Here is a 55,530-nt window from a genome sequence, read left to right on the forward strand (position 1 = left end):
ACCGGTCAGGTGGTGGGGTACGGGGGTCTGTGTCTGGATGATCGTTCGGCGTCGACGGCGAATTTCAATCCGGTGCAGGTGTACACGTGCAACGGGACGGCGGCGCAGCAGTGGACGGTGGGTTCGGACGGGACGTTGCGGGTGCTGGGCAAGTGTCTGGACGTGAACGGTGGTGGGACCGCTGACGGGACGGCGGTGGATCTGTACGACTGCAACGGGACGGGTGCGCAGGTGTGGCAGCCGCAGTCGAACGGGTCGTTGCTGAACCCGCAGTCGGGCAGGTGTCTGGACGACACGAACTGGTCGACCACGCCGGGCACGCAGTCCCAGATCTGGGCCTGCTCCGGCAATGCCAACCAGCAGTGGACCCTCCCGAGCTGAGACGGTCGCACGGGAACGCGAAACGCCGCGCCGTCACGGATGTCCGTGACGGCGCGGCGCTGCGTTCAAAGGCTCAGGCTCAGGCGCTCAGTTGCGGTAGCGGTAGAGGATCCGGCCGCGGGTGAGGTCGTACGGGCTGAGCTCCACGAGCACGCGGTCGAACGGAAGAATCTTGATGTAGTTCTTCCGGATCTTCCCGCTGATGTGCGCGAGCACGTGGTGCCCGTTCTGGAGCTCCACCTTGAAGTTGGCGTTGCGAAGGCATTCGAGGACGGTGCCCTCGATCTCGAGGCCCTTCGGTGTGCGTGCCAATGTCTCTCGATTCATAGGTCGGTGATGGGTGTGACAGGAAAGCATCGGCCGGGTGGCCGGGTCAGGGGCGCACCAGTTCCAGGTTGCCGCCGGCACGCCGGGCTCCGGCGCGTTCGACGAGGGCGAGCGCGGCCGGGTTGGCCTCGTGCACCTCGGCCCAGGCCGAGGCGGAACCGGCGCGGTGCAGCGCGCCGAGTGCGTGGGCGAGCAGGGCCCGGCCGAGGCCCTGTCCGCGCTGGTCGGCCCGGACGGCGACGAGCCCGATCCGCGGCCGGCGCGGGACCGGTGCCACGCGGACGAAGCCGAGGTACTCGCCGGCCCGGGTCGCGACGGCGTACCTGGTCGGGTCGAGCACCGTCACGCCGTCGGGGAGGGGAACGACCTCGGCCGGCATCACGTGCCAGCCGACGGTGGCCGAGATCTCGTCGCGCACGACGCGGTCCAGCGCCCGCAGCGGCCCTTCCTGGGCCTGACCCGCGGGGAGGATCTCGATGCCCGGCGGCAGCAGGTCCGGGTCGAGCCCGGTGACGGCGGGGTCGGTCGGCAGGACGTACTCACCCTCGCGTCGGCCGACGGTGAACCCGGCGCGCTGCCAGGCGGCGACGAGCTCGTCGTCCGTCTCGTCGACCACCGTGTGGACGGGCCCGCCCAGGTCAGCGGCTGCGGTGGCCGCGAGGCGGTCGAAGACCGCGGCGTGCCAGGCGTCGACGCTGAGGAAGAGCCTGCCGTCCGGCCGACGGCTCACGTCGGCGCCGCCGACGACGGTGTCGCCCTGCGTGGCCTGCCAGTGGTTCTCCTCGATCCTGGTGACCGCCATGGCGGGCTCGTCCAGCGTCGGGGAAGCAGCAGAGGGAGGGGTGAAGCGGGAAGCGTTCATAGGAATCGCCCTTTCAGGAGTGCCTGAGGTCGAGGCGCTCCTGGCGACACCTGCTTCAATCGCCCGCCGTGAGGAAAAGGGGGAGCACCCACGTGCGTACTGCCTTCATGGGACTCACCTCCTGGTGCTCGATCACGGTCTCCACCACGGTACCAAGTCCGGCGGGGGTGTCCAAACGATTTACGCGCGGGCGGCCGACGCCTCCATCTCCTGCATCCGCCGTTCCAGACCGGCGAGCTCCCAGCGCAGTTGCTGCGTGTAGGCCGGACGCAGGTAGAAGATCTCGCCCCGCAGATGGGCGGCGCGGGCCTTCAGTCGGGCCATTTCGGGGGTGACGGGGAACTGGGAACGTCGGCGGAGGATGGTTGACAAGCGCATCCGATCAGACTAAACACCCCGTTTGTCCCGATCTTCACCGGGGTGGGGCTGTCGACCGACGGCGCCCGATGATCGCCATCCGGACCGACGTTGACGATCCGCCAGCTCCCTCGGTAGCGTCCACGGCCATGCAGCGGCACCGGATCACCCTGACGAAGCGCGGTCACATCGACCTGCTGCGCGTCTGTTCCGCTGCCTGTCGTCCGTGCTGAGGACGATCTCTCCGAAGTTCCCCTGAGTCCCCCGCCGGTGTGCTGACGCCTCCGGCCTCGGGGCTCCTCCTCGCGCGCGCTCCTCCCCCGCCCCGGCTCCTGCACGCTCCCGCGTGCGGCGCCCGGGCGGTCCTCGACGTGCGCTTCGTCACCCTGCCCTGCCCGCGCAGGTCCCTCGAAGGAGCACCATGCCCAAGATCGTCACGCCTCTCGCACTCGCCACGGCCACCGCCGTCGCGTTCCTGGCCGCGCTGCCGACCGGCGCCGCCGCGTCCGGGACCGCGGCCCCCGCACCGCTTCCGGGGCTGACCGTCCTGACCGACGAGCCCGGCGCGAACCGCGGCGACCTGTTCGTCTCGCCGAACTCCACCACCGCCCGCTACGGCAGCGGCGTCGAGATCCTCAGCCCGGACGGCCGCAGGGTCGTCTGGTCCCACGCCGTGCCCACCGGCCAGGAGGCCGCCGACTTCCGCAAGCAGACCTACCGGGGGCGGCCGGTGCTGACCTGGTGGCAGGGGACGGGCCTCGGCGGGCTCGCCGACGGCGTCGACTACATCTACGACGCCCACTACCGCCGCATCGCCACCGTCCGCGCCGGGCACGGCCTCGCCGCCGACGGCCACGAGTTCGTGATCACCCCGTGGAACACCGCGCTCGTCCTGGCCTACACCGAGCGCACCGCGGACCTGTCCGCCATCGGCGGTCCGCGGAACCAGAAGGTGCTCGACGGAGTCGTGCAGGAGATCGACATCCGTACCGGCAAGGTCCTGTTCGAGTGGAACAGCGCCGACCACGTGCCCTACGCGCAGAGCGAGCAGCCGCTGCCGGCCTCCGCCGCCACACCCTGGGACTGGTTCCACATCAACGCCGTCAAGCTCGACGGCGAGGGACGCCTGCTGGTCGACGCCCGCAACACCTGGACGGCGTACGAGATCTCCCGTAGCAGCGGACGGATCCTGTGGCAGCTCGGCGGCAAGGCGAGCACCTTCAAGCCCGTCGCCGCAGCCGGACAGAAGCTCGACAGCGCCGAGCGGCTCTTCGCCTGGCAGCACGATCCCGAGCCGCTGGGTGACGGGCGCTACACGTTCTTCGACAACGAGGCGGCCGGCCAGGCGAACACCGGCTCCGGCGCCGTCGCCGAGCTGCCCTACAGTCGCGCCGTCACCGTCCGGCTCGACGTCCGCAGGCACACCGCGACCCTGGAGGCGGCCCGCAACCAGCCCGAGGGCCTGAGCGCCACCTCGCAGGGCGACGCGCAGCCGCTGCACGACGGGAACCTCCTGGTCGGCTGGGGCTCGCTCCCCTACCTGTCGGAGTTCGGCCGCAACGGGTCGCTGCTCTTCAACGCCGCGTTCCCGGCCGGGGTGAACAGCTACCGCGTCTACCGCTTCGACTGGAACTGACCGTCCCGCCGGGCACGGGGCGCCCGGGGAAGCGGTCGGCGTGGGACCCGGTCCCACGCCGACCGAGCACCCTCACCGCACTCGGGCACGGAGCCCTGCCGGACGACGCGGGCGCTGGTGCGCGCTGGTCGGCAACATCACGACCGCGTCGTCACCGCCGATCTCGGCCTGGATGATGCCGGTGTCGTCGCGGTAGACGGGACGGCCGTTCGGTCCGATGGCGCTGGTCGCGTGCACGGCCACCGTGTCGTCCTGCCCGTCCTCGCGGGAGAAGACCAGGTCGTAGCTGCGGTCGGCGTCGAAGGTCATCCCAGGCTCCTCGGGTCGTGTCGGGTCGTCGGGTCGGTGGTCGGGTCGGTGGTCGAGGCGGTGGTCGGGTCGGCCGTCGGGTCGGTGGTCGGGTCGGTGGTCGGGGCGGTGGTGGCGGCGAGGACGGTGATGTCGTCGCGGTCCCAGTCGACACCGTGTCGGCGTACGGCCTCCAACAGGGCTTCGACGGCCGCCGCCGGGTTCAGGTCGCGGCCCGACAGGCCGTGCAGCGCGTCGAGGACGCGCTCGTCGCCGAGCTCGCTGCCGTCGGTGGTGCGTCCTTCGGTGAGGCCGTCCGTGGCGAGCACGAGCAGGTCCCCGGGGGTGAAGGCGGTGGACGCCGTGCGCCAGGTGTCGTCGGTGGGGCGAAGGAAGGGGTGGATCAGCGGCCCGGTCGGGGCGAGGCGCTCGACGGTGCCGTCCGCGCGCAGCAGGTATGGCTCCTCGTGACCGGCGTTGAGCCAGGTCAGAGTGGCCGTCGCCGGGTCCAGTACGGCCAGGACGAGTGTGGTGAAGCGCTCGTCCTCGTGGGCGAGGGCGCCCCACGTGGTGTGGGCGGCCCGGACGGGATCGAGGCCGGCGCGGAACGCGGCCTGGGCGGCGCACTTGAGCTGGGCCGCGAGCAGACCGGCCTCGACCCCGTGGCCGGAGACGTCGCCGACGAGCAATGCGGTGCGGCCGCCGGGGAGCGGGAGGGTGCCGAGGTAGTCCCCGGCTATCAGGCCCTCGGCCGCCATCAGCCGGCCACCGACGACGACGCCGGGGCCGGGGTCCTCGCGGCTGGTGAGGATCCGGTGGATCCCGGTCGCGGCGGGTCCGTGCTGGGCCAGGGCGGCCTGGTCGCGGCCGGACTGCCACTGCATCTGCGCGAGGCGCATCCGGGTCCGGTCGGCCTCGCGGGCCAGCCGGGTGAACAGACCGCCGCGGTCGGTCGGGGCGGTGGCAGGGCCGGGCGGCACGCCGGCGGCCGCGTCGCGCAGCTGGGCCTCGATCCGGGCCATGGGAGCCAGCACGCGGGAGGAGATCAGCGCCGTACCGGCGACCACGGCGAGCACGGCCGCCAGGCACATGCCGAACACGTAGAGCAGCAGCGTGGTGGCACCGTTCTCGGCCTCGCTCTGGGCCGAGCGGACGGTGCCGTTCAGCAGGTTCTGGACCTGGTCCGCCCGGGACTGGACGGCGAGGAATCCCGTGCCGTCGCCCGGATCGCCGACGCCGGGCCCGGTGGCACCGGCTGCGACCCCCGCCATGGCGGGGTCGCCCGCGGTGACGGCCGCACTGCAGCGGGAGGCCGAGCCCGGGAGCAGGGCGGCCGCGACGGAACGCTCCACCGTCTGCGAGAGCTCCAGCACGGCGAGCTCGAGCCCCTGCGAGTCCGACACCAGGGTGTGCAGGCGCGGCAGCGCGGCGTCGAGGCGCCGGCGCGCCTCCTGCTGCACGGCCTGGTCGCCCGGCGGGTGGATGAGGCAGTCCGCCTGGACCTCGTCGACGGCGTCGCGCACCTGCGCAAGGGTGGCCTGGGCGGGTTCCCAGCGCTCGGTCAGCTGCACCACCGTGCGCTCGTGGTCGCGGTGGACGAACCAGCCGCCGAGGGCGATGCCGGCGGTCAGTGCGGAGGCGAGGGCCCCGACGACCGCGACCAGGAGCCGCGTCGAGGGTCGGGAGCCGGAGAGCCGGGGAGTCGAGGCTCGGGGAGTCGAAGGTTGGGAGGATCTCTGCGGGTTCACCGGCTTCTCGCCTTTCTCCCCGCCCTGCGCCGAGGCGCGACCGAGCGGTCCGCGCATGCCTCGTTGCATCGTCTGCTCACCCCGGCCCCAGCACTGCTCAAAAGTGGAACAGGCTCTCTCAATAGAGTAACTCTATTTTTGGCCGAACGGCCAACAACGCGGCCGGGCGCGCACGAAACGGAGCAGGTCAGGCCGGTGCGAGCAGGCCCTCGCCGCCGTACGCGGCGCGCAGCCGGACGAAGCCGTCCCGCAGGATCGCGTCGATCCCGATGAGCACCCGCTCGACGGGCGTCCCGTCCGCGAGCCGCTCGTGCCGCTCCCGAAAGGCCGCCGAGACGACGGCCGAGACCAGTGACGCGAAGACCTCGACCTGCACCGGCCGGTCCGCGACCCGCGGCCCCAGCGCGGCGACGAGCGACTGCCGCCGCTCACGGTCCATCACCAGGTGGGCGTCGCACAGCGCCGGGCTCGCCAGCAGGATCCGCGCATAGGTCCGGGCATGGTCCAGCATCGCCTCGTCCAGCCCGTCGCGGGTCGCCCGCCGGAAGAAGGGCTCCAGGGCGTCCAGCAGCGACACAGTGGTGGTGCCGACGGCCACGACGTCCGCCAGGCCGTCGTTCATGGCCTGCCCACGCTCGAAGAAGATCTCCTCCTTGGTGCGGAAGTGGGTGAACAGCGTGGCGGGCGCCACCTCGGCGCGGGCCGCGATGTCGGTGGTCCGCACCTCGTCGAAGCCCCGCTCGGCGAAGAGGAAGAACGCCGCGTCGGCGATCGCTCGCCGCGTCCGCGCCCGCTTGCCTTCCCTCAGCCCGGCGTTCATACGCCAAGCCTAGGTCGACAGGGTGCGACGATCGGGGGTTCCTCCTGCCGATCACCGCCGTTGCCGCGCACGATAGGCGTAACGAGGAGTGCGCGCATGGGTCACCGCGCGGGTCACAGTGAACGGAGAGACGTGAGCGCGATGGGGACGGCGGAGCAGCAGTCACGGGAGCCCCGGAAGATCGACCCGGAGCGGCTGGACCGCGTGCTGCGGGCCGCCGTCGCGGCCGGTCTGGTGGGCGGCGAGCAGGTGGCGGCCGGTTTCGTCGACGTCGACGGCCTGCTGCGGTCCGTCGCCGACCTGCGCGGCGCCTTCGCGACGGACGGCGTGGGCGGACGCGCCGAGGTGCTGCACACCTTCGCGGCGAAGGCCTGCGCGCTGGTGCCGGTGCTGAGGCTGCTGGCCGCGACGGGCCTGGGATGCGAGGTGGCGAGCGCGGGAGAGCTCGCGCTCGCGCTGGCCGCCGGATTCCCGACCGGGCGGATCGTGCTGGACTCCCCCGCCAAGACCGAGGCCGAGCTGGCGCAGGCGCTGGCCCTCGGCGTCGCGGTGAACGCGGACAACCTGGACGAGGTGGCGCGCATCGCCGCGCTGCGCGGCGACACGGGCGGCTCCGTGCTCGGACTGCGGATCAACCCGCAGGTCGGCGCCGGCTCGATCGCTGCGATGAGTACCGCCTCGCAGCACGCCAAGTTCGGCGAGCCGCTGCGCGACCCGGGCGCGCGCGAACGGATCACCGCCGCCTTCGCCCGCCACCCCTGGCTGACCCGGCTCCACGTCCACGTCGGCTCGCAGGGCTGTCCGTTGGAGCTCATCGCGGCCGGGGTCCGGGCGGTGCACGAGCTGGCGGAGGAGATCAACGAGCGGGCCGGACGGCGCCAGGTCACCAGCATCGACCTCGGCGGCGGACTGACCGTCAACTTCGAGGGCGACGAGATCCGACCCTCGCACCGCGCCTACGCGGACCACCTGCGCGCCGCCGTCCCGGGCCTGTTCGACGGCGGCTACGCGCTGGTGACCGAGTTCGGCCGCTCACTCGTCGCCAAGAACGGCTTCACGGCCGCGGTGGCGGAGTACACCAAACAGGTCGGCGGGCGCCGGGTGGCCCTCACCCACGCGGGCGCACACCTGGCGACGCGCACCGTCCTCATGCCCGACGCCTGGCCGCTGCGGATCTCCGTGCACCGGCCCGACGGCAGCCGCCGCGTCCCCGGACCGGACGACCCACCCGTCGTCCAGGACGTCGCCGGACCGCTCTGCTTCGCCGGGGACGTGGTCGCCCACGAGCGGCCCCTGCCCGCGATCGGGCCGGGCGACCTGGTCGTGCTGCACGACACCGGCGGCTACTACACGTCCGCGCCCTGGGGGTACAACAGCGTGGCCCGTCCCGCGATCCACGGCTTCACCACCGCACCGGACGGAGAGGTGCGGTTCGCGCTCGTACGGGCCCGGCAGAGCGTCGAGCAGGTCGTGGCCGAGAGCGGCGGGGCGCACGCGGACTCCCTCCTGGGCCTCGGCGACGCCCGGGGAGGGGCTTGACCGGGCCTGGGCTCTCGCGGCCGGGCAGGGCGGACGATAGCCTTCCCTACCGACCGGTAACCCTCTCTGATCCCGCGAGGCACCACGATGACCGACCGCAGGCCCGCCCCGTCCGCCACCTCGCTCGCCGTACTGCTCGCCGTGGCCGGCGCCACGCACTTCGTCGCACCCGCACCGTTCGACGCGATCGTGCCGCGGGCGCTCCCGGGCCGGGCGCGCACCTGGACCTACCTGAGCGGCGCCGCGGAGCTCGCCGTCGCCGCGACGCTCGCCAACCCCCGCACCCGCCGGACCGGTGGCCGCCTCGCGGCCGGCCTCTTCCTGGCCGTCCTGCCCGCGAACGTGCAGATGGCCCTCGACTGGCAGGACAAGGCCCCGGCCCTGCGCGCCGCCGCCTGGGCCCGCGTGCCGCTCCAGGCCCCGCTGATCGCCCGCTCCCTGCGGATCGCCCGGGGCTGAGACCGGGCCTGAGCGGGGCCGCACTCAGGGCTGACTGCGGGCAGGGATGCTCGAAATCACCTCCCGGTACCCGGTCGCGCCGCGTAGGGTCCGCTCATGGACTGGAGCGCCTGGCACGAGCAGTACGACGTGGCCGACTCGACCCTGGCCCGCCGCCTCAGGGCCGTTCAGGAGCACGTGCGGCAGGCCCTCGACGGCGCTCCCGCCGGCGAGTTGAACGTGGTCAGCCTCTGCGCCGGCGAGGGCAGGGACCTGCTGGAGGTCCTGGCGGACCACCCCCGCCGCGACGACGTGCGGGCCCTGCTCGTGGAGCTGGACCCGCGCAACGCGGCCGTCGCGCGCCGGGCGGCGGCGAGCGCCGGCCTGCACCGGGTCGAGGTGGTGACCGGCGACGCCTCCCTGCTCGACCACTACGCGACCCTGGTGCCCGCCCATCTCGTGCTGGCCTGCGGCATCTTCGGCAACATCACCGCGGCGGACATCGAGCGCACCGTCGCCGCCTGCGACCAGCTCTGCCGCTCCGACGGCACCGTCATCTGGACCCGCCACCGCGAGGCGCCCGACCTGGTCCCGCAGATCTGCGCCTGGTTCGAGGAGCGCGGCTTCGAGCTGCGCTGGCTCTCCCCCGCGGACGCGGGCTTCGGCGTGGGCGTGCAACGTTTCACCGGCACCCAGCAGCCGCTGCAGCGCGGAGTCCGCCTCTTCGAGTTCGTCGGCTACGACGTGCTCCGTGGCGACAGGCCCGGCTGACGACGTCTACCGTCCGCGCTGCGCGAGGCCTCGCACCTGCTCGGCCGAAAGACGGCGGCACTCCCACAGCAGCGCGGCGGTGTCCGTCGTCGCCGGGGTCGGGGGCGGTGGTGGCTGTCGCATCGCCACGCCGGTGACGGCGGCCAGTTCGCCCGCGTCGAGTCCCAGGACGGCGGCGAAGTCCGTCACCAGACGGGACGTCAGGTTCTTGCGGCCCGATCCGATCACACCGTAGGTCGACGCGGACAGGTACGTGGGGGTGGTGACGGCCAGGACGCGGGCCATCCCGCTCCAGCTCAGGTTGCGGTACTGCAGCATCCGGACGGGCCAGGATCCGGGGCCGTCGAAGAGCGGCGCGACGCGCCGTGGGGCGAAGGCCGAGCGGCGGTCCTGCTGCGGCAGGGCGCGGGCCTGCTCCAACAGGTCGCGGCGCTGCGCGGCCGGCAGTCGCCAGGCATCCGAGATCAGCCCGTCGACCCAGCGCTCCGCCTCGGGGTCCAGGGGTGTGAGGTCCTCCGGCACCGGATGCCCGGCGAGGACGACGAGGTCGACCGTGTGCAGTCCGAGCGCGGGCGCGAGCCTGCGCAGCAGCGTCTGCGTCGGCGGGGTTCCGAGGAGCACGGCGTCGAGCTCGTCGGCCGGCACGGCGGCGCGGTCGGCGAGCTCGTGCGCGGCCAGGCCGCGGTGGTTCAGGAGACGTGCGAGGACCGTTCCGCATCCCGGATGCTCCTTCATGCCCGGCAGGGTAGCGCTGTCCGGGCGGGCTCGCCGGGTCTTCAGGAACCCCCGCCTGCGACCGCGCGTACGGCCGGCCGGCGCTGCGCGAGCACCCCCACCGACGCGCCTACCAGGACCAGTGCGGCGCCCAGCAGTTGGAGGGCCGTCAGGGCACTGCCGGGCAGCAGGGCCGCCGCGGCGACGATGCTCACCACCGGCTCCAGCATGCTGCCGAGCGACGCCTTGGTCGGCCCGAGCAGCGCCATGCCCGCGAAGAAGCACAGGATCGCCACCACTGTCGAGCCCAGCGCCACGCACACCACCGGCACCCAGCCCGCCTCCCGGAACCCGAAGGACAGCTGTCCGCGCACCGCGCCGTAGCCGAGGAACGACAGCGCCGCGAAGAGCGAGACCAGGCCGGTGAGCGCCACCGGCGGCAGGCCGCCGGCGCCGAGCCGGTCGCCGTAGAGGATGTAGACCGTGTAGACCACGGCCGCACCGACGGCCTCACCGATGCCCACCGCGCTCAGCCCGCCGCCCAGCCGGCCGAGGGCCAGGGCCACCCCGCAGAGCGTCACCACGACCGAGCCGACGACCGCGGCCGTCGGCCGCTCCTTGCCGATCGCCGCCGCGCCGCAGGCGACCAACGCCGGGTAGACGTAGAGGATCAACGCCGCCAGGGCCGGCGAGATGTGGCGGACGGCGGAGAAGTAGAGCGTCGACTGCGCGGCGTAGAGCACGCCGCCCAGCAGTGCCACCCGCAGCAGGTCGCCCCGGGTCACCCGGAGGCCGCCGCGGCGGCGGGCGTACCACCAGGCGCAGGGCAGGAAGAGTGCGGCCGCGATTGCGAAGCGCAGGAAGAGCAGTGTGGGCACGGTGAGCCCGTCCCCGTAGGCGTGCACGGCGAAAACGGGCATCAGCCCGAAGCCCGTCGCCGACAGGCCGACCAATCCGAACCCGCGCACGGCGCCCCCTCCCCGGACCGACGACGGCCGACATCCTACGAATCTCGTCCGTCATCGAACAACCGGTTAACGGGGCCGCTGGTCGTAGGCGTCGCGCGCCTCCTGGACGGCTTCCATCCGCCGGTGGGTCCACTCGGCCAGGTCGCGGACGCGTTCCGCCGCCTCGCGGCCCAGGTCGGTCAGGGAGTAGTCCACCCGCGGCGGGATCACCGGCTTGGCGTCGCGGTGGACGAGGCCGTCGCGCTCCAGGGTCTGCAGGGTCTGGATCAGCATCTTCTCGCTCACCCGGCCGATCGCCCGGCGCAGCTCACCGAAGCGGTAGGGGCGCTCCATGAGCTCGATCAGCACCAGGACGCCCCAGCGGCTGGTGACGTGTTCCAGGACGAGGCGGTAGGGGCAGAGCTGCTCGCTCATGCCGCTGGCGGCGCGGTACTTCGGGGCGAGCGGTGGGGTACTTACGGCCATGCCAGTACCTTACTTCAAAGACAGTACTTTCCAACAGAGAGTGCCACTCCTACGGTGGGTGTCACCGCACCCCACCAGGAGATCCAGGAGATCGCAGACCATGAGCATCGTCGTCACCGGAGCCACCGGACACCTCGGCCGCCACGTCGTGGACCAGCTGCTGAAGGAGGTTCCGGCCGAGCAGGTCACCGCCGTCGTGCGCGACGCCGCCAGGGCCGCCGACCTCGCCGCACTCGGCGTGCGGATCGCCGTCGCCGACTACGACGCGCCCGAGAGCTTCGACGGAGTCCTCGCCGCCGGGGACAGGGTGCTGCTGATCTCCGGCAGCGAGATCGGCGCGGATCGCGTCGCCCAGCACCGGGTCGTCATCGACGCCGCGAAGGCGGCGGGTGTCGCGCTGCTGGCCTACACCAGCGCGCCGGGCCGCCTGAAGGCCGCCCTCGCCGACGACCACCGCGGCACCGAGGAGGCACTGCTCGCCTCCGGCGTGCCCTACGTGCTGCTGCGCAACGGCTGGTACCACGAGAACTACACCGAGCGGCTCGACCCGGTCCTCGCGCACAGCGCGGTCGTCGGCGCCGCGGGCGAGGGCCGGATCTCCTCCGCCTCGCGCGCCGACTACGCGGCCGCCGCCGTCGCGGTGCTGACCGGTGCGGGCCACGAGAACCGGACCTACGAGCTGGGCGGCGACACCGCGTGGAGCCTGGCCGAGTACGCGGCCGAGCTCACCCGGCAGACCGGCACCGAGATCGTCTACAGCGAGGTCTCCGACGAGGCCCTGACCGGCATCCTGACCGGTGCCGGGCTGCCGGAGCCGATCGCGGTGATCCTGGCGGGTGTCGACGCCTCCATCGCCCGCGGCGAGCTGGTCGTCGACTCCGGCGACCTCTCCCGCCTCACCGGCCGCCCGACCTCCACGCTCGCCGACGCGATCACCGCTGCCCTGAAGAACTGACGCGGCCCTGAAGAACCGCGGGCCGACCCCGCGGACGCCGCGCCACCGTACCGCCGTGTCAGCGCGCAGAACCGGTGGCGCGGTGGTGTGGCCAGGGAACTCCGAGTTGTTGGCCCGCCCGGGCGGCGTCAGGCTTGGTCCCATGGATCACGGCAGCCGAGAGCCCGGGCCCCGGCGATGACGGAGCCCGCCGAGAGCGCCACCGGGCAGGACATGCTGGCCGGGATGTTCGCGCACGCCCCGGTGATCTTCGCCGCGCTGGGCGGTCCCGATCACCGACTGGAGGGGGCGAACGCCGCGTTCTACGAGGCGGTCGGGGTGGGGCGTGGCCCCGCCATGCTGGGCCGCCCGGCTGCCGAGGTGCTTCCGGAACTCGTCCACCAGGGCCTGGTCGACCTGCTCGACGCGGCCTACCGCGAGGGCGAGCCCTTCGTCGCGCACCACACGGGCGTCCTGCTCGGCCCCGCCGGCAAGGCGCGCCAGCGGTTCTTCGACTTCAGCTTCGAACCGCGCCGCGACCGGACCGGACGGATCGTCGGTGTGGCCTTCCTCGCGGTCGACGTGACCCGGCAACGGGCCGCGCACAAGCTCGCGTCCGAGCAGCAGGCGCTGCTGGAGCAGATCGCTCGGGACTCGCCGCTGGCCGAGGTCCTGGACGGCATGTGCCGGGCCATCGAGAAGCTCTCGCCCAGGGTGCTCAGCTCGGTGCTGCTGCTCGACGAGACCGGGCGCCGGCTGCGGCACGGGGCCGCGCCGAGCCTCCCGGACTTCTACAACGCGGCCGTCGACGGCTCCCCCATCGGGCCGAGCGAGGGCTCCTGCGGCACCGCCGCCTACCGTCGCGAGATGGTGGTGGTCAGTGACATCGCCACCGACCCGCTCTGGGCCGCCTACCGCGACCTGGCCCAGCGCGCGGGGCTCGCCGCCTGCTGGTCGTCCCCCATCCTGTCCAGCTCCGACGAGCTGCTCGGCACCTTCGCCATGTACCACCGCACACCGCAGGAACTGAGCGAGGACGACCTCGACCTGAGCATCGTCTTCACCCGCACCGCGGCTCTGGCCATCGAGCGCCACCACGCCGAACGGGCGCGCCGCCAGGCCCTCGAGCGCGAGCTCGCGCTCAGCGCCGATCTGGCGTTCGTCCTGGAGACCAGCACCGCGGTGAGCGAGGAGGCGCACTTCCCGGACAACCTGCGGCGCCTGGCCCGACTGGCCGTGCCGGCGCTCGGACCGGCGTGTGTGATCGACGTCGTGGACGACGGCCGGATCCGGCGGGTCGCGGTCGCCCTCGCCCCGGACCTGCCACAGCGGGCCGAGGCGCTGCTGGCGGCCGAGACCTCCGCACGGGCGGAGGACTCCCCGGTCCGGCGGGTGCTCGCGACGGGCGCGAGCGAGGTCAGTACGGCGGCCCCGGCCGGGGCCTGGCAGGAGTTGGGACTGCGGATCACCGGGCAGGTCTGCGTCCCGCTCACGGCACGCGGCCACACCTTCGGCGCGCTGACCCTGGTGGCCACCGAGGACCGGATGCTGGACGCCCGGGCGATCAGCCTGGCCGAGGAGCTCGCCCGCACCGCGGCGGCCGGCGCGGAGACCACCCGCCAGCACGAGCAGCGCGCGCGCCTGGCGCACGACCTGCAGGCGGGACTGCTGCTGGCCGCGCTGCCGGAGATGCCCGGCGCGCAACTGGCCGCCTCCTACCGTCCGGCGGGCGAGGGGCTGGACATCGGCGGTGACTTCTACGACGTCTTCGCCCTGCCCGGGGACTGGTGGGGGCTGGTCATCGGGGACGTCTGCGGCCGTGGCGCCCACGCGGCGACCACGACCGCGCTGGTCCGCCACACGGCCCGGGCCGTCGCCCCGTTGTTGCCGACCCCGAGCGCGGTGGCGGAGTCGGTCAACGAAGCGCTGTTGGCCCGGCCGGACAGCGGCGAGAGTTTCGTGACGCTGATCTACGCGGAACTGCGCCAGGTGCGCGACGGGCTCGCCGTGAGCATGGTCCGTGCCGGGCATCCGCCCCCCTTGCTGCTGCGCGCCGACGGCACCGTCACCAGCCCCAGCCCCGCCGGTCAGCTCCTCGGGGTGTCGCCCGATCCGGAACTGGAGCTGGAGTCGTTCACCCTGGCCGGCGGGGACTGCCTGGTCCTGGTGACCGACGGGATCCTGGAGGCCCGCGACCCGACCGGGACCCTCTTCGGCGAAGAGCGTCTGGTGGCCGCCCTGCGGTCGGCCACGGGAACCACCGACGCGCAACGGATCCTCGACGCGGTCACCGACGCGGTCGACGCCTTCACCGGCGGCGTCACCGACGACGACCAGGCCGTCCTGGTCCTCGTGTCGCGTCAGGACCCGTCCGGCGCCTAGCGTCACGGCGTCAGGCCTGCGCGGACCGGAGCCGCCGCAGGGCGAGTTCGGCCAGCAGGGCGGCGCCGTCCGGGAGGACGGCGTCGTCGAACACGGCCTGCGCGGAGTGGTTCTGCGGGACCGTCGCCCAGTCACGGTCCGGCGGGCAGGCACCGAGCATCAGGAAGGCGCCGGGGACCTGCTCCATGACGAAGGCCATGTCCTCCGCGCCGGGCGTCGGCGTGGGCGTCCGCACGAAGCGCTCCGCGCCGAACAGGTCGGTGACGGTGCTCGCGGCGAACGCCGCCTCGGCCGGGTCGTTGACCAGGGCCGGATAGCCGTCGTGGAAGTCGACGTCGACGGTGAGGCCGTGGGCGGCGGCGATGCCGGCGAACAGCGTGGCGGTGCCCTCCCGGACCCGCTCGCGCGCCGCGCGGGAGAACGTGCGCACGGTGGCCTCGAAGCCGGCGTGGTCGGGGATGACGTTGCGCTTCGTGCCGCCCTGGATGATCCCGACGGTCAGCACCACCGGGTCGTGGATGTCGAAGCGGCGGGTGACGAAGGTCTGCAGCGCCGTCACCATCTCGCACAGCACCGGGATCGGGTCGGCGGCCCGGTGCGGCGACGCGCCGTGGCCGCCGCGTCCGTGCACGGTCACCGTCAGGCCGTCGGACGCGGCACTCCCCGTCCCCGGGCGGGTGGCGAAGACGCCGAACGGAAGCCGGTTGGACGACACGTGCAACGCGTAGGCGGCGACGGGCAGTTCGCCGGAGGCGTGCAACAGGCCCTCGGCCAGCATCGGCACGGCGCCACCGCCGTCGGTGCCCTCCTCGTCCGGCTGGAACATGAACACCACCGATCCGGCCAACTCCCTTCGGCGGGCGGACAACAGTCGCGCGGCCCCGACGAGGATCGCGGTGTGCAGGTCGTGGCCGCAGGCGTGCATCGCGCCGGGCACGCGCGAGGCGTAGGGCAGGCCGGTGTCCTCCGTCAGCGGCAGCGCGTCCATGTCGCCGCGGAGCAGGACGGTGGGTCCGGGACGCTCGCCGCGCAGGACGGCGGTGACGGAGGCGAGGGCCCTGCCGGTGGTGATCTCCAGGGGCAGGCCGGACAGGGCGTCGAGGACGCGGCGTTGGGTGCGGATCAGGTGGCGGCCGAGCTCGGGATCGGCGTGCAGCTCCCGGCGCAGGGAGACGAGGTCCGGGGCGAGCGCACGGGCGTCGGCCTGAAGGGTCATGGGCGGGTGCTCCTTCGCGTGGTGGCGGGTCAAGGTCAACCCGCCTGGATCAACAGCAGTTTGGCCCCTTCGCCGCCCTGGATCCCGCAGGTTCACGCGGGCGCGCGGAGCAGGCGCGCGGAGCGGGCGCGCCTCGGGGCTGCGGAACTCCGCCTCGCCGAGCGGGCTGCGGGGGCCGGACTGCGGCGGCCCGGCTGCCGGGTGCCGAGCTACTGGGTGCCGAGCTGCCGGGTGCCGAGCTACTGGGGACCGAGCTGCTGGGTGCCGACGACCATGAGCAGCGCCAGCCGGTCGGCGTCCTCGGTGCCGGGCTCGGCCGTGTAGACCATGATGCGCAGGTCGCTGCCGGCGACGGACAGCACGTCGCAGTCGAGGGTGACCGGGCCGACCCGCGGGTGGTCGACGGTCTTGCGCGCCGCGTCGTGGACACCGACCGCGCCGGCGGCCCACAGCTCGGCGAACCGGGGGCTGCCGCGCCGCAGTTCGGCGACGAGCTCGCGCAGCGGCCGGTCGGCCGGGTAGCGGTCGGCGGCCGCGCGCAGGTCGGCGACGAGGGCGGTCTCGAAGGCGCTCAGCGCCTCGGGCGTGTAGCGGACGGCCGGGCCGCGGCCGAGGAAGTGACGCCAGACGCCGTTGAGTTCACGACCGTGCCAGGTCGTGGAGTCGCCCATCAGCGCCCGGTAGGGCGGGTTGCTGACCAGCAGCGTCCAGGTGGCGTCGTGGACCGCGACCGGGGTGCCGCTCAGCCGGTCCAGCAGGCGCTGGACGCTGGGTGGCAGGAAGGTCGGCACCGTCGTGGGACCGGGCGGCGCCAGGCCGGCCAGGTGGTAGAGATGGTCGCGCTCGGGGGCGGACAGACGCAGGGCGCGCGTGAGCGCCTCGACGACCTGGGAGGAGGGGTTGGTGGCGCGGCCCTGCTCCAGACGGGTCACGTAGTCGACGGAGATGCCGGCGAGCTGCGCCAGCTCCTCGCGCCGCAGTCCGGCGGCGCGGCGCCGGCCCCCGGCGGGCAGGCCGACGTCGCCGGGCGCGACCCGGTCGCGCCATCGGTGGATCGCCGCCCCGAACTCCGCTCCGCCCATCCCACCAGTCTGTCGCGCACCGTGCGCGCCTGCCTGGTACCGGCAGTCCTAGGAAGACGGGGCGGCTGGCTCGGGGGCCCGGGCCGGGCAACCCTGGAGCCATGACGAACACACTGATCACCGGAGCCAACAAGGGGCTCGGCCACGAGACCGCCCGCCAACTGATCGCCGCCGGCCACACCGTCCATCTCGGCGCCCGCGACCGCGAGCGCGGCCTGCGGGCCGCCGAGGAGCTCGGTGCGCGCTTCGTGCAGCTCGACGTCACCGACGACGCGTCCGTCGCCGCCGCCGTCGCGGCGATCGAGGCGGACGGCGGCCTGGACGTGCTGGTCAACAACGCCGGAGTCGAGCCGCGCCGCCCCGACGGCGGCTTCGTCCCGGTCGAGGAGGTCACCGCGGACGCGATGCGCGCGGTGTTCGAGACGAACGTCTTCGGCATGGTCCGGGTCCTGCACGCGTTCCTGCCGCTGCTGCGGCGCTCGGCGCAGCCGGTCGTGGTCAACGTCAGCAGCGGCCTGGCCGCGGCCTCGGTGCTGGCGGATCCGGCGGCGCCGGAGCACTTCTACCCCGACCTCGCCTACCCCTCGTCCAAGGCAGCGGTCAACATGCTCACCGTGCAGTTGGCCAAGGCGTTCGCCGACATCCGGATCAACGCCGTCGATCCGGGCTTCACCGCGACCGATCTCAACCACCACGCGGGCACACAGACGGTCGCGCAGGGCGCCGAGGTCATCGTCCGCATGGCGCGGATCGGCGCCGACGGCCCGACCGGCACCTTCAGCAACGCGGCGGGCCTGCTGCCCTGGTGACCCGAAGCGGGCTCGACTCAGCGGCCCAGGTCCAGCCGGTCCAGGAAGGCCCACAGGGCGGCGCGACCGGCGGCGTCCTCGGTGCCGCCGGTGGTCTCGGTGACGGACAGTTCCGCGGACATGGCCACGACCAGCCGGGCGGCGGAGGCCGGGTCCGGCCAGCCCATGGCCCGCAGGTCCGGCTCGGCCCGCTCGACGAACGTCTGCGAGCGCATGGCGACCTGGTCGGCCAGCGACGGGTCGTTGCGGGCCTCCAGGAGCAACGCCTTGACGCCGTTGTGGCGCAGGCACAGGTCGAGGTAGGTCTCCATGCCGGCGCGCAGGCGCTCCGGCCCGGGCGGCAGCGGGACCATCGCCTCGCCGACGGCGGCGGCGACCTGGGCGTGGAAGCGCTCGTGCAGGGCACCGAGGAAGGCGCCCCGGTCGGGGAAGTGGACGTAGAAGGTGCCCTTGGCGACGCCCGCCGCGGTGACGACCCGGTTGACGCTCATCGCCGCGAGCCCGTGCCGCTCGGCGATCTCCAACCCCGCGTCCAGCAGGGCTTCTCGGGTGCGCTCGGCGGCAGCCGCTCGGGTGGTCATGCCCGGAGTCTACGGCTCCCCTGGCGGCGGGACGGCGGCGTACGCTAGTTTCAGTGACCGACCGGTCAGTCATTGAAATGCCGGTCACGGAAGCGCCCCTCACTGCCGTCCGCCAAGGAGAGCGTCATGCGCGCAGCGATCGTGACCCAGCTCGGCACCCCTCCCCACCTCGGCGAGCGACCGGACCCGGTCGACCGTCCGGGCCACACCCTGGTCCGGGTGACCGCCGCCGCCGTCAACCCGGTGGACCTGCTCATCGCCTCCGGCGGCCACCCCGCGGGTGCGCCGGCGGTCCCCTACGTGCCGGGTGTCGAGGCGGCCGGCACCGTCGTCTCGGGCGGCGGCCTCGCCCCCGGCACGCGGGTCCGCGTCGCCGTGCCGGGCGGCTTCGTCGACGGCACTCTGGCCGAACTGGTCTCCGTCCCCGACGACGCCTGCGTCCCGCTGCCGGACGCCCTCGACGGCGACCTGGCCGCGGCGATCGGCGTGGTCGGCGTCAGCGCGCTGCTCGCGCTGCGCGAGGAGGCTGCCCTGCAGCCGGGCGAGTCGGTGCTGATCCTCGGCGCGACGGGCGCACTCGGCCAGACCCTGGTGCACCTGGCCCGCGCCCTCGGCGCCGACCGCGTGGTCGCCGCCGGACGCAGCGCGGACCGGCTGAAGGCCCTGGGCGACGCGGCGGACGCGACCCTGCTCCTGGAGCCGGACGCCACGGCGGCACCGACCCCGGACCTCCTGGCCGCCCTCGGCGGCCCGGTCGACGTCGTGGCCGACCTGCTGTGGGGCGCACACACCCGCCTCGCCCAGGCGGCCCTGCGGCCCGGCGGCCGTTGGGTCAACCTCGCCCAGTCGGCGGGCGCCACCGCCACCCTCGACGCCGCCGCCCTGCGCCACCGGCACCTGCGCGTCTCCGGCTTCAGCGGTACCGCCCTCACCGCCCCGCAGGTGACCGCCGCCTACACCGACCTGGCCGCGCTCGCCGCGACCGGCGCCCTGCCCCTCCCCGTCAGCGTCCACCCGCTCGACGAGATCGCCACCGCCTGGGCGGCCCAGTCCACCTCCCCCGGCGCCAAACTCGTGCTCCGGCCCTGAGCGCCGCTCAGGCGGACTGCTGCGAGGCGGCCGCGGCCGGATGCAGGTCGGCGAGGGTGAGGCGATGGCGGGGTTCCTCGGACAGCACGACGCGGCGCGTGACGGTGCGGTCCGGGCCCACGTGGAGGAGTTCGCCGGGCGCCATCAGCTGCCAGCGCGGGTTGTCGTCCAGGCGCTCGCTCGCGACGACGGTCGCCCCGCGGCGGGTCAGGTCGTCCGAGTGGACGCGCAGCCGGCCGCCGGTGCCGCTGTGGTCCAGGTGTCGGACGCCGTGGTGGCCACCGGCGGGACGCTCGAGCAGGTACAGGTCGTGGGTGTCGGGGTAGCGCAACGCCCACAGCTGGTCGGCGGTGGTGAGCACGATGTTCAGGGCGTACAGCGGCAGGTTCCGCGCGACCCAGCGGGCGGCGGCCTCGACACCGGCCCCCACGTCGCCCCCGCGGGCGGCGGTCTCACGGGTGACCAGGGCGAAGAAGCGCTCGGAGTCGGTGTCCCCCTGGACCAGCGCACGGTCCGCGCCGAGCTCGGCGTCGAGCCGCGGCAGGTCCTCGATCACACCGTTGTGCGCGAACAGCCTGCCGTCCTGCTCGAACGGGTGCGTGTTGCGCACGGCCAGGGCCCCGGTCGAGGCGAAGCGGATGTGGGCGAGGAAGGTCTGCGACTCCACGCTCTTGGCCTCCTCGGCGAAGGCGCGGTCCTGGTAGGCGGCGACCGGCGCCTTGTGCACCTGTGGCCGGCCGTCGGCGGTGAACCAGCCGAGCCCGGTGCCGTCGGGCTCGCGGCGGCTCTGGTCGCTGAGGCTGTCCGGCGCCTCCAGCAGCCAGAAGGTGGCGCGGGTCCGATGGGGCGCACTGCTCAGCCCGAACAGTCGGCACATCACGCTCCGCCTCTCCTGCGGTCGATCCCCCGCACCGCCACGATAGGTCACAGCGTGGCGCGAAGGTCCGCCAATCGCTCGCGCACGCCCGCGGCGGAGAAGCAACGCGGGGTGACCTGCGCCCCGGTCGGCAGCGTGCCCGAGCGCACGAACACCGACGTCCCCGGAGCGGTCGGGGCGAGTTCGAGCGCCAGCGTCACCGTTCGGGTCCGCGGCGGGACGGTCACCCGGTGGACCACTTCCGGCGGCAGCGCGTACGTCCGGCCCTGCGGGCAGGTGAACCGCCCGGCCGGGCGCAGGGTGGCGCGGCCGCGCTCCTGGAACACGTAGCCGCCGGGAGCCGGGCGGTGGGAGTATCGCCGGTGGTCGCCGTCGGGGTCGTCGGTCACGGTGGAGATCTCGTTCGTCACCTGGCCGGCCAGCACCCGGGAGACGAACGGCCAGCGGTGGTCGTGCGGATGGGACGGCCCGCCGGTGTCGGCCGCCGGCCACAGGTGCAGGCGCAGGCGCGCCTCCGAGCCGTCCACGGCCGGGAAACTCAGCTTGTCGAACCCGTTCGCGTGCCGGTAGGACTCGGTGGCCATGACCTCCAGGGCTCCCGGCGGTCCCCACAGGAACTCGTCCAGCAGGGCCCGCACGTCCAGCGCCGCCAGCGCGTCGGCGCACTCGCCGACCGGGAGGGTCACCGCCTCGCGCAGCACCCCGCATGCGTGAAGCGTGCCGGTCACGCCTCGGCCCCCGCGACGCCGATCGGCGGCGGCAGCAGTTCGCAGGCGGCGGCCTCCTCCCACAGCGCCTCGGCCTGAAGGGCGAAGCACTCGAACCAGGCCCCGTCCGCGTGGGTGAGCCGGAACATGGGCCGGGACTCGCCGGGGATCCGGAAGCTGTAGAGCTGCACGTAGAGCCGCGCCCCCGGCCGGCCCGCGTCCAGGTAGTTGGCGCCGAACTTCAACGCCACCCTGGTGGTGCGCACGTCGAGCCGGCCGGCGGCGTCGGCCGTGCTCGCCGCGAGCGCACGGAGCTTGCCGAGGCTCTGCCGGATGTCGTTGCGGATGTCCTCCGGCGCGGGGCGGCTGGCCTGGCCCTGGGTGGTGAGGGCCGCCTCGTCGGCGTCGACGTCGGTCAGCAGCAGCCGGATCCGGCCGCCCCGGCGCAGGATGGTCTCGAACGCCGGGTAGGACGTCTCGATGGTGCGGGCCAGGTTGACGCCGATCAGGTAGACGTCGTCGGAGTCCGCCCGGCGCTGCTTCAGGTCCTCGGGGAAGTCGTCGTGGAGCTCCGGCCCGCGCGGGGCGCGGGCCTCGCGCTCCACCGCCGACCGGGTGGCCAGGATGTTGTAGGCGAGCACCGCGAGCACGGCGAGCAGCAGACTCGACACCCTGGCGAGCGAGATGACGTCCAGGAAGGACAACACGCTGACGGTGACGGCCAGACAGATCGTCACATAGACGTCGACGTCCTTGCCTTCCTTCAACTCCGCCCAGATGCGCCGGAATCCCATCGCGAAGCCGCCCCCTTGTTCTTCAACGCCTCAGAATTTCCCCCACCTTAGGGCCGATCTCTTGTGCGGTGTCATGAACGCCGTGAGACTGCCGAGTTGCGAACACGCACGCACCTCGCGTGAACGTCCTTCACCCTCCCGCCCGGCACGACCTGCCGGGCTGTCGAAAGGATGTTCTGTGCCACTGTTCCCCCGCCGCAGATCCCGGCGGCCGCTGGCCGCCCTCGCCGCGACCGCCGCAGCGCTGAGCGGGCTGCTGCTCGCCGGCACGGGCCCCGCGCACGCGGCCACCGGGCCGACCGAGATCAGCATCGACCCGTTCACCAACACCACCAGCCAGCACGCCACCGAACTGGAGCCGGACACCTTCGCCTACGGCAACACCGTCGTCGCCTCCTCGCAGGTCGGCCGCTTCACCGACGGCGGCGCGTCCGACATCGGCTGGAACACCTCCACCGACGGCGGCACCACCTGGCAGCACGGCATGCTGCCCGGCATCACCGTCTACCAGGGCGGCAGTTGGGCCCGGGTCTCCGACCCGGCCGTGGCCTACGACGCCAAGCACGGCACCTGGATGGTCTCCGGCCTGGTGATCGACGCGAACGTGAACGGGGCCGGCGTCAGCGTCAGCCGCTCGGCCGACGGGATCACCTGGCAGAATCCGGTGCTGGCGGTGGGCAACGACGGCAAGGGCTACGACAAGGAGTGGATCGTCTGCGACGACTCCGCCACCAGCCCCTACTACGGCAACTGTTACGTCGAGGTCGACGTCACCTCCTCCAACAACCTGGTGGAGCTGGCCGTCTCCAGAGACGGCGGGGCGACCTGGTCGGCGCCGCTCTCACCCTCGGGGAGCCGCAACCACGGCCTGGGCGGGCAACCGCTCGTGCAGCCCAACGGCACCGTCGTGGTGCCGTTCTCCACCAACGGGACCTCGATCCGCGCCTTCACCTCCACCAACGGCGGCGGCTCCTGGAACTCGACCAAGCTGGTGTCCAGCGTCAGCGAGCACCCGGTCGCGGGCGGCCTGCGGGACGGCGGCGGGCTGCCGAGCGCGGAGATCGACGCTTCCGGCAAGATCTACGTCGCCTGGCAGGACTGCCGGTTCCGCACCAACTGCGCCTCCAACGACATCGTCTGGTCGATGTCGACGGACGGTTCGACCTGGTCCGCCGTCACCCGGGTGCCGATCGACGCGACCACGAGCACGGTGGACCACTTCATCCCCGGCATCGGCGTCGACCACACCACCTCGGGCGCCACCGCGAAACTGGGCCTCTACTACTACTTCTACCCGAACGCCAACTGCACCGCCGCGACGTGCCAGTTGGAGGTCGGCTACACCTCCTCGGCGAACGGCGGCACCACCTGGAGCACCGCGCAGACCGTCGCCGGGCCGATGTCGCTCTCCCAGATCGCCTCGACCACGCAGGGATCGATGGTGGGCGACTACCTCTCCTGCTCGGTCGTGAACGGCAAGGGCGTGGCCGTCTTCGCGGTCGGGCAGACCCCGACCAACGGCCAGGCCTTCGACGAGGGCATGTACACCGTCTCCGGCGGCCTCACCGTCACGGCCGGCACCGTCCCGACGGCGACCGACCCCGTCGTCTACACCGCGCACACCGCCAACGGGAACGCGTCGTTCTACCGCAACGCGAACTAGGGTCCTCTGCGAGAGTGCTGGTCACGGCCGTTCGCTGACGGCCGCGACCAGCGCCTCGGCCCTGCACCCTCGGCGGGGGCGCCGGGACGGCGCCTCCGGGCGCGCAGTCGATATTCGCTTGCCGACCCTCGTCACGCAGGTCAAGGTCGCCGGAGACCTGACGAAGACGAAGGCAGAGAAGATGACCGCGCAGAACCTCCCCGTCGATCACGAACTCATCCAGCAGGCAGCCCACGTGTCACGCACTCGCTGCCGGGGTGACCACCACACCATGGCGGCCGCGGCCCGCGCCAGGGACGGACGCATCGTCACCGCCGTGAACGCCTACCACTTCACCGGAGGCCCCTGCGCCGAACTGGTCCTCATCGGAACGGCCGCCGCCCAGGGCATCTACGAGCTGGACACCATCGTCGCTGTGGGCGACCGCGACCGAGGGGTCGTTCCCCCGTGCGGCCGGTGCCGACAGGTCCTTCTCGACTACTTCCCCGACATCAAGGTCATCGTGGGCGGGGGCCACCGCACCCGGACCGTCCTCATCACCGACCTGTTGCCCGAGAGCTACGTCTGGGCCGACCACCAACTCGAGGCCGAGTGAGCCGCGCCCGGACGGCTCGGGCCGGGAACCGGTACCGGCGCTCCCGCGTGATCGTCTCCGACCAGGTGTGACGGGGCCCGCCGCAGGGAAGGGCCGCAGAGCCCGGCCCCCGCGGCCCGGCCCCGAACCCGTACCCCGGAGGAGATCCATGCTGAACCTGTCGGTCCTGCTCGAGGATTCCGCGCGCACGCACCCGCACCGCGACGCGGTGGTCCTGGGGCCGACGCGGCTCACCTACGCCCAGGTCGACGCGGCCGCGAACCAGGTCGCCGGCCTGCTGGTGGAACGCGGCATCCGCCCCGGCGACAAGGTCGCCCTGAGCTGCCCCAACCTGCCGTGGTTCCCGATCGTCTACTACGGCGTCCTCAAGGCCGGAGCCGTCGTGGTCCCGCTCAACGTGCTGCTGAAGCCACGTGAGATCGCCTACCACCTGCGGGACGCGGACGTGAAGGCCTACTTCTGCTTCGAGGGCACGCCGGAGCTGCCGATGGGCGCCGCCGGCTGGGCGGCGTTCCGCGAGGTGGCCACGGTCGAGCAGTTCTTCCTGATCACGGCCGACCCGGCCGCGCCGAGCCCGATCGACGACGCGGAGACGCTGGCGGCGGCGCTCGAAGGCCGGAGCCCGGTCTTCGACGCGGTCCCCACCGAGGCGGACGACACCGCGATCATCCTCTACACCTCGGGCACCACCGGGCAGGCGAAGGGCGCCGAACTCTCCCACGCCAGCACGATGATGAACGTCATGGCGTGCAACCGCATGTTCCGGACCACGCCGGCCACCGACAGCCAACTGCTCTGCCTGCCTCTGTTCCACACCTTCGGCGCGACGATCCAGATGCACGCCGGCTTCTCGATGGCCGCCACGCTCCACCTGATGCCGCGGTTCGACGCGGCCGCGGCCGTCCGGCTGATGGAGAGCGAGGAGATCACCTTCTTCGCCGGGGTGCCGACGATGTGGTGGGGCCTGCTCTCCGCGCTCACCGACGACGTCGACGTGGACCGGATCGCCCGCAACCTGCGCATCGGCGTCTCCGGCGGCGCGAGCCTGCCGGTGGAGATCATCCACCAGGTCCGGGACCGGCTCCACGTGCAGATCCTGGAGGGCTACGGCCTGTCCCAGACCAGCCCGGTGGTCACCTTCAGCGACCCTGACCGGGAGCCGCGGGCCGGCTCGATCGGCGTGCCGATCTGGGGCGTGCAGGTCAAGCTGATCGCGGAGGACTGGTCGGAGGTGACCGGGACGGGTGAGCTCGGCGAGATCGCCGTCAAGGGCCACAACGTGATGAAGGGCTACTACAGCCGGCCCGAGGCCACGGCCGAGGTGCTGAGGGACGGTTGGTTCCGCACCGGCGACCTCGCCCGCAGGGACGAGGACGGCTTCTACTACGTCGTCGACCGCTCGAAGGACATGATCATCCGCGGGGGCTTCAACGTCTACCCGCGCGAGATCGAGGAGGTGCTGATGACGCACCCCGCCGTCAGCCTGGCCGCCGCCGTCGGCGTGCCGCACGAGAGCCACGGCGAGGAGGTCAAGGCCCTGGTCATCCTCGCGGCGGGCGCGGCGGCGACCCCGGACGAGCTGATCGCCTGGGGCCGGGAGCAGATGGCCGGCTACAAGTACCCGCGCATCGTGGAGATCGTCGAGTCCCTGCCGATGACCGCCACCGGCAAGATCCTCAAGCGGGAGCTGCGCTGACCGACCCCGACGCCACCTCCCTCGACGAACCCGTCGGCGCGTCCCTGCGCGGGCACCACGCCCACCCGGCGCGCCTACGGGCCCGCGACGAGCACGCGTTCCTGCACGTCGCCGAGGCCGACACCGGCGCGATCGCCCTCCACGAGCGGCTCGGCTCCGCCACCCGCGCCCGGGTGACCGTCCGGGGGTTCCGCACCCCGTAAGACGCGTGACCAGCATGCGATACGGCGTCTCTTCATTGGACACATGTCTAGTCAATGTCCTCGTGGCTGGCTACGCTGACGCCCACTCTCCAGCCGCCTCGTCACCCCGAGGACTGATTCCATGCATCCCACGTCCCACAGATCGGCCGGCCGCCGGCACGAAGAACCGGCTGTCTCGGCGCTGCGCGGGCAGGCGCGGCTCGTCGACCGGCGGCTCGTCCTGGTGAACGGCGTCTTCTTCACCGTGTTGGTGGTCCTGGCCGGGGCCGCGCCCGGCGTGCTGGCGACGGAGGTGGTCGGCCGGATCAACGTGGGCCTGCTGCTCTGCCTGGCCCTCGGCCTGCTCGCGCTGTGCACGTCCGTCGGCTACGACCGTCGGCTGGCCCGCGAATGGGACCCGGAGGCCGACCGGCTCCGGACCCGGCACGAGGAGCGCGCGGCGGCCGAGCAGGCCGCCGCCGCGCAGAACGCCGAAGCACGGCAGTACTGGGGCTGGGAGTCGCCCACCGAGCACCGCGGGGGCGAGTGGTGAGCCCGGCCCTGCTGGCGGGGACGCACACCCCCGTCCTGATCGCGTTCCTCGCCTTCGTGGCCGTCGCACTGCTGCTCTGCGTCCTGGTCGGACCGGACCGCGACGAGGTCGCCGACTTCTACACCGCCAACCGCACCCTGACGCCGTTCCAGAACGGGCTGGCGCTGTCCGGCGACTACATCTCCGCCGCGACCATGCTCGGCACCACCGGCATCATCGCCCTCTCCGGCTACGACGGCATCCTGCTCGACGTGAGCACGGCGTTCGCGCTCAGCACGCTGCTCGTGATGGCCCGACCACTGCGCAACGCCGGCCGGTACACGCTCGGCGACATCTTCGCCCTGCGCGCTCCCGGGAGCGCGCCGCGGATCGCCGCAGCCGTGGCGACGCTCGCGGTCTCGATCCCGTTCCTGATCGTCCAGCTCACCGGCGCCGGCGCGGCGACGGCGATGCTGCTGGGCATGAGCAGCGCGGGTGCCCAACAGGCGTGCATCGTGCTGATCGGCACGCTCATGGTCGCCTACACCGTCGCGGGCGGCATGCGCGGCACGAGTCTGATGCAGATCGCCAAGGTGGTGCTGGTGACCGCCACCCTCGCGGTCACCATCCTCTACGTGCTGGCCCGCTTCCACTGGAGCCCGGACGCGCTGCTGAGCGCCGCCGCCAGGGGCAGCGGCCACCCGGCCAGCTACCTGCGCTCCGCCTCCCAGCTGGGCGTCACCGCGAGCGGCCCGCTGAACATCGCCGGGCTGCACTTCACGGTCGTCCTCGGCGCGGCCTGCATGCCGCACATGATCATGCGTATCAGCGCCATGCCGGACGGCGCCACCGCGCGCCGGTCCACCCGCTACGCGTTCGGCATCGTCGGCGTCTACGGCGTGGCGCTCGCGGTGCTGGGCCTCGGCGCGGCGGCGGTCGTGGGCGCGCCCATGATCTCCGCGGTCAACCCGAACGGCCAGGCGGCGCTGCTGCTGCTCGCCGGGAACCTGGCGGGCGGCCCCACCACGACGGCGGGCATCACCCTGCTGACTGCCGTCGCCTGCACGGTCTTCGTCACGGTGCTCGCCGTGGTCGCGGGCATCACGCTCACCGCCGCCGCGACCCTCGCCCACGACGTGCACGCCTACGCCGTCCGCCACGGCCGGCTCAGCCAGGCCAAGGAGGTCCGCACGGTCCGCTGGGCCGCGCTGCTCTTCGGCGTCGTCGGCATCGGCCTCTCGGTCGAGGCCCAGGGCTACAACGTGCAGTTCCTGTCCATGCTGGCGGTCACCGTCGCGGCCTCGGCGGTGCTGCCCGCGCTGGTCCACAGTCTCTTCTGGCGCGGCTACAACCGCACCGGACTGCTGTGGTCCGTCTACGGCGGGACGGTGCTCGCGATCGGGCTGCAGCTGATCTCGCCGACGGTCTCCGGTCGGCCGGGCACGCTCTTCCCGAACCTGGACTTCGCCTGGTTCCCGCTGCAGAGCGTCGGCATCGTCTCGATCCCGGCCGCGTTCCTGCTGGGCTGGGCCGGCAGCAGGTTCGGCGCCCGCCGCAACGCCCCGCAGGTCGACCAGGAGGCGGTGGAGCTGCGCATCCTGACGGGGATCGGCTCCGAGTAACCGGCTCCGCCGGTCGGGCGCGGCCGCGGCCGACCGGCGAGGTCGAGCGTGCGTCAGTTGCCGGACACGGCCTCGGGCTCGACGCCGCCCAGGACCGCCCACCAGGCGCCGGCCAGCTCGTCCAGCAGCAGGTCGCGGTCGGGCTGCCAGGCGCCCTGGACCACGGTGTCCATGGCCACCTGGTGGAACTGCCGCAGCAGCAACTGCAGGCGCACCCGCGCCCGCGCCGGATCGCCGCAGCGCTCCAGGTACTCCGGGAGCGCCTCGACCAGCCGCTCGACGGCCGCGGAACGGCCTCGGGCGACGGTGCCCTCCACCGCCATCGCCTCGTTGAGCGCGGCGAGCAGGCGCGCGTGCGCCTCGTACCAGCCGAGTGACGCCTCCAGCCAGCGCCGCAGACCCGCGCGGGTGCCGAGCGCCTTCGGCAGGGTCGCGTAGACGCCCCGGTCGGACGGGGTCACCCGGTCCAGCAGGGCGGCCGCCGCCTCCGCCTTGGAGCGGAAGTGCACGTAGAACGTGGCCCGGCTGGCCCCGGCCCGCCGGACGATCTCGTCCACCGTGGCCGCGGCGTAGTCCGTCTCCTCCAGCACCTCACGCACCGCGTCGAGCAGCCGCCGCCGGGTCTGCTCCCGGTACTCGCTGCGCAAGGAAGAAGTCACGGCCGCCACCCTATCCCGTGGGGACCGAGGTGGTGGGCGGCCCCTGCTGCAGGGACAGTCGGGCGACGAGGGCGTCCAGGAAGAGGTCGAGCGCGAAGGGGAAGGCGCTGCGGCTCGTCTCGCGGGTGAGCAGGTGGGCGGTGGCCGCGATGTTGGGGTGGGTCTGGGCGTCCAGGCGCGGATAGGTGTCGCGCCAGGCGGTGCGGTCGGCCTCGGCCGCGGCCGGTGGCAGGGCGAGCGCGGCGGCGTCCAGCGCCGCGAAGGCCAGGCCCAGGTCGGCGAAGGAGCCGTGGATCCGGGCCAGGTCGGTGTCGGGGAACCCTGCCGCGCGCAGCACGCCGATGATGGCCTCGACGGCGCGGGTCTCGTGGACGCGTCCGGTCGTGCGGTGCGCGGCGAGCAGGGCGACCTGGGGGTGGCTCAGGTAGGCCGCGTGCATGCGCATGCCGAGATCGCGCAGGTCCGTTCGCCACTGCCCGGACGAGGCCCAGCCGTCGAGCGCCCGACGGACCATCTCGTCGGCAAGGGCGAGCAACAGGTCGTCGGTGCCACGGAAGTAGCGGTAGACGGCGCTCGGGTCGGCGCCGAGCGCCAGGCCGAGGCGCCGGACCGAGAGCGCGGCCGCGCCCTGCTGTCCGACCAGCCGGATCGCGGTCTCGACGATCAGCTGCTCGGACAGGACCACGCCCTGTTTGGTCGGGCGCCTGCGCCGCCGCTCGGGCTCGGGAACCACCACTCGCTGTGCCATGGCGGGACCTTACGCGATGAGTCAACGAATATGTCAACACCATTGACACGAGAAGGGAGTCGCTGGTTCCGTATGGTTTCACCAGCGCCGAGCGCGCCCTCCCCGTAGCCCGTGAGGCGGTGGATCCATGCAGGACACGACAACGGCCGGCAGCGACCGGACCATGAGCAGGTCCATCGGGACCCGGGACAGCCTGGCGGTGGCCGCCTCCAGCATCGCCGCCACCTCCAGCGTGGGCGTCGGCATCGGCCTGATCGCCGGCGTGGTCGGCCTGCACCTGCCGGGCCTCATGCTGCTCGGCTTCCTGCCGGTGCTCGGCATCGCCGTCGGCTACGCCCAGCTCAACCGGGTCGAGCCCAACTGCGGCAACGCCTACGTGTGGGTCGGGCAGTCGCTCAGCCCCTGGCTCGGCTTCCTGGTCGGCTGGATCAACATCGTCGGCACGATCGTCTTCCTCGCCTACACCACCACGCTGACCGGCTCCGCGCTGCTGCAGCTCGGCGGCGAGGGCGGGCTCCACCACCTGGCCGGGCTCGCGCTGGACCCGAACTCCAGCGGGCAGTCCACCGCGATCGGCATGGTCGTCCTGGCCGCCGTCACCGTCACCGCGATGACCGGCGTCGCCAAGGCCACCCGCTTCCAGACGATCCTGCTGGTCTTCGAGTACCTGGTGCTGCTCGGGTTCTGCGGCTACGGCCTCTTCGCCGGGCACCAGCCCTTCCACCTGTCCTGGTTCGACCCGTTCGGCGCGCCCTCGGCCGGCGCGCTCGCCCAGGGCCTGGTGCTGGCGCTCTTCTGCTACTGGGGCTTCGACTCCGCGTTCAGCGTCTCCGAGGAGGTCGGCGACCCCCGCCAGGCCAGCCGCGGCGGCATCCTCTCGCTCGTCCTGGTCCTCGGCATCTTCCTGCTGGCCGGACTCTCCTTCCAGCGCGTCCTGCCGCTGGACGACCTGGCCGGGAACGGCGCCACGGGCCTGATGTTCTTCGGCGACCGCCTCGCCCGCCAGCCGCTGGCCGCGCTCCCCCTGGTGGCGCTGACCTTCTCGCTGGTCTCCTCCCTGCAGGCCTCCGTCATCCCGACCGCCCGCGGGCTCTTCGCGATGGGCCGCGACGGCACGATGGGCCAGGTGTGGACGCGGCTCCACCCACGCTTCGGCACCCCCGCCCGCGGCACCGCCCTGATCGGCCTGACCGGCGCGGCCGTCGCCGCCGTCTCCCTGGTCCTGCCCACGGTCAACCAGCTGATCGGCGCCGCCGTCAACGCCATCGGCGTGGTCGTCGCCCTCGGCTACGCGCTCACCGCGATCGCCTGCGCCTGGCGCTTCCGCAGCCACCTGCGCACCGCCCCGCGCCGCGCCCTGCTCAGCGTCGTCGTGCCGCTCGTCAGCGCCCTGGCGCTGCTCTTCGTCGGCGGCACGCTCTGCTGGACGCTGGCGACCTCCACCGACCACTTCGCCCTCGACGCCAACAACGGCTGGTTCGAGCTGCTGACCCCGGCGCTGATCATCGTCACCGGGCTCGTCGCCGCCGCCTGGGCCAAGTGGGGCCGCCGCTCCGCCTACTTCACCACCGGCCGCGGCACCGACGCCGACTCCCTCCCGGCGCTCGACGCCGACGCCGGGACCACCGCCACCGCCGGCGCCACGACCTCGCTCGAAGGAATCTCCGCATGACCCACGCCGACCTCGTCCTCACCGGCGGCCCCGTGCTGACCATGGACGGCGCCCGCAGCCGCGCCACCGCGCTCGCCGTCACCGGCGACCGGATCACCGCCGTCGGCCAGGCCCACGAACTGAGCGGTCTGATCGGCCCGCGCACCGAGGTCGTCGACCTCGCCGACCGCGCGCTGGTCCCCGGCTTCCAGGACGCGCACGTCCACCCCGTCGGCGGCGGCGTCGAGCTGATCTCCTGCGACCTCTCCGACGCCGCCGACCTGGCCGCCTACCAGCGCCGCATCCGCGCCGCGGCCGACGCCCTGCCCGCCGGGGCCTGGGTGACCGGCGGCGGCTGGTCGCTCGACAGCTTCCCCGGCGGGCAGCCCACCCGGCAGCAGATCGACGCCGTCGTCGCCGACCGGCCGGTCCTGCTCTCCAACCGCGACCACCACGGCGCCTGGGCCAACACCCTCGCCCTGGAGCTGGCCGGACTCACCGCCGACACCCCCGATCCGGCCGACGGCCGGATCGAGCGCGAGGCCGACGGCACGCCCAGCGGCATGCTCCAGGAGGGCGCGGTGGGCCTGGTCTCGCGCCACGTGCCCGAGGCCGACCTGGAGGACCGCCTGCGCGGCCTGCTGGAGGCGCAGGCGCTGCTCCACTCCTACGGCATCACCGCGTGGCAGGACGCTCTGCTCGGCGTCTACAACGGCATGGCCGACGCCTCCGAGGTCTATGCGCTGGCGATCGAGCGCGGTCTGCTGACGGCGCGGGTGCGCGGTGCGCTGTGGTGGGACCGCGAGCGCGGTGCCGAGCAGATCCCCGAACTCGTCGAGCGCCGCGAGCGGCTGCGGCTGGGCGACCGGTTCAGCGCGGGCACGGTCAAGATCATGCAGGACGGCATCGCCGAGAACCAGACCGCCGCGATGACCGAGCCCTACCGTGACTCCTGCGGCTGCGCGACCGCCAACGCCGGCCTCAGCTTCGTCGACCCCCTCGCCCTGCGCTCCCACGTCACCGCGCTGGACGCGCTCGGCTTCCAGGTCCACTTCCACGCGCTCGGCGACCGCGCGGTGCGCGAGGCGCTGGACGCGGTCGAGGCCGCCCGCGCCGCCAACGGGTGGCGCGACACCCGCCACCACCTCGCCCACCTCCAGGTCGTCCACCGCGACGACATCGCCCGCTTCCGCGAGCTGGGCGCGACCGCCAACATGCAGCCGCTGTGGGCCGCGCACGAGAAGCAGATGGACGAGCTCACCATCCCGTTCCTCGGCGGCGACCTGGCGACCCGCCAGTACCCGTTCGGCGACCTGCATCGCGCGGGCGTGGTGCTGGCCGCCGGCAGCGACTGGCCGGTCAGCAGCCCCAACCCGTTCGAGGGCATCCACGTCGCGGTCAACCGCAGCCACCCGGGCTCGGACCACCCCGTCTTCCTGCCGGAGCAGCGCCTCTCGCTGACCGCCGCCCTGGCCGCCTACACGGCCGGTTCCGCCTACGTGAACCACCTCGACGACACCGGCGTGCTGCGCCCTGGCGCCCTGGCCGACCTCGCCGTCCTCGACCGCGACCCGTACGCGGTCCCGGCCGAGGAGCTGGCGTCGACGACCGTCCACCGCACCTACGTGGGTGGTGTCGCCGTCCACGTCAAGGAGTGATCCGGTTCAGCTCGGGTAGGCGGGACTCGGCGCGCCCTGGATGTAGTGCTCCAGCTGGTCGATGGTGAACTGCTGGTCGGCGATCTGCTGCTTGAGCAGGTCACCGATCGAGACGAGGCCGGTCAGCCGGCCGGCTTCGTCGAGGACCGGGAGGTGGCGCATGCGGTGCTCGGTCATCAGGGCCATGCACTCGGCCGCGGTCTGGGTGGGCTCGACGTAGCGGACCTTGGCGGTCATGATCTCCTCGACGAGCGTCGTCGCCGCCGAACGACCGCGGAGCTCCACCTTGCGGGCGTAGTCCCGCTCCGTGACGATCCCGACGATCCGCTCGTCGGCCATGACCACCAGGGCGCCGATGCCCCTGTCGGCCAGCAGCCGCAGGGCGTCGAGCACGGTGCCGTCCCGTCCGATGGTGTGGACGGTGCGGCCGGCATCGGGTTTGGCAGCTAGGACCTGCGCGACGGTCGGACTCATGCCGTGTCCCTCCTTCGACCTGTGCCTGCCTCTCAGGAGTGGTCATGCCCACAACCCGACCCCGCCGAACGGCCGGGCCGGTCCGGTGTCCGCGCTACGACGGACAGACCGGGGTGCGGGCCAGGGCCGCGGTGGTGGTGCGCAGGGAGGTCTCCAGGACGGTGAGGCGCTGCTGCGGGGCCATCAGGTTCGCGCCCATGGCCACCAGGTCCTCGGGGCCGGGGACGAGCACGTGCACGCGGACGCCGGTCTCGCGCACCTGCCCGGCCTCGCGCAACAGGTGGTTGGTGGAGATCCGGCGCAGGGCGCGCTCCACGCGCGCGGGGACGCTGCGGGGGTGGTCCGTCTCGCGCGCGCAGGTCGGAGCGAGGACGTAGACCTCGTCCAGCTGCTCGCCGGCCAGCAGGTCGAGGTTGGTGTCGGACCAGGCGCAGCCGTCCACGTAGCGGCGCCCGTCGATCCGCACCGGCTCGAACCAGGCGGGCAGCGCGCAGGACGCGGTGACGGCGGAGGCGAGGTCGGTGGTCGGGGCGCCGGGCGTGCCGAAGGGCACGCGCATGCCGGTGTCGAGGTCCACGGCGACCACCCGCAGGGCCGGGTTCGGCGGCCAGCCGTCGTCCAGATGGAGCTGGCGGTACAGGTCGCGGACGCCGCTCAGGCTGCCCCGGCCGGGAGGCGCCGCAGCGGCAAGGACCGTGGTGAACGGCATGCGCTGGGGGTGGCCGGCCAGGTTGCGCAGCAGGCGCAGCGAGCCGATCCCCGGGCGCGGCATCCGGGGCAGCGCGCCGCCCACCCACGTGTCGTAGTCGACCCGGACGCCCCGCATGGGGCCTCCGGCCGGCTCGACGCCGCGCTGGTGGTCGCGCAGGTCGGCCGCGCTGACGCCGATGCCGAGCATGGAGCCGACCAGGGAGCCGGCCGAGGTGCCCAGGATGACGTCCGCGGTGCGCGGATCCCAACCGGTGGCCTCCTGCAGCGCGCACAGCGCACCGATCGTCCAGGCCGCTCCGAGGCTCCCGCCCGCGCCGAGCACCAGCCCGCGCCGCGGCCCGGAGGTCGTACGGGGCGTCGTGCGGGGCACGCCCTCCGGCGCGCCGTCCCTGTGGTCCGTACTCCGCGCCACCGCCATCGTCGAGCGCCGCCTTCCTCACGTGCCTCGCGTCCCGGGCTCACCGACCTGCCGCGTCGGTGGGCCCGCACTCCGCCTCCCACCTCCATGATCGGACGTGCCACGACGAGCCGTGTCGCCGGGGTCGGTTTGCGGGGGTCCGGTCAGTTGCGGCGGCCCTTGTTCCGGAGCCGTCGGCGGCCCACGAACCACCCGATGGCGCCGGAGACCACCGCGGTCACCGCGAGCACCAGCCACAGCGGAGCCGTCACCGTCGGCACCCACAGCCGGACCTTCACGGACTGGGTGTTGGCGGCGACGAACCAGACCAACGCCACCAGCAGCACGCCGACGATCAGCGCGCGGCCGGTGACGTTCATCCCCTTGACGTGCAGCAGCGGCTCACGTCCCTCGGATGTCTTCTCTGCCATGTTCACCAGGATCACCCGGGGGGCGCGGCAGCGCGCGGTGGGTCAGGGAGTGACGATGGCGAAGTCGGGGTCGGGTTCGGTGAGGCTGCCGAGCAGTTCGGCGAGCTTCGCCGGGTCGCCGGTGACCTGGGCCCGCTGCGCCAGCTCCGTCGGCGCGACCGCGCCCGTCAGCACCGCCCGCAGGTCCGCCTCGCCGAGGGAGAGGGAGACGTCCGGCTGCTTCGTCCGGCCCGCCTCGCTGAAGGTGTGCGTGAGCACGCCGTTGCGCAGCCGCTGGGTGATCGTCGGCCCGTCGGTGAGCTCCCACCGCACCGTGACGTCCTTGTCCCAGCTGGCGGGGCCGTCGACACGGATCGCGAGGGCGTCGAAGAGCTGGTCCAGGGTGAGCGCGGCCAGCAGGTCCGGGGAGGAGGCGACGGTCGGGGTGCCGATCGAGCCGTGGCGCAGCTCCAGCGCGCCCATCAGGTAGAAGTTGCGCCAGGTGCCGTTCTCGCTGCCGTAGCCGAGCTGCTCCAGCGCGTCGGCCTGCAGGGTGCGTGCCGCCGCGTTGTCCGGGTCGGCGAACAGCACGTGGTTGACGACCTCGACCACCCAGCGGAAGTCGTTCTCCTCGAAGCTGGCACGGGCGCGCCGCAGGACCTCGTCGGCGCCGCCCATGAACTCCACGTAGCGGGTGGCCGCCTCGACCGGCGGGTGCTGCCACAGGTGGGCGGGGTTGCCGTCGAACCACCCCAGGTAGCGCTGGTAGACCGCCTTGGTGTTGTGGGAGACCGAGCCGTAGTAGCCGTGGGTGTTCCAGGCCTGCTCCAGGGCCGGCGGCATCTGCATCCGCTCGGCGATCTCGGGCCCGGTCAGGCCCTGGTTGAGCATCCGCAGGGTCTGGTCGTGCAGGTAGGCGTAGGTGTCGCGCTGCTCGGTGAGGAACCGTTCGACCCGCTCGCGGCCCCAGACCGGCCAGTGGTGCGAGGCGAAGGCGACGTCGGTGCCGTCCAGGTAGAGTTCGACCGCCTCGGACAGGTAGCGGGCCCACACCCGTGGGTCGCGGACCTCGGCGCCGCGCAGCGTCAGCAGGTTGTGCAGGTTGTGGGTGGCGTTCTCGGCCAGGCACAGCGCCGCGTGGTCGGGGAAGTGGATGTTCAGCTCGGCCGGGGCCTCCGTGCCGGGCGTGAGCTGGAAGACCATCCGGATGCCGTCGACGGTCTCGCTCTGGCCGGTCCGGGTGACCGTCACCGTCGGCGGGATCAGCCCGACCGATCCGGTCGAGGTGGTCTGCCCGAGCCCGGCGCCGACCTGCCCGCGCACACCCTTGGGCAGCGCCGCGCCGTACATGTAGGCGGCGCGGCGGGCCATGGCGGTCCCGGCGTAGACGTTCTCGCTGACGGCGTGCTCCAGGAAGCCTTCCGGCGCGAAGATCGGGACGCCGCCGTCCACCTCCTCCTGACCGACCACGCCCCGGACGCCGCCGAAGTGGTCGACGTGGCTGTGGGTGTAGAGCACACCGGTGACGGGACGGTCGCCGCGGTGGGCGCGGTAGAGCGCGAGCCCGGCCGCCGCGGTCTCGGCGGAGATCAGCGGGTCGATCACCAGCACCCCGCGCTCGCCCTCGACCACCGTCATGTTGGACAGGTCGAAGCCGCGGACCTGGTAGATCCCCTCGGTGACCTCGAACAGGCCGTGCCGGGAGACCAGTCGGCTCTGGCGCCACAGGCTCGGGTTGGCGGTGTCGGGGCAGTCCTGGTCGAGGAAGGCGTAGGCGTTCAGGTCCCAGACGACCCGGCCCTTCCCGTCGGCGATCTCCCCGTCGTCCAGGGAGCCGAGGTAGCCGCGCGCGGCGTCCTCGAAGTCCGCCTCGTCGTCGAAGGGGTACCGCTTGAGCACCGCCTCGTTGGCGGCGGTGATCTGCGGCTGCGCCGCCTTCGACGAACTGTCCTGCGCCATGTCCCTGCCCCTCTCCGCGCCGGGTCCGGTACCCGGCGTCGCCGCCCGCGCGGCTCTGTGCGCCACTGTTCCGAGGGGTCAGGGGGGCGGCCACCCGCACTGCTCCGGACGGGTGAGCCCGGGCGGCCTCCGGCTCACCCGTTCGTCAGGCCAGGCCGTTGACGAGGAGGGTGAACACGGCCGGGAGGCGCGCGGCGGTCGGGACGATGCGGCGGGCGAGGGCCGGGTGCGCCCGGGCCCGGACCAGGGTGTGCGTGAGCAGCCGGTGGCGCCGGGAGGCGCGGCTCCAGGCTCGCTCGTAGGCCGCGGGACGGTCCTCGCGGACGCAGCGGACGAGATGCGCGGCACCGGTCAGGGCGAGCGAGACGCCCTCCCCGGTCAGCGCGTCGACGTACCCGGCGGCGTCGCCGACCAGGAGGATCCGGCCCGCGACCCGGGCCCGGACCCGCTGCCGCAGCGGCCCGGCGCCGCGCACGGCGGTGGCCGCGTGCGAGGCCTGCTCGGCGAGTCGGGCGCACAGGGCCGGGAAGCGGGCCAGTTGCTCGTCGAAGGGTGCCCGGTCGCCGGTCAGCACGGCCACGCCGAGCAGCTCGGGACCGAGCGGGGTGACGTAGGCCTCGGCCCGCGCGGACCAGTGCACTTCCACGTGGTCCGTCCACGGCGGGACGGCGAAGTGCCGGCGCAGCCCGTAGCGGGAGGGGCGGGGGTCGGGCAGGTCCAGGCCCAGGCTCCGGCGCAGCGGCGAGTGGAGGCCGTCCGCGGCGACGAGGTAACGGGCCGCCACTCCCCCGGCGGTGACCTTCTCGCCGTCCTGCCGGACGGATCGCGGGTCGACGCGGAACGGACGGACCGGGACGCCGAGCTCCGCGGCCCGCAGCGCCAGCGCCTCGTGCAGGACGGTGCGCCGCACGCCCAGGCCGTTGCCGTGACGGAATGCGGCCTCGGCGCCGTTCCCGCCCTGCCCGGACCCACCCGCCGCGTCGAGATAGCGGATGCCGTGCAGCACGTGCCCTTTCGGGGTCACGCCGAGAGCGTCGAGCGCCCGCACCGCGCCCGGCATCAGGCCCTCGCCGCAGGCCTTGTCGACCGGGGTCGGGCGCGGCTCGGCCACGGCCACGTCGAGGCCGGCCCGGACGGCGTGGATCGCCGTCGCGAGTCCGGCCGGTCCACCGCCGACGATCAGGAGGTCGAGCACGACACGCCCGCAGCCGCCGGGGGTGGCACGACTCCGGCCAGGGCCGCGTTCTCGCAGCGCAGACGAACGGCCAGCAGCGGCAGGTTCAGCAGCGTGAAGGCGAGGGCGGTCACCCAGGCCGTGTGGACCAGTGGCAGGGCGAACCCCTCGACGACCACGGCCACGTAGTTGGGGTGCCGCAGCAGCGCGTAAGGGCCGGCGTCGACCAGCGGCAGGTCGGGCACGACGATGACGCGCGTGTTCCAGCGCGGTCCGAGCGTGGTGATGCACCACCAGCGCAGCGCCTGCGCGCCGAGCGCGAGAGCCAGCATCGGCCAGCCGAGCGCGGGCAGGAACGGCCGGCCGGCAAGACCCGGCTCGAGGAGGCAGCCGACCAGCAGGCCCGTGTGCAGGACGACCATCACGGGGTAGTGGCCGTCCCCGTGGGCGACGCCGCCGCGCGCCGCGCTCCAGGCGGCGTTGCGGCGCGCGACGACCAGCTCGGCGACCCGTTCCGCGGCGACGAGCACGATCAGCAGGTAGTACCAGGTCATCGGTCGCCTCCGCCCTGCCAGCGGAGCAGCACGACCTCGGAGCTGAACCCCGGGCCGAGCGCCAGCAGCAGGCCCGGGCTGCCGGGCGGCGGGGGCCGCAGGGCCAGGGTGTCGCGCAGGATGTGCAGCACCGACGACGAGGACAGGTTGCCCACCTCGGCGAGCGAACGCCAGGTCAGCTCGAGCGCGTCCGGTCCGAGGCCCAGCGTCTCCTGGAGCGCCTCCAGCACCTTGGGCCCGCCGGGGTGGCAGACCCAGCCCGCCACGCCGTCCGGCTTGAGGTCGTGGGCGGCCAGGAACGAGCGGACCTCCTCGCCCAGGTGCAGCCGGACCAGCTCGGGCAGTTCGGCGCCCAGCACGATCGAGAATCCGCTGTCGCCGATGTCCCAGCCCAGCGCGCGCTCGGTGCCGGGGTAGAGGCGGCTCCGGGTGCTCACCACATCGGGCCCGGAGAACTCCTGACGGCGCGGATGGTGGCGGCCGACGGCCACGAGCGCGGCGGCGCCGTCGCCGAAGAGCGCCCCGGCCACCAGGTTCGCCACGGAGGTGTCGGCGCGCTGCAGGGTCAGCGAGCACAGTTCGACCGAGAGCAGCACCGCGACCTGGTCCGGGTGGCCCTCGAGGTAGTCGTGGACCCGGGCGAGTCCGGCCGCCCCTGCGACGCAGCCGAGGCCGAACACGGGGATGCGCTTGACGTCCGGCCGCAGGCCCAGCCGCCCCGCGAGGCGGGCCTCCAGGGAGGGCGCGGCGATGCCCGTGACCGAGGTGGCGAGGACGAGGTCGACCTCCTGCGGGGCGATCCCGGCCTCGTCCAGGGCGGCCGCGAGCGCCCGCTCGGCGAGCCGCACCCCCTCCTCGATGAACAGGTCGTTCGCCGCACCGAACCCGTCGAGCCCGGCATAGCGTTCGAGCGGCTGGACGAGGTGCCGGGTGCGGACACCGGCGGTGGCGTGCAGGCGCTCCAGTACGGCGCGCTCCCGCGTTTCGTCGTGTGCCCCCTCCAGGCACATCGTCGCGAGCGCGTCGGTGATCTCACGCTGGCGGTACCGGTGTTCCGGAAGCACTCCGTGGACAGCCGCGATTCGCGTCATCCAGCCATCATAGGCCGTCATCTGATCAATCCTCAGAACACGAACCGAACATCCGGAACATCAGCTGAACGAAGAGTTCCCGGGCATTTCACGCGCGTGGCGCGGCGCGCGCCGGGGATGTCGTTCTACGCTCGGGGCGTGGACGCCGTCGGAGTGGTGGACCGGACCGGACCCGGCGCGGCCCGGGCCCTCGGGCGTGTCCGGAGTCTGCTGCTGGCCGCTCACCCCGCTCCCGCCGCCGCGGTGACGGCCGTGGTCACCGCGCTGGCCGCCGCGTCCGGGCGTGGCGTGACCGGCACGGCGCTGATCGGGGCGTCCGTGCTGGCCGGCCAGCTCTCCATCGGCTGGAGCAACGACGCGGTGGACGCCGCCCGGGACACCGTCGCGGCACGGGCCGACAAACCGCTGGCGACGGGCGCCGTCTCCCGGCGCACGGTGGCGGTCGCGGCGGCGTGCGCGCTCACCGCCTGCGTCCCGCTGTCCCTCGCGAGCGGACGGTCCGCCGGCAGCCTGCACCTGGTCGGGGTGGCCGCGGGCTGGGCCTACAACCTCGGCGTGAAACGGACCGCCTGGTCCTGGCTCCCCTACGGCCTCGCCTTCGGTCTGCTTCCCGCCTACCTGACCCGCGCGCTCCCCGGCTCCCCGTGGCCGCACTGGTGGGCACCCACTGCTGCGGCACTGCTGGGCGTGGGCGCCCACGCGGCCAACGTCCTGCCGGACATCGACGACGACCTGCGGGCCGGGGTGCGGGGCCTGCCGCAGCGGCTGGGCGGGCGCGGAGCGCGCGTGCTCGCCGCCGGCGCACTGGGCGCGGGCTCGGCCGTGCTCCTGTGCGGGCCGTCCGGTCCCGTGGATCTGTCCGGCGTGCTCGGCCTCACGGCCGCGGGTGCGCTCTCCTCGGCCGTCGTCCTGTGGCCGCCGGGCCGGAGCCGCGCGCCGTTCCTCGCCTGCCTGGCCCTGGCCGGCGCCGACGTGCTCCTGCTGCTCCTGCGCGGCGGTCGCCTGGCGGGCTGAGCCCACCAGGCCGTTCGCGGGCCACCGCCCCGGCGGGGCGCGACCTCAGTAGCCGTAGCCGCCGCCTCCGGAGCCGCTGGTGCTCGGGCTCGGCGCCGGCGTCGCGGGAGCACTGGTGATCGCGTTGCCGTCGACGCCGACGACGTACCAGGTGCCGCCGAAGTTGGTGATCCCCTCCCCGGTCACGTCACCGGACTTGGTGTCCTTCACGAAGGTGTAGAGGGGGTGGCCGTGGTAGGTGACCTGCGTCGTGTGGTCCGTGCGGGCGGTCGTGCCGACCATCGAGGCGTTGAGACCGCTGCTGGTCGGTGTGCCCGCCGTGTGGGCCGGCGGCCAGAAGGACGCGCACGTCCCGTAGCAGCTGGACTTGCCACCGGAGTCCGCAGTCAGCAGGTACAGGGTGCGGCCGGAGCCGTCCACCAGGATCTGCCCGTACTTCGAGTTCACGGTGTGCACCGCCGCGGAGGTCGTCGCGGTGGATCCGCCTGTCGAGCTGGGAGGCGAGGAGACCGCGTTCTTGGTGCTGGAGCTGCAGCCGACGGCCAGGGCCGCGACAGCCATGGCGACGGCCGGGAGGGCGAGGAGACGATTCATGACGATCTTCTTCCGAGAGGACTGCCGCGACACCCGCTGTGAAGCGGTCGGTCCGTCGGCCCGCCGAAAGCGGGGTCCTGCCCGGTACTACGCCCACGGACGGAAGCGGGTTCAGCTCCCGCGAGCCGGGCCTTGGCCAAGCTCCCGTGGGGCCCTGCCGGAGGCCCCGCCTTCCCGGTTCCTGCGCGGATACGCGATCGTTGACGCATGAACGATCATCACGCCACGCCCGACAGCGCCGTCGGCGTCCTCGACCCACGCGAGGTCGAGGAGATCCGGCAGTTCTGGGGCGGTCTCGGGCTGCCGGGCCTCGTCGACGTCCACACGCACTTCATGCCCGAGCGTGTCCTGCGCAAGGTCTGGGACTACTTCGACGCCATGGGGCCGCTGACCGGCGGGGCGGCCTGGCCGATCACCTACCGCCACGAGGAGGACGAGCGCAGCGCCGTCCTCCGGGCCTTCGGCGTCCGCGCGTTCACCGCGATGCTCTACCCGCACAAGGCCGGCATGGCCCGCTGGCTGAACACCTGGGCCGTCGACTTCGCCCGGCGCACCCCCGACTGCCTGCACACCGCGACGCTCTTCCCCGAGCCCGACGTGGAGGCGTACGTCCGCGAGGCCGTCGAGGCGGGCGCGCGGGTGTTCAAGGCGCACGTGCAGGTCGGCGCCTACGACCCGACCGACGAGCTGCTCCGGTCGGCCTGGGGCCTGCTGGCCGAGGCGGGCGTCCCCGTCGTCATCCACTGCGGCTCCGGACCCGCGCCCGGCAAGCACACCGGCCCCGAGCCGATCGCCGCGGTCCTGGCCCGGCACCCGCGGCTGCGCCTGATCGTCGCGCACCTCGGCATGCCCGAGTACGAGGACTTCCTCACCCTGGCCGAGCAGTACGACCAGGTGCGGCTGGACACGACGATGGCCTTCACCGACTTCAGCGAACAGCTGATGCCCTTCCCGAAGCGGGCCCTGCCGCGCCTGGCCGACCTGGGCGACCGGGTGCTGCTCGGCTCCGACTTCCCCAACATCCCCTACCCCTACCTGCACCAACTGCGCGCCCTGGAGCGCCTCGACCTCGGCCCGGACTGGCTCCGGGCCGTCTGCCACGACAATGCGGCGCGTCTCTTCGCCCTGTGACGACTCGTCATCCGGCGTTCGACCGCATCACCGCGGCCGCCGCGTACCGGAGCCAGGCGTACCAGGTCAGGTCGTCCCACCACGGGCGGCCGCGCTCCGCGTCGCGCGGCTCGTGGCCGAGCAGCCCCAGGGCCCGGTCGGTGGCGTCGTTCCCGGGGAACAGCAGGCTGAAAGCGGCGAGTTCCCCGGCCAGCGCGGCGGCAACCCGCCCGGAGCCACCGCGAGACGCGAGATGCGCGTCCGCGACGAGGGCGGGCAGGACGGTGGGGTCGTCGTACTCCCGGTACGGGCCCGCGCCGCCGTGGGCGAGCAGGTCGCGGCAGGTGGCGAGGAGGAGGTGGAGCTCGGGGAAGAGCTCGCGCAACTCCCAGGCGCTGAGCGGGAGCTGATCCGGTCCGGGGGCTCGCTCGACGGGTTTCCGCAGGTCGAGCAAGTGCAGCGACAAGGCGGCGACCTCCTTCTGCACCCCGGTCGCGACCGGGTCGCCGAGGTCGAGGACCTGGAGCCTGCTCGCCCAGGGCATCGCCACCAGAAGGGAGCGCCGGACGCGGCGGCGCCCGGACTCGGCCGGGCCGCCGCCGAACGCGTCGAGCAGGTGCCGGGCGTGGCCGTGACGTCGGCCGCCACCCGGTGTCGGCTCGGTGTCGGCCTCGACCCTGGCGGGCGCACCGGCCGATGCGATCTGGCGGAGCCGGTACTGCGCCTGGGCCAGCAGCGCCGGCCAGCCCAACGACGGGACCTCGTCCGACGGCCAGTCCCGCCAGGGCAGCAGACGCCACCGGTCCAGCGCGAGCAGCTCGGTCAACTGTCGTACCAGGTCAGCAAGTTCCAGGCGCCGCAGGGAGATGTCCACCGGGTCGGCGGGGTCGAAGAAGCCGAGCACCGCGCTCTCGGTCGCCAGCACCTCGTCCGCCGTCCCGACCGGCTCGGGGAAGGAGACGAGACCCTCCTGCACGGCCAGCACCCAGAGGTCGCACAGTTCCGAGGCCTCCACATACAAGCGGCGCACCGTCCTGCTGTCGAGCGGGCGGTCCGATCGGCCGCAGCTCGCGATCAGATCCTCGAGTTGCCGGGCGGGCGCGGCGGCGGGCACGCCGAACCACTCTCCCACCCGATCGAGCGCCCATCCCCGGGGAGACCGGAGCGCGGCGGCCGGATCCGCCAACTCGGCGCAGAACGACTCCAGCCCCTGCCGCGCGGCGACGGGCAGGGCCAGCTCGGTCGTGGCCAGGAACTCCACGAGCGTGTCCTCCGGCTCCCCGCGCGCCGCCGCGGTCCGCACCCGCGGATGCGCGAACCACTCCAACTCACGGCACAGCAGCCGCACCTGGCCATCGTCCGGCTCGACGCCGAGCGCACGGAGAAAGGCCGGTCCCGCCGTCATCGGCTCCGCCACTACCCTCAGCTCCCCCGGTCACCGACACCCTGCGCGCTCACCCTAACGCCGGCCGACCGGCTCCCTGACCGGCTCCCCGACCGGCTCCACGCCTGCCCGCTCGGCGGCCCGTTGCCGCAGGCCGAGGACGAGGCCGGCGATCACCACGGCGATGCCCAGCCAGACCGTGGCGCCCGGAGCGCCGGTGCCCGAGGCGGTGGCGACCAGGGCCGCCGACAGTGGGGCGATGCCGGTGAGCAGTCCGGCGCGGCCCGCGCCGACGGCGCGGACGGTCGAGTACCACAGGACGAAGGCGACCGCCGTCACCATGAGGGCCAGGTACCCCGTCGCCGCCCACTGGGTCATGGTCAACTTCGTGACGGCCGACGGCCCTTCACGCGTCACACCGAGAGTGGCGAAGACCGCCGCGCCCATCCACGTCGCGTGGACGGACACGCCCCACGGCGAGTGCCGCGGCAGAACCGGCACGGCGAGCAGGGTGAACGCGGCCTCGCAGCACAGGGCCAGTGCCGCCCAGCCGAGGCCGACGGCGTCGGTCCGGCCCGTGCCCTCGACCAGCACGGCGCCGAGCATGACCACGGGCGCCGCGAGCAGCACCTGCCGGCTCGGCCTGCGCCGCTCCAGCAGCGGGCCCACCAGGCCGAGCACCAGCGGCACGCAGGCCACCGCCACGGCGACCGCCGCCGGCTCCGCGTGGGCGACGCCGCGCACCACCGCCACGTTGAACAGCACCAGGCCGCTGACCGCGAGCCCGGCCAGCCACAGCCACTCCCGTCCGCGCGGCCGCACCACACGGGCCCCGGCGAACCGGGCGAGGAGCAGCAGGGTGGCGGTCGCGGCGGCATACCGGACGGCCTGGGAGGTGAACAGCGGCGCGTCGACGAGCGTGCGGGAGACGGTCACGCTGCCGCCGACCAGCGCCATCCCGGCCATGCCGGGCAGGAGCTGCGCGAGCCGTGGGGAGTTTCGGTCCATGCCGTCCACACTGCCCGCACAATGGACCCATGGGCAGGTCCACCGTGGCACCGAACAAGGGGTCCAAAGTGTCCGCTGGGACGTCGGGCGCGGTCGTCGGCTCGGACTTCCTGCAGTTGGCCATCGACGAGGCACCGCCAGGCGGGCGTACGACCTGGCTCGCCGACCGGCTGCGGGCGGCCATCGCGGACGGACGGCTGCCGGTCGGGACACGGCTGCCCGCCAGCCGGGTGCTGGCCCAGGAGTTGCGGGTCACCCGGGGCGTGGTGATCGAGGCCTACCGGCGGCTCGCCGAATCCGGTCAGATCGCCGGGCGCGGCCGACTGGGCACGGTGGTCGTGGCCGCTCCCGTCCGGCCCTCCGCCCGGCCGCCGGCCCGCCCCCTCGACCGGCCCGCCACCGGAGCGCCGGTGCAGCCACCGGCCCAGCCGGCTGTCCGACCCGACGCGCGCCTCCCGGACGGCGAGGCGGAGTGCGGCGCCGCGTTGTTCGGGTCGGCGGAGCGCGAAGGCGTCGTCGACACTCTGCGCACCCTGCCCTGCCGGATCGACTTCTCCCCCGGCGTTCCCGATCTGGCCGCCTTCCCCCGCACCGCGTGGCTGCGCGCCGAGCGCGCCGTGCTGGCCGGTCTCACCCCGGCCGACTTCGGCTACGGCGACCCCCGCGGCGCCCCGGCCCTGCGGCGGGCGGTCGTGGGCTGGCTGGCGCGCAACCGCGGCATCCTGGCCGACCCGGACGAGGTGGTGGTGGTCGCGGGGGTGGCCCAGGCCCTCGCCCTGCTCGGGCCGGTCCTGCTGGCGGAGGGGATCGGCCCGGTCGCCGTCGAGGACCCGGGATCGCTGGGCGCCCGCCAACAGCTGGAGTACGTCGGGCTCACGCTCGTGCCGGTGCCGGTGGACGCCGGAGGGCTCGACGTCCGCGCGTTGCGTGCCTGCGGCGCCCGCGCCGTGCTGCTCACCCCGGCCCACCAGTTCCCCACCGGAGCGGTTCTGGACGGGGAGCGTCGGCGCGAGCTGCTCGCCTGGGTGGCCGACGGCGGCCTGGTGATCGAGGACGACTACGACGCCGAGCACCGTTACGACCGGCCCCCGGTGCCCGCGCTGCGTTCCCTGCTGCCCGAGGGCGTCTGCTACGCGGGCAGTGTCTCCAAGCTGCTCGCACCCGCCCTGCGGATCGGCTGGCTGCTGGTGCCGCCGGAGCGCCGCGAGGCGATCGTGGCCGCGAAGCGGCACGCCGACCTCGGCAACGGCGTGCTCACCCAGCTCGTCCTGGCCCGGCTGATGGACTCCGGCGAGCTGGAACGGCATCTGCGCCATGTCCGGCTGCGCCACCGCAAGCGCCGGGACGTCATGCTGCGGGCGCTCGCGGCCCACCTGCCCGCCGCCCGCGTGCACGGTGCGGCGGCGGGCCTGCACCTGACGGTGACCTTCGACGGCGCCTTCGGCGACCTCGACGACACCGCGCTCGCCTCGGCGGCGCTCGCCCGCGGCGTCAAGGTCCACCCGCTCTCCTGGCACCGCATCCAGCCGGGCCCTCCGGGCCTTGTACTCGGCTACGCGGCGGACCCGGCCCACGAGATCGACGAGGGCGTCTCCCTGCTCGCCGCCGCGCTGGGGGATCTGCGCCGCGACGGCTGACGGGCCGCCGGCGCCGCCGAAGACCGGCGCCACCCGTGGATCAGTGCGGCGGGACGACGATCTCGCGCTTGAGGATCTTGCCGGTCGGTCCCTTCGGCAGTTCCTCGACGAGGCGGACCACGCGCGGGTACTTGTAGGCGGCGACGCGCGCCCGCACGTGGGCGCGGAGCTCCTCGGCCCCGGCCTGGGCGCCGGGCTTGAGGCGGACCACTGCGGCGACCTCCTCCCCGTGCACCGCGTGGGGCACCCCGACGACGGCGGCCTCGGCGACGGCCGGATGCTCGTAGAGGACCTCCTCGATCTCGCGCGGGTAGACGTTGTAGCCGCCGCGGATGATCATGTCCTTCTTCCGGTCGACGACGAAGTAGTAGCCCTCGGCGTCCCGGACCGCCAGATCGCCGGTGAGGAACCAGCCGTCGCGCAGGGCCTCGGCCGTGGCCTCGGGGCGGTTGCGATAGCCGGCCATGACGTTCTCGCCGCGCACCGCGATCTCGCCGATCTCGCCGTCCGGGGCGTCGCCGCCGTCGGATCCGACCAGGCGCAGTTGCACGCCGCGCACGGGCAGGCCGATCGAGCCGGGCTTGCGCGGCCGGTCCGGCGGGTTGAACGCGGCGACGGGTGAGGTCTCCGAGAGGCCGTAGCCCTCCAGGACCGGCACGCCGAAACGCCGTTCGAACCCGTGCAGCACCTCGACGGGCAGCGCCGCGCCACCCGAGACCGCGAGGCGCAGCGCCGCCGGAGCGTCGGCCTCGGCAGGGACGGCCTGGAGCAGCGCGGTGTACATGGTGGGCACGCCCAGGAAGACGGTGACCGCGTCGCGGCGCATGATCTCCAGGGCCCGCTGCGGGTCGAACCGCGGCAGCAGTGTGAGGGTGGCCCCGGCGGCCACGGCGGTGTTGAGAGCGCAGGTCTGGCCGAAGGCGTGGAAGAGCGGCAGGCCGCCGAAGAGCACGTCGTCCGGGCCGGCCCGGAACAGGGTCTCCACGGTGGTGGCGGTGTTGGAGAGCAGGTTCCGGTGGGTCAGCTGCGCGCCCTTGGGCGTTCCGGTGGTGCCGGAGGTGTAGAGGATCAGCGCGATGTCGTCGTCCGCGCGGTCGACGCAGCCGGGCAGCGGGGCGTGGTCGCGCAGCCGCTCCTCGTCCTCCCCGGGCTCGACGACCAGGCACTCGCCGCCGGTCCCGAGGACGGCCTCCCGGGCCTCCGCGGCGGAGGACGGAGCGGTCAGCACGATTTGCGCGCCCGAGTCGCCCAGGGCGAACGCGATCTCCCGGGCCTTCAGCAGCGGGTTGAGCGGCACGACCACGGCGCCGGCGCGCAGGATCCCGTAGTAGGCGACAGGGAACTGCACGATGTTCGGCATGATCAGCGCGACCCGGTCACCCGGCCGGACCCCGCGTGACCGCAGCAGCGCGGCGGTGCGGGCGCTGAGGTCGTCGAGCTCGGCGTAGCCGAGGGCGACGTCGTCCTGTCGTACGGCGGTCCGGCCGGGGCCGGTGGCGGCCGTGCCGATCAGCAGCGAGGCGAGGTTGGTCATGGTCGGCGGCTCCGGGGGTGGGGATCAGCGGACGGAGGTCAGGGCGGAGGGGCGAGAGGGGAAGTGGGCGAGCGGAGCTCGGACCGGGGAGACGACGTCGCACGGCGGCACACCACCGCGGCCCGCTCCCGCCGCGGTCGCCCCGCCCCAGAACGCGTCCGGCAGCGAACGGGGCTGATGCGGGGTCAGCCACAGTCGCAGCAGGTGACGTCGGTGGGCCGGGTCGGGGCCGTCCTCGAACGCCTCGCGGCTGTGCAGCACCGCGTGGTTGTTGAGCAGCAGCACGTCACCCACCTCCAGCTGCAGTTCGTGGCGGAAACCGGGCGAGGCGGCCAGGTCGTCCAGCAGGTCGAAGAGTTCGGCGTCCGCCGGCTGCGGCCGGGGCTCCTGGCGGAAGCGCCGGGCGGAGTCCAGCCGCAGGCGGTCGTAGCGCAGGCTCAGCCGCCCGTCCTGCCAGACGGCGAGCGGGAGCTCGTGCCAGGGGAGCTCGCCGGGCTCGTGCTCCTCACGGCGGTCCAGGCGGTGGCGACGGAACAGCCGGGCGGCCAGGTCGGGGCGCCGCTCCAGCACGGCGTTGTGCAGCGCGCCGGAGCTGACCAGCGAGATCCGGCCGCCCGTCCGCGGGGCGCTCAGCTGGAGCAGCGCCGTCACGTCGGCCGGGTCGCTGTGGAAGGGCAGCGCGGCCCGGGTCTGGTAGCCGCGGGTGGCGGGATCGGCCAGGTCGCGACCGGTGTCCATGACGTGTCCGAGCATGTGGCCCGCCGCGTTCTGCGACACCGCCACGCCGAGGTGACGGCCGACGCACCAGAACACGGTGCTCACGTCGGCCGTCCCGAGCCGCTCGACGGGCAGGCCCTTGAGCAGGACGAAGCCGCGTCCGTGCTCCAGCTTCTTCGCGAGGCGGCGCAGCAGTGCGGCCGTGCGCGGCAGCGGGAAGTCCTCGTGGGTGAGGCGGAGCAGCGGCACGTCGCGCTGCCGGGCCACCCGCAGCGCCTGCTCCAGCTCCCGCACGTGCCCGGCGTCGAGCTCCGCGGTGGTCACGGTCGCGCTCAGCTCCGGCCCGCGCCAGACGGCGGGGCCCTTCGCCAGAGGGAAGGGCGGATGGAACGGATGCTGGAGTCGCGGATGCAGCACCATGGGAACCTCCTGGAAGCCCGGGGGCGACGGCGACGCTCACCCGGTGGCAGGAACAGTAGGCAGCCGCGCCGAGTGATGCTTGTCCTGGCGGGACGGATCGCTTACCTTCTCGGGACACGGGGTGGCCGCGAGAGAACGGAACCGCCTGTGAAACCCCTTGTCCGCACCGCCGCGCTGCAGGGCTACATCGAGCTCAGCCGGTCCCTGGGACTCGATCCGCAGACGCTGCTGCGTCGCGTCGGACTCGACGCCGCCGCCCTGGCCGTCCAGGACCGCTGGATCTCGGCCGTGGCGTGCGTGCAGCTGCTGGAGCTGTCGGCCGCGGAGTCCGGCCGCGAGGACTTCGGACTGCGGGTGGCCGAGTACCGCCGACTGTCCACGCTCGGGCCGATCGGCCTGGTCGTGCGGGAGGAGCCGAACGTCCGCAGCGCGGTGGAGCTGCTGCTGCGCCACCAGGACATGTACAACGAGGCCCTGCACACCCGCCTGGTCGAGGCCCAGGGGCTGGCCAGCCTCAAGGTCACCGTGGATCCGGGCGAGCGGATGGAGATACGGCAGGCGACCGAGCTCGCCGTGGCGGCGTACCACCGGGTGGTGCGCGGGTTCATGGGCGGGCGCTGGCAGCCGCTCAGCGTCTGCTTCACCCACCGCGCCCCCGCCGACACCGGCACGCACCGGCGAATCTTCGGCCCCGTCGTGGAGTTCGAGCGCGAGTTCAACGGCATGGTCTTCTACGCGGCCGACCTGGACACCGCCAACGCCCTCGCCGATCCGCAACTGCTCACCTACGCCCGCCAGTTCTTCGACGCGATCGCCTCCCCCAAGGACGACGCGGCGGCCGTCGACCGGGTGCGCGAGCTGATCGAGGTGCTGCTGCCCACCGGCAACTGCTCGGTCGAGCAGGTGGCACACAGCCTCGGCGTGGACCGCCGCACGGTGCACCGCTGGCTGGCGGAGTCCGGCGAGAGCTTCTCGTCGCTGCTGGGCTCCACCCGAAGGGAGTTGGCCGAGCAGCTGGTGGCCAGTCCGCGGCGGTCGCTGACGGAGATCTCCGGGCTCCTCGGCTTCTCCTCACCGAGCGCCTTCTCGCGCTGGTTCCGCGAACAGTTCGGCTGCAGCGCCCGCGACTGGCGCGCGCAGCACGCCTGACGTCCCCCTGCGCCGAGGTGATGTCCCGAATTGGCAAGTACCTCGTCTCCACGGGTAAAGCGCGCCGGTTCCCGCCGACCTACGGTGGCTGCACTCCGCCGCCTCTTCTTCAGCGGCCGGCCATCCCCACCCCTCTGAGGAGACGGACCGTGCACTTCCACGACGACTCGCTGTACCCGGAGAACCAGGAGAAGCTCGTCATCCAGGCGGCCCCCTACGGGCCCGAGTGGCTGCCCGGCGACGCCGAGGACATCCCGCTCACCATGGACGAGCACGTGCAGGCCGCGGTCGACTGCTACAACGCCGGTGCGACCGTCCTGCACATCCACGTCCGCGAGCTCGACGGCCACGGCTCCAAGCGCATGTCGATGTTCAACGAGCTGATGGCGCGGCTGCGCCAGGCCGTCCCGGACATGGTGCTGCAGATCGGCGGGTCCATCTCGTTCGCCCCCGAGTCGGACGACGAGGGCGCCGAGGCCAAGTGGCTCAGCTACGACACCCGCCACCTGCTGGCCGAGCTCGACCCGAAGCCCGACCAGGTCACCATCGCCATCAACACCAGCCAGATGAACATCGTCGAGCTCTTCGACGACGAGGACATCGAGGGCACCTCCGTCGGCAAGAACCCGGCGCTGTACAAGGCTTACCGGGACATGTACCTGGAGGCCGGACCGGACTTCTATCTGGAGCACCTCAAGCGCCTCCAGGCCAACGGCATCCAGGCACACTTCCAGCTCGCGACGCTGGCCCAGCTGGAGACGGTGGAGCGGCTGATCCGCAAGGGCGTCTACACCGGCCCGCTGACCCTCAACTACGTCGCCATCGGCGGCGGTTTCGCCGGCCGCCACCCGGCCGACCTGATCGAGTTCATCCGCCGGGTGCCGGACGGCGCCACGCTCACCATCGAGGCGTCGATGCGCGCCGTCGCGCCGATGGGCGCCGTCGCGATCGCGCTCGGCCAGCACGTCCGCGTCGGCAACGAGGACAACCTGTGGGGCCGCAAGGGTGAGCGGATGACTACGGTCCAGCAGATCGAGCAGTTGGCCAAGATCTCCGAGGGCCTCGGCCGTGACATCGCGACCGGCCGCGAGGCTCGCGAGATCTACCACATCGGCGAGTACTACGCCGACGCCGACGAGACGCTGGCCCGTCTCGGCATGGTCCCCAACCGCCGGCCCGGGCAGCGCGGCTTCATGCTGCGCCCCGAGGGCGACCGCTCCCTGGTCTGACCCGCCCGGCCCCCCAAGCGGCGGTCACGGGCGGGCAACTGCCGCGCCCGCCCTGATCTCTCACGCGGTACGCCCGTGACCGCCCCCGCCCGCCCGGGCGGGATCAGCCGAGACCCCGGATCTCGCACCCCATCGGCCAACGCCGACCACCTGCCGCGCGGGTCGGGCCGAGACTCTGGGCCTCCCTCGCCCCCTGGTCGTCGCGGCCGTGGGGCCGTCCGGAGCGCCTGCCGTCCTTGCGGCCGGCCCGGCCGGGTCTTTCCCCGCGGCGGCGGCACCCCCGTCGTCGTCGCACCATCGAACAACGGAGTACCCCTGTGGCCAAGGCCATCCGCTTCCACGAGACCGGCGGCCCCGACGTGCTGCGTCTGGAGGACGTCGAGGTCGGTGAGCCCGGCCCCGGCGAGGTCCGGGTCCGGCACGAGGCGGTCGGGTTGAACTTCGCCGACACCTACTTCCGCACCGGGCTGTACCCGGCGCCGCTGCCCGCGGGCATGGGCGTCGAGGGAGCCGGTGTGGTGGAGGCGGTCGGCGAGGGGGTGACCCACCTCGCCCCCGGCGACCGGGTCACCTACACCGGCAGCCCGCTCGGCGCCTACAGCACCGAACGCGTGATGCCCGCCGGCTCGCTCATCGCGCTGCCCGACCCGATCAGCTGCGAGACCGCCGCCGGAAGCACCATGCGCGGCCTCACCGCCGCCTACCTGATGCGGCGGATCGCGCCGCTGAAGGCGGGCGACACGATCCTGTTGCACGCGGCAGCCGGCGGCGTCGGACTGATCGTCGCGCAGTGGGCGAAGCTGCTCGGCCTGACGGTCATCGGCACCGTCTCCACCGAGCAGAAGGCGGAGCTGGCCCGCGCCCACGGCGTCGACCACGTCGTCTTCTACCGCCGCGAGAACCTCGCCGAGCGGGTGCGGGAGCTGACCGACGGCGCGGGCGTGCCGGTGGCCCTCGACAGCATCGGCCAGGACACCTTCGCCTCCTCCCTCGCCTCGCTGAAGCGCCGCGGCCTGCTGGTCTGCTTCGGCACCGCCTCCGGCCCGGTCCCGCCCATCGACGCGATGCAACTCGCCCTCGCTGGTTCGGTGTTCGTCACCCGGCCGGCGCTCGCCGACTACATCGCCGACCCCGCCGAGCGGGCCGAGCTCTCCGGCGAGCTGTTCGGACACGTCGCCGCCGGACGCATCACCGTCGGGATCAACCAGCGCTACGCCCTCGCCGACGCGGTGCGGGCGCACCAGGACCTGGAGTCCGGCCGCACCACCGGCTCCTCCGTGCTGATCCCCTGACCGTCAGGAGACCCTCATGACCCAGACCGTCGAGACACCGACCACCCAGGCCCCGCCGCAGGTCCGCGGCATCGTCGAGGCCGAGCGGCTGACCTGCACCATCGGTGCCCAACTGCACGGCGTGAACCTCGCCGACGCGATCGGCGACGACGAGTTGTTCACCGAGATCCGCGCGCTGCTGCTGCGGCACCGGGTGCTCTTCCTGCGGGACCAGACCTTCAGCCGCGCCGAGCACGTCGCCTTCGCCCAGCGCTTCGGCCCGCTGATGGACCACCCCGTCGCCGGGAGCGACCCGGACCACCCGGGCCTGGTCCGCATCGCCCGGGGCCCGGAGAAGAAGCCCGACTACGAGAACGCCCTGCACACCGACGGAACCTGGCGCGAACGCCCCGGCATGGGCGCGGTGCTGCGCTGCGTCGAGACCCCGCCCGTCGGCGGCGACACCATCTGGGTCGACATGGTCGAGGCCTACCGGCGGCTGCCGGAGCACGTCAAGACCCAGATCGAGGGCCTGCGGGCCCGCCACAGCATCGAGGCCACCTTCGGCGCCGTGCTGCCGATCGAGCAGCGCCACGCCCTGGCGGCGCAGTTCCCCGACGCGGAGCACCCGGTGGTGCGCACCCACCCGGAGACCGGCGAGAAGTCGCTGTTCGTCAACGCCTTCGCCACGCACTTCGTCAACTTCCACACGCCCGAGCGGGTCCGCTTCGGCCAGGACTACGCGCCGGGGGCCGCCCAACTGCTCGGCTACCTGATCAGCCAGGCGGCCGTCCCCGAGTACCAGGTGCGCTGGCGCTGGACGCCGGGCGCCGTCGCCATCTGGGACAACCGCTCCACCCAGCACTACGCCGTCCAGGACTACTGGCCCGCCGTTCGCACGATGGAACGCGCGGAGATCGTCGGCGACAGACCCTTCTGAGTTTCGCTTCGAACCGGATGAACCGGGAAAGGTGAGGTGGCGACAATGGGGTTCCCCATCACTGTCGGGGCCGTGCCGGGGACGACGTCCTCCGCACCGGCCGTCTCCAGGCGCTACGCCTGGCTGGTCTTCGCTCTCTCGTTCGGCCTGCTCCTCAGTGACTACATGTCACGGCAGGTGCTCAACGCGGTCTTTCCACTCCTGAAGTCCCAGTGGGTGCTCTCCGACGCCAAGTTGGGAACACTGAGTGGTGTCGTGGCGTTGATGGTCGGCCTGCTGACCTTCCCCATGTCGCTGCTGGCCGACCGCTGGGGGCGGGTCCGCAGCCTCGTCCTGGCCGCCACGATCTGGAGCCTGGCCACCATCGGCTGCGCGCTGGCGGCGAGTTACGGGCAGATGCTGCTCGGCCGCGTCTTCGTCGGCGTCGGCGAGGCGGCCTACGGCAGCGTCGGTATCGCCGTGGTGCTGAGCGTCTTCCCGGTCACCCTGCGGGCCACCCTCTCCGGCGCGTTCATCGCCGGTGGCGCCTTCGGCTCCGTCCTCGGCGTGGCGCTCGGCGGCGCGATCGCCCAACAGGCCGGCTGGCGCTGGGCCTTCGGCGCGATGGGTCTCTTCGGGCTGGTGCTGGCGGTCGTCTACGCCCTGGTGGTGACCGAGCAGCGGTTGAAGCCCGTCGAGGACGCGGCCGCGGATCCCGAGTCCCGGACCCGCATCCGGCGTCATCTGCCCAAGCTGTTCTCCTCGGTATCGGTGGTCTGCGCCTACGTGGGCAGCGGCCTGCAGTTCGCGGTCTGCGCGGCCCTCATCGCCTGGCTGCCCAGCTACTTCAACCGCTACTACCACATGGCCTCCGCGAAGGCCGGCGCCACCGCCGGGATCTTCGCCCTGGTCATCGGGATCGGCATGATCGGCGCCGGCATGCTCTCGGACCGGCTGGACCGGATCGCGCCGGTGCGCAAATGGACGGTGGCGATCGGCTGCTGCCTCGCCTCCATGGTGCTGCTGATCGGAGCGTTCCGGCTCCCGAACGGTGCTCCGCAGCTGCTCCTGCTCGCCCTCGGCTCGCTGCTCTCGGCCGGAACCGCCGGCCCCGCTGCGGCGATGGTCGCCAACCTGACGCCCACCGCGATCTCGGCAACGGCGTTCGCCACCCTCACGCTCGCCAACAGCCTGCTCGGTCTCGCCCCCGGCCCGGCCGTGACCGGCATGCTCGCCGACCACCTCGGCCTGAAGAGCGCCCTGGCGGTCCTGCCACTCGTCTCCCTGCCCGCCACGGTCGCCTTCCTGGTCGGGCGCCGTTACTTCAACCTCAGGCTCGTCGCCGCCCTGCAGCGCGACAGCGCCACGACGCGACTGGACTACCTGTGACCACCTCCCGCGTTCCCTCCCACCCGGTGTCCGACGGCGACGTCGCCGGCGCCGACGACACGACGGTGATCATCGTGCCCGGTCTGCGCGACCACGTCGCCGAGCACTGGCAGACGCACCTCGCCGAGGCACTCGCCTCGGCCGGGCGCCAGGTCCGCACGCTCGCCCCGGCCGACGCGGACGACCGGTTCTCCTGCGCCGCGCGCGTCGCGGCCCTGGACGAGGCCGTCACGTCCGCGCCGGGCCCGGTCGTGCTGGTCGCCCACAGCGCCGGGGTGCTGATCACCGTCCACTGGGCCACCGTCCACCGGGCCGGCCTTGACCGCACCGACGACAAGGTCCGCGGCGCGCTGCTCGCCACCCCGCCCGACCTCGACCAGCCGATGCACCCGCCGCATCCGAGCAAGGAGGTCCTGGAGACCAACGGCTGGTTCCCCGTCCCCCGGGAGCCGCTGCCGTTCCCCAGCCTGGTCGTGGCCAGCTCCGACGACCCGCTGGCCGGCCTCGACCGGGTCCGTGACCTGGCCCGGGGCTGGGGCAGCCGGGTCGTCGAGGTCGGCGCGGTCGGCCACCTCAACCCGGCCTCCGGCTACG

54 protein-coding genes (1 of these 54 only partly in view) are annotated in these 55,530 nt (G+C 73.5%); 25 read left to right on the plus strand and 29 right to left on the minus strand.

The features are described 5' to 3' along the window. The coding region (locus BMY61_RS37925) for a ricin-type beta-trefoil lectin domain protein (RefSeq protein WP_143094718.1) at positions 1-381 on the plus strand (381 nt) is incomplete at its 5' end. A gap of 87 nt (positions 382-468) precedes the next feature. Here the strand turns inward: BMY61_RS37925 and infA are convergent. The 3 genes from infA to BMY61_RS45610 all read right to left on the minus strand — a co-directional run bounded on the left by infA (position 469) and on the right by BMY61_RS45610 (position 1,948). Further along, positions 469-708 carry a translation initiation factor IF-1 gene (gene infA, locus BMY61_RS37930; RefSeq protein ID WP_174514530.1) on the minus strand — a complete coding sequence of 80 codons (240 nt, stop codon included), beginning with the start codon at positions 706-708 and terminating at the stop codon, positions 469-471. Positions 709-754: 46 nt separating this feature from the next. After that, positions 755-1,570, minus strand: a complete 816-nt coding sequence (locus tag BMY61_RS37935; protein WP_042452764.1) for a GNAT family N-acetyltransferase — start codon at positions 1,568-1,570, stop codon at positions 755-757. A gap of 180 nt (positions 1,571-1,750) precedes the next feature. Next, on the minus strand, positions 1,751-1,948 hold the full coding sequence (locus tag BMY61_RS45610) for a hypothetical protein (protein ID WP_143094719.1): 198 nt from the start codon (positions 1,946-1,948) through the stop codon (positions 1,751-1,753). A 400-nt stretch (positions 1,949-2,348) separates the two neighbouring features. Here BMY61_RS45610 and BMY61_RS37940 point away from each other — a divergent pair, with 400 nt between their 5' ends. Further along, positions 2,349-3,563: an arylsulfotransferase family protein gene (locus BMY61_RS37940; protein WP_042452762.1), complete on the plus strand. Its 1,215-nt coding sequence runs from the start codon at positions 2,349-2,351 to the stop codon at positions 3,561-3,563. 72 nt (positions 3,564-3,635) lie between these two features. Here BMY61_RS37940 and BMY61_RS45615 read toward each other — a convergent pair whose 3' ends face one another. The 3 genes from BMY61_RS45615 to BMY61_RS37955 all read right to left on the minus strand — a co-directional run bounded on the left by BMY61_RS45615 (position 3,636) and on the right by BMY61_RS37955 (position 6,419). Next, on the minus strand, positions 3,636-3,872 hold the full coding sequence (locus BMY61_RS45615) for a DUF6296 family protein (protein WP_042452760.1): 237 nt from the start codon (positions 3,870-3,872) through the stop codon (positions 3,636-3,638). Beyond that, positions 3,869-5,656 (minus strand): PP2C family protein-serine/threonine phosphatase, encoded by a 1,788-nt coding sequence (locus BMY61_RS37950; protein WP_042452757.1) that lies wholly within the window; start codon positions 5,654-5,656, stop codon positions 3,869-3,871. Before BMY61_RS37950 ends, BMY61_RS45615 begins: the two co-directional genes overlap by 4 nt. 130 nt (positions 5,657-5,786) lie before the next feature. Next, a complete protein-coding gene (locus BMY61_RS37955; RefSeq protein WP_052439023.1) occupies positions 5,787-6,419 on the minus strand; it encodes a TetR/AcrR family transcriptional regulator in 633 nt (210 codons plus the stop codon). Between the two features lie 141 nt (positions 6,420-6,560). Between BMY61_RS37955 and BMY61_RS37960 the strand changes: the two genes are divergently transcribed. The 3 genes from BMY61_RS37960 to BMY61_RS37970 all read left to right on the plus strand — a co-directional run bounded on the left by BMY61_RS37960 (position 6,561) and on the right by BMY61_RS37970 (position 9,167). Then, positions 6,561-7,958, plus strand: coding sequence for a type III PLP-dependent enzyme domain-containing protein (locus tag BMY61_RS37960; RefSeq protein ID WP_042452755.1), 1,398 nt, complete (start codon positions 6,561-6,563; stop codon positions 7,956-7,958). Positions 7,959-8,045: 87 nt separating this feature from the next. Further along, positions 8,046-8,417, plus strand: a complete 372-nt coding sequence (locus tag BMY61_RS37965; RefSeq protein ID WP_042452754.1) for a DoxX family protein — start codon at positions 8,046-8,048, stop codon at positions 8,415-8,417. A gap of 96 nt (positions 8,418-8,513) precedes the next feature. Next, complete coding sequence (locus BMY61_RS37970) at positions 8,514-9,167, plus strand: class I SAM-dependent methyltransferase family protein (protein ID WP_042452752.1); 654 nt, start codon at positions 8,514-8,516, stop codon at positions 9,165-9,167. Positions 9,168-9,173: 6 nt separating this feature from the next. On the opposite strand, the gene BMY61_RS37975 is transcribed toward BMY61_RS37970, so the two are convergent. The 3 genes from BMY61_RS37975 to BMY61_RS37985 all read right to left on the minus strand — a co-directional run bounded on the left by BMY61_RS37975 (position 9,174) and on the right by BMY61_RS37985 (position 11,314). Beyond that, positions 9,174-9,902, minus strand: a complete 729-nt coding sequence (locus BMY61_RS37975; RefSeq protein ID WP_042452751.1) for a hypothetical protein — start codon at positions 9,900-9,902, stop codon at positions 9,174-9,176. 41 nt (positions 9,903-9,943) lie between these two features. Continuing rightward, positions 9,944-10,849 (minus strand): DMT family transporter, encoded by a 906-nt coding sequence (locus BMY61_RS37980; RefSeq protein ID WP_052439022.1) that lies wholly within the window; start codon positions 10,847-10,849, stop codon positions 9,944-9,946. 66 nt (positions 10,850-10,915) lie between these two features. Further along, entirely contained in the window at positions 10,916-11,314 is a 399-nt protein-coding gene (locus BMY61_RS37985; RefSeq protein WP_042452749.1) for a winged helix-turn-helix transcriptional regulator, read from the minus strand. Between the two features lie 100 nt (positions 11,315-11,414). On the opposite strand from BMY61_RS37985, the gene BMY61_RS37990 reads away from it, so the two are divergent. Both BMY61_RS37990 and BMY61_RS37995 read left to right on the plus strand, forming a co-directional pair. Then, positions 11,415-12,269 carry an NAD(P)H-binding protein gene (locus BMY61_RS37990; protein ID WP_042452748.1) on the plus strand — a complete coding sequence of 285 codons (855 nt, stop codon included), beginning with the start codon at positions 11,415-11,417 and terminating at the stop codon, positions 12,267-12,269. Positions 12,270-12,446: 177 nt separating this feature from the next. Then, the gene (locus BMY61_RS37995) at positions 12,447-14,630 is read left to right on the plus strand and encodes a SpoIIE family protein phosphatase (RefSeq protein ID WP_042452746.1); all 2,184 of its coding nucleotides are present in this window, start codon (positions 12,447-12,449) and stop codon (positions 14,628-14,630) included. Positions 14,631-14,640: 10 nt separating this feature from the next. Here the strand turns inward: BMY61_RS37995 and BMY61_RS38000 are convergent, their stop codons facing one another. Further along, positions 14,641-15,846 (minus strand): M20 metallopeptidase family protein, encoded by a 1,206-nt coding sequence (locus tag BMY61_RS38000; RefSeq protein ID WP_042452743.1) that lies wholly within the window; start codon positions 15,844-15,846, stop codon positions 14,641-14,643. Between the two features lie 239 nt (positions 15,847-16,085). Further along, positions 16,086-16,928: a helix-turn-helix transcriptional regulator gene (locus BMY61_RS38005; RefSeq protein ID WP_042452742.1), complete on the minus strand. Its 843-nt coding sequence runs from the start codon at positions 16,926-16,928 to the stop codon at positions 16,086-16,088. Between the two features lie 101 nt (positions 16,929-17,029). Between BMY61_RS38005 and BMY61_RS38010 the strand changes: the two genes are divergently transcribed. Further along, entirely contained in the window at positions 17,030-17,737 is a 708-nt protein-coding gene (locus BMY61_RS38010) for an SDR family NAD(P)-dependent oxidoreductase (RefSeq protein ID WP_042452739.1), read from the plus strand. Positions 17,738-17,754: 17 nt separating this feature from the next. On the opposite strand, the gene BMY61_RS38015 is transcribed toward BMY61_RS38010, so the two are convergent. Beyond that, a complete protein-coding gene (locus tag BMY61_RS38015; RefSeq protein WP_042452738.1) occupies positions 17,755-18,318 on the minus strand; it encodes a TetR/AcrR family transcriptional regulator in 564 nt (187 codons plus the stop codon). Positions 18,319-18,444: 126 nt separating this feature from the next. On the opposite strand from BMY61_RS38015, the gene BMY61_RS38020 reads away from it, so the two are divergent. Beyond that, the gene (locus tag BMY61_RS38020; protein ID WP_042452736.1) at positions 18,445-19,407 is read left to right on the plus strand and encodes a quinone oxidoreductase family protein; all 963 of its coding nucleotides are present in this window, start codon (positions 18,445-18,447) and stop codon (positions 19,405-19,407) included. A gap of 7 nt (positions 19,408-19,414) precedes the next feature. On the opposite strand, the gene BMY61_RS38025 is transcribed toward BMY61_RS38020, so the two are convergent. The 3 genes from BMY61_RS38025 to BMY61_RS38035 are packed head-to-tail and all read right to left on the minus strand — an operon-like array spanning position 19,415 to position 21,785. Next, a complete protein-coding gene (locus BMY61_RS38025) occupies positions 19,415-20,284 on the minus strand; it encodes a class II glutamine amidotransferase (RefSeq protein WP_042452733.1) in 870 nt (289 codons plus the stop codon). 47 nt (positions 20,285-20,331) lie between these two features. Next, positions 20,332-21,012: a hypothetical protein gene (locus BMY61_RS46760; RefSeq protein WP_161791300.1), complete on the minus strand. Its 681-nt coding sequence runs from the start codon at positions 21,010-21,012 to the stop codon at positions 20,332-20,334. Then, positions 21,009-21,785, minus strand: coding sequence for a hypothetical protein (locus BMY61_RS38035; protein WP_042452731.1), 777 nt, complete (start codon positions 21,783-21,785; stop codon positions 21,009-21,011). Before BMY61_RS38035 ends, BMY61_RS46760 begins: the two co-directional genes overlap by 4 nt. Positions 21,786-21,963: 178 nt before the next feature. On the opposite strand from BMY61_RS38035, the gene BMY61_RS38040 reads away from it, so the two are divergent. The 5 genes from BMY61_RS38040 to BMY61_RS38065 all read left to right on the plus strand — a co-directional run bounded on the left by BMY61_RS38040 (position 21,964) and on the right by BMY61_RS38065 (position 28,075). Next, positions 21,964-23,448, plus strand: coding sequence for a sialidase family protein (locus BMY61_RS38040; RefSeq protein ID WP_201777611.1), 1,485 nt, complete (start codon positions 21,964-21,966; stop codon positions 23,446-23,448). A 181-nt stretch (positions 23,449-23,629) separates the two neighbouring features. Continuing rightward, positions 23,630-24,043, plus strand: coding sequence for a cytidine deaminase family protein (locus tag BMY61_RS38045; RefSeq protein ID WP_042452903.1), 414 nt, complete (start codon positions 23,630-23,632; stop codon positions 24,041-24,043). A gap of 148 nt (positions 24,044-24,191) precedes the next feature. Beyond that, complete coding sequence (locus tag BMY61_RS38050; RefSeq protein ID WP_042452729.1) at positions 24,192-25,739, plus strand: long-chain-fatty-acid--CoA ligase; 1,548 nt, start codon at positions 24,192-24,194, stop codon at positions 25,737-25,739. 324 nt (positions 25,740-26,063) lie between these two features. Beyond that, a complete protein-coding gene (locus BMY61_RS48130) occupies positions 26,064-26,474 on the plus strand; it encodes a DUF485 domain-containing protein (protein WP_042452727.1) in 411 nt (136 codons plus the stop codon). Continuing rightward, entirely contained in the window at positions 26,471-28,075 is a 1,605-nt protein-coding gene (locus BMY61_RS38065) for a solute symporter family protein (RefSeq protein ID WP_236656301.1), read from the plus strand. Before BMY61_RS48130 ends, BMY61_RS38065 begins: the two co-directional genes overlap by 4 nt. A 53-nt stretch (positions 28,076-28,128) precedes the next feature. On the opposite strand, the gene BMY61_RS38070 is transcribed toward BMY61_RS38065, so the two are convergent. Together BMY61_RS38070 and BMY61_RS38075 are read right to left on the minus strand one after the other, a co-directional pair. After that, entirely contained in the window at positions 28,129-28,734 is a 606-nt protein-coding gene (locus BMY61_RS38070; RefSeq protein WP_161791299.1) for a TetR/AcrR family transcriptional regulator, read from the minus strand. Between the two features lie 10 nt (positions 28,735-28,744). Next, positions 28,745-29,482 carry a TetR/AcrR family transcriptional regulator gene (locus tag BMY61_RS38075; RefSeq protein ID WP_042452720.1) on the minus strand — a complete coding sequence of 246 codons (738 nt, stop codon included), beginning with the start codon at positions 29,480-29,482 and terminating at the stop codon, positions 28,745-28,747. A gap of 127 nt (positions 29,483-29,609) precedes the next feature. Here BMY61_RS38075 and BMY61_RS38080 point away from each other — a divergent pair, with 127 nt between their 5' ends. Together BMY61_RS38080 and BMY61_RS38085 are read left to right on the plus strand one after the other, a co-directional pair. Next, positions 29,610-31,154, plus strand: a complete 1,545-nt coding sequence (locus BMY61_RS38080) for an APC family permease (RefSeq protein WP_042452717.1) — start codon at positions 29,610-29,612, stop codon at positions 31,152-31,154. Beyond that, entirely contained in the window at positions 31,151-32,791 is a 1,641-nt protein-coding gene (locus BMY61_RS38085) for an amidohydrolase (protein ID WP_042452715.1), read from the plus strand. The genes BMY61_RS38080 and BMY61_RS38085 overlap by 4 nt, the downstream gene beginning before the upstream one ends. A 6-nt stretch (positions 32,792-32,797) precedes the next feature. On the opposite strand, the gene BMY61_RS38090 is transcribed toward BMY61_RS38085, so the two are convergent. The 7 genes from BMY61_RS38090 to BMY61_RS38120 all read right to left on the minus strand — a co-directional run bounded on the left by BMY61_RS38090 (position 32,798) and on the right by BMY61_RS38120 (position 39,561). Beyond that, positions 32,798-33,265, minus strand: a complete 468-nt coding sequence (locus tag BMY61_RS38090; RefSeq protein WP_042452713.1) for a CBS domain-containing protein — start codon at positions 33,263-33,265, stop codon at positions 32,798-32,800. Positions 33,266-33,359: 94 nt separating this feature from the next. After that, positions 33,360-34,346: a patatin-like phospholipase family protein gene (locus BMY61_RS38095; RefSeq protein WP_063773320.1), complete on the minus strand. Its 987-nt coding sequence runs from the start codon at positions 34,344-34,346 to the stop codon at positions 33,360-33,362. A gap of 191 nt (positions 34,347-34,537) precedes the next feature. After that, a complete protein-coding gene (locus BMY61_RS38100; RefSeq protein WP_052439036.1) occupies positions 34,538-34,804 on the minus strand; it encodes a LapA family protein in 267 nt (88 codons plus the stop codon). 42 nt (positions 34,805-34,846) lie between these two features. Continuing rightward, positions 34,847-36,742 carry an alkyl/aryl-sulfatase gene (locus BMY61_RS38105; protein ID WP_042452711.1) on the minus strand — a complete coding sequence of 632 codons (1,896 nt, stop codon included), beginning with the start codon at positions 36,740-36,742 and terminating at the stop codon, positions 34,847-34,849. Between the two features lie 145 nt (positions 36,743-36,887). Next, a complete protein-coding gene (locus tag BMY61_RS38110; RefSeq protein WP_042452710.1) occupies positions 36,888-37,937 on the minus strand; it encodes an NAD(P)/FAD-dependent oxidoreductase in 1,050 nt (349 codons plus the stop codon). Next, positions 37,922-38,470, minus strand: a complete 549-nt coding sequence (locus tag BMY61_RS38115) for an isoprenylcysteine carboxyl methyltransferase family protein (RefSeq protein ID WP_042452708.1) — start codon at positions 38,468-38,470, stop codon at positions 37,922-37,924. Before BMY61_RS38115 ends, BMY61_RS38110 begins: the two co-directional genes overlap by 16 nt. Beyond that, positions 38,467-39,561 carry a type III polyketide synthase gene (locus tag BMY61_RS38120; protein WP_042452896.1) on the minus strand — a complete coding sequence of 365 codons (1,095 nt, stop codon included), beginning with the start codon at positions 39,559-39,561 and terminating at the stop codon, positions 38,467-38,469. The genes BMY61_RS38115 and BMY61_RS38120 overlap by 4 nt, the downstream gene beginning before the upstream one ends. Before the next feature lie 138 nt (positions 39,562-39,699). Here BMY61_RS38120 and BMY61_RS38125 point away from each other — a divergent pair, with 138 nt between their 5' ends. Next, positions 39,700-40,575 carry a UbiA family prenyltransferase gene (locus tag BMY61_RS38125; protein WP_236656284.1) on the plus strand — a complete coding sequence of 292 codons (876 nt, stop codon included), beginning with the start codon at positions 39,700-39,702 and terminating at the stop codon, positions 40,573-40,575. 45 nt (positions 40,576-40,620) lie between these two features. On the opposite strand, the gene BMY61_RS38130 is transcribed toward BMY61_RS38125, so the two are convergent. Then, positions 40,621-41,169, minus strand: coding sequence for a COG4315 family predicted lipoprotein (locus BMY61_RS38130; protein WP_042452707.1), 549 nt, complete (start codon positions 41,167-41,169; stop codon positions 40,621-40,623). A gap of 207 nt (positions 41,170-41,376) precedes the next feature. Here BMY61_RS38130 and BMY61_RS38135 point away from each other — a divergent pair, with 207 nt between their 5' ends. After that, on the plus strand, positions 41,377-42,300 hold the full coding sequence (locus BMY61_RS38135; RefSeq protein WP_042452704.1) for an amidohydrolase family protein: 924 nt from the start codon (positions 41,377-41,379) through the stop codon (positions 42,298-42,300). 7 nt (positions 42,301-42,307) lie between these two features. Here the strand turns inward: BMY61_RS38135 and BMY61_RS38140 are convergent, their stop codons facing one another. Together BMY61_RS38140 and BMY61_RS38145 are read right to left on the minus strand one after the other, a co-directional pair. After that, the gene (locus BMY61_RS38140; protein ID WP_143094722.1) at positions 42,308-43,684 is read right to left on the minus strand and encodes a hypothetical protein; all 1,377 of its coding nucleotides are present in this window, start codon (positions 43,682-43,684) and stop codon (positions 42,308-42,310) included. Positions 43,685-43,738: 54 nt separating this feature from the next. Beyond that, on the minus strand, positions 43,739-44,671 hold the full coding sequence (locus tag BMY61_RS38145; RefSeq protein ID WP_042452700.1) for a DMT family transporter: 933 nt from the start codon (positions 44,669-44,671) through the stop codon (positions 43,739-43,741). 29 nt (positions 44,672-44,700) lie between these two features. Between BMY61_RS38145 and pdxR the strand changes: the two genes are divergently transcribed. Then, positions 44,701-46,308: a MocR-like pyridoxine biosynthesis transcription factor PdxR gene (gene pdxR / locus BMY61_RS38150; RefSeq protein ID WP_075004223.1), complete on the plus strand. Its 1,608-nt coding sequence runs from the start codon at positions 44,701-44,703 to the stop codon at positions 46,306-46,308. A gap of 40 nt (positions 46,309-46,348) precedes the next feature. On the opposite strand, the gene BMY61_RS38155 is transcribed toward pdxR, so the two are convergent. Then, entirely contained in the window at positions 46,349-47,842 is a 1,494-nt protein-coding gene (locus BMY61_RS38155; RefSeq protein WP_042452696.1) for a long-chain-fatty-acid--CoA ligase, read from the minus strand. A gap of 24 nt (positions 47,843-47,866) precedes the next feature. Beyond that, entirely contained in the window at positions 47,867-48,979 is a 1,113-nt protein-coding gene (locus BMY61_RS38160; RefSeq protein ID WP_042452693.1) for a TauD/TfdA family dioxygenase, read from the minus strand. A 147-nt stretch (positions 48,980-49,126) separates the two neighbouring features. Between BMY61_RS38160 and BMY61_RS38165 the strand changes: the two genes are divergently transcribed. The 6 genes from BMY61_RS38165 to BMY61_RS38190 all read left to right on the plus strand — a co-directional run. Continuing rightward, a complete protein-coding gene (locus BMY61_RS38165) occupies positions 49,127-50,128 on the plus strand; it encodes an AraC family transcriptional regulator (protein ID WP_042452692.1) in 1,002 nt (333 codons plus the stop codon). Between the two features lie 149 nt (positions 50,129-50,277). Further along, complete coding sequence (locus BMY61_RS38170; protein ID WP_042452690.1) at positions 50,278-51,357, plus strand: beta-keto acid cleavage family enzyme; 1,080 nt, start codon at positions 50,278-50,280, stop codon at positions 51,355-51,357. A 317-nt stretch (positions 51,358-51,674) separates the two neighbouring features. Next, positions 51,675-52,649, plus strand: coding sequence for a quinone oxidoreductase family protein (locus BMY61_RS38175; protein WP_042452687.1), 975 nt, complete (start codon positions 51,675-51,677; stop codon positions 52,647-52,649). Positions 52,650-52,665: 16 nt separating this feature from the next. Continuing rightward, complete coding sequence (locus BMY61_RS38180) at positions 52,666-53,568, plus strand: TauD/TfdA dioxygenase family protein (RefSeq protein WP_082015287.1); 903 nt, start codon at positions 52,666-52,668, stop codon at positions 53,566-53,568. 45 nt (positions 53,569-53,613) lie between these two features. Next, the gene (locus BMY61_RS38185) at positions 53,614-54,936 is read left to right on the plus strand and encodes an MFS transporter (protein ID WP_042452685.1); all 1,323 of its coding nucleotides are present in this window, start codon (positions 53,614-53,616) and stop codon (positions 54,934-54,936) included. Further along, positions 54,933-55,530, plus strand: partial view of an RBBP9/YdeN family alpha/beta hydrolase gene (locus BMY61_RS38190; RefSeq protein ID WP_236656282.1) — the 5' portion only. 44 nt of this gene lie beyond the right edge of the window; 598 of the gene's 642 nt are visible here — the first part of the coding sequence; it begins with the start codon at positions 54,933-54,935; its stop codon lies off the right edge, out of view. Before BMY61_RS38185 ends, BMY61_RS38190 begins: the two co-directional genes overlap by 4 nt.

It is taken from the genome of Streptacidiphilus jiangxiensis, from assembly GCF_900109465.1.
GTDB lineage: Bacteria > Actinomycetota > Actinomycetes > Streptomycetales > Streptomycetaceae > Streptacidiphilus > Streptacidiphilus jiangxiensis.

Coding starts and splice junctions, on each gene's coding strand:
- BMY61_RS38115 (WP_042452708.1), bottom strand. CDS start 38,470: ATGACCTGGTACTACCTGCTGATCGTGCTCGTCGCCGCGGAACGGGTC.
- BMY61_RS38160 (WP_042452693.1), bottom strand. CDS start 48,979: ATGGTGCTGCATCCGCGACTCCAGCATCCGTTCCATCCGCCCTTCCCT.
- BMY61_RS45615 (WP_042452760.1), bottom strand. CDS start 3,872: ATGACCTTCGACGCCGACCGCAGCTACGACCTGGTCTTCTCCCGCGAG.
- infA (WP_174514530.1), bottom strand. CDS start 708: ATGAATCGAGAGACATTGGCACGCACACCGAAGGGCCTCGAGATCGAG.
- BMY61_RS37985 (WP_042452749.1), bottom strand. CDS start 11,314: ATGGCCGTAAGTACCCCACCGCTCGCCCCGAAGTACCGCGCCGCCAGC.
- BMY61_RS38130 (WP_042452707.1), bottom strand. CDS start 41,169: ATGAATCGTCTCCTCGCCCTCCCGGCCGTCGCCATGGCTGTCGCGGCC.
- BMY61_RS38080 (WP_042452717.1), top strand. CDS start 29,610: ATGCAGGACACGACAACGGCCGGCAGCGACCGGACCATGAGCAGGTCC.
- BMY61_RS37940 (WP_042452762.1), top strand. CDS start 2,349: ATGCCCAAGATCGTCACGCCTCTCGCACTCGCCACGGCCACCGCCGTC.
- BMY61_RS38075 (WP_042452720.1), bottom strand. CDS start 29,482: ATGGCACAGCGAGTGGTGGTTCCCGAGCCCGAGCGGCGGCGCAGGCGC.
- pdxR (WP_075004223.1), top strand. CDS start 44,701: ATGGGCAGGTCCACCGTGGCACCGAACAAGGGGTCCAAAGTGTCCGCT.
- BMY61_RS37960 (WP_042452755.1), top strand. CDS start 6,561: ATGGGGACGGCGGAGCAGCAGTCACGGGAGCCCCGGAAGATCGACCCG.
- BMY61_RS38090 (WP_042452713.1), bottom strand. CDS start 33,265: ATGAGTCCGACCGTCGCGCAGGTCCTAGCTGCCAAACCCGATGCCGGC.
- BMY61_RS37935 (WP_042452764.1), bottom strand. CDS start 1,570: ATGAACGCTTCCCGCTTCACCCCTCCCTCTGCTGCTTCCCCGACGCTG.
- BMY61_RS38005 (WP_042452742.1), bottom strand. CDS start 16,928: ATGGGCGGAGCGGAGTTCGGGGCGGCGATCCACCGATGGCGCGACCGG.
- BMY61_RS45610 (WP_143094719.1), bottom strand. CDS start 1,948: ATGCGCTTGTCAACCATCCTCCGCCGACGTTCCCAGTTCCCCGTCACC.
- BMY61_RS37970 (WP_042452752.1), top strand. CDS start 8,514: ATGGACTGGAGCGCCTGGCACGAGCAGTACGACGTGGCCGACTCGACC.
- BMY61_RS38145 (WP_042452700.1), bottom strand. CDS start 44,671: ATGGACCGAAACTCCCCACGGCTCGCGCAGCTCCTGCCCGGCATGGCC.
- BMY61_RS37955 (WP_052439023.1), bottom strand. CDS start 6,419: ATGAACGCCGGGCTGAGGGAAGGCAAGCGGGCGCGGACGCGGCGAGCG.
- BMY61_RS38025 (WP_042452733.1), bottom strand. CDS start 20,284: ATGTGCCGACTGTTCGGGCTGAGCAGTGCGCCCCATCGGACCCGCGCC.
- BMY61_RS38185 (WP_042452685.1), top strand. CDS start 53,614: ATGGGGTTCCCCATCACTGTCGGGGCCGTGCCGGGGACGACGTCCTCC.
- BMY61_RS37965 (WP_042452754.1), top strand. CDS start 8,046: ATGACCGACCGCAGGCCCGCCCCGTCCGCCACCTCGCTCGCCGTACTG.
- BMY61_RS38155 (WP_042452696.1), bottom strand. CDS start 47,842: ATGACCAACCTCGCCTCGCTGCTGATCGGCACGGCCGCCACCGGCCCC.
- BMY61_RS38135 (WP_042452704.1), top strand. CDS start 41,377: ATGAACGATCATCACGCCACGCCCGACAGCGCCGTCGGCGTCCTCGAC.
- BMY61_RS38000 (WP_042452743.1), bottom strand. CDS start 15,846: ATGACCCTTCAGGCCGACGCCCGTGCGCTCGCCCCGGACCTCGTCTCC.
- BMY61_RS38140 (WP_143094722.1), bottom strand. CDS start 43,684: ATGACGGCGGGACCGGCCTTTCTCCGTGCGCTCGGCGTCGAGCCGGAC.
- BMY61_RS38180 (WP_082015287.1), top strand. CDS start 52,666: ATGACCCAGACCGTCGAGACACCGACCACCCAGGCCCCGCCGCAGGTC.
- BMY61_RS38015 (WP_042452738.1), bottom strand. CDS start 18,318: ATGACCACCCGAGCGGCTGCCGCCGAGCGCACCCGAGAAGCCCTGCTG.
- BMY61_RS37975 (WP_042452751.1), bottom strand. CDS start 9,902: ATGAAGGAGCATCCGGGATGCGGAACGGTCCTCGCACGTCTCCTGAAC.
- BMY61_RS38100 (WP_052439036.1), bottom strand. CDS start 34,804: ATGGCAGAGAAGACATCCGAGGGACGTGAGCCGCTGCTGCACGTCAAG.
- BMY61_RS38120 (WP_042452896.1), bottom strand. CDS start 39,561: ATGACGCGAATCGCGGCTGTCCACGGAGTGCTTCCGGAACACCGGTAC.
- BMY61_RS37995 (WP_042452746.1), top strand. CDS start 12,447: ATGACGGAGCCCGCCGAGAGCGCCACCGGGCAGGACATGCTGGCCGGG.
- BMY61_RS38050 (WP_042452729.1), top strand. CDS start 24,192: ATGCTGAACCTGTCGGTCCTGCTCGAGGATTCCGCGCGCACGCACCCG.
- BMY61_RS38035 (WP_042452731.1), bottom strand. CDS start 21,785: ATGGGATTCCGGCGCATCTGGGCGGAGTTGAAGGAAGGCAAGGACGTC.
- BMY61_RS37950 (WP_042452757.1), bottom strand. CDS start 5,656: ATGCGCGGACCGCTCGGTCGCGCCTCGGCGCAGGGCGGGGAGAAAGGC.
- BMY61_RS38045 (WP_042452903.1), top strand. CDS start 23,630: ATGACCGCGCAGAACCTCCCCGTCGATCACGAACTCATCCAGCAGGCA.
- BMY61_RS38020 (WP_042452736.1), top strand. CDS start 18,445: ATGCGCGCAGCGATCGTGACCCAGCTCGGCACCCCTCCCCACCTCGGC.
- BMY61_RS37990 (WP_042452748.1), top strand. CDS start 11,415: ATGAGCATCGTCGTCACCGGAGCCACCGGACACCTCGGCCGCCACGTC.
- BMY61_RS38010 (WP_042452739.1), top strand. CDS start 17,030: ATGACGAACACACTGATCACCGGAGCCAACAAGGGGCTCGGCCACGAG.
- BMY61_RS48130 (WP_042452727.1), top strand. CDS start 26,064: ATGCATCCCACGTCCCACAGATCGGCCGGCCGCCGGCACGAAGAACCG.
- BMY61_RS38105 (WP_042452711.1), bottom strand. CDS start 36,742: ATGGCGCAGGACAGTTCGTCGAAGGCGGCGCAGCCGCAGATCACCGCC.
- BMY61_RS38085 (WP_042452715.1), top strand. CDS start 31,151: ATGACCCACGCCGACCTCGTCCTCACCGGCGGCCCCGTGCTGACCATG.